At 59.9% G+C, this 57671-nt stretch carries 45 protein-coding genes and 3 pseudogenes (1 of these 48 running past the window's edge); 21 read left to right on the top strand and 27 right to left on the bottom strand.

Annotated features, from left to right (window positions below; all coding sequences use genetic code 11):
• Both AC1DW2_RS12605 and AC1DW2_RS12600 read left to right on the top strand, forming a co-directional pair.
• A protein-coding gene (locus AC1DW2_RS12605) for an ATP-binding protein (RefSeq protein ID WP_477006182.1) crosses the window boundary here: on the top strand, window positions 1-1158 show its end. 1743 nt of this gene lie to the left of the window's left edge; 1158 of the gene's 2901 nt are visible here — the last part of the coding sequence; its start codon lies off the left edge, out of view; it ends in the stop codon at window positions 1156-1158.
• A 79-nt stretch (window positions 1159-1237) separates the two neighbouring features.
• A complete protein-coding gene (locus AC1DW2_RS12600; protein WP_477006181.1) occupies window positions 1238-2446 on the top strand; it encodes an ABC transporter substrate-binding protein in 1209 nt (402 codons plus the stop codon).
• A gap of 86 nt (window positions 2447-2532) precedes the next feature.
• Here the strand turns inward: AC1DW2_RS12600 and AC1DW2_RS12595 are convergent, their stop codons facing one another.
• From AC1DW2_RS12595 to AC1DW2_RS12565, 7 genes are all read right to left on the bottom strand, one after another.
• Complete coding sequence (locus AC1DW2_RS12595) at window positions 2533-3234, bottom strand: hypothetical protein (RefSeq protein ID WP_477006180.1); 702 nt, start codon at window positions 3232-3234, stop codon at window positions 2533-2535.
• 10 nt (window positions 3235-3244) lie between these two features.
• Window positions 3245-4516 (bottom strand): efflux RND transporter periplasmic adaptor subunit, encoded by a 1272-nt coding sequence (locus AC1DW2_RS12590; protein ID WP_063984307.1) that lies wholly within the window; start codon window positions 4514-4516, stop codon window positions 3245-3247.
• Entirely contained in the window at window positions 4513-7695 is a 3183-nt protein-coding gene (locus AC1DW2_RS12585; protein WP_477006179.1) for an efflux RND transporter permease subunit, read from the bottom strand. Before AC1DW2_RS12585 ends, AC1DW2_RS12590 begins: the two co-directional genes overlap by 4 nt.
• A 139-nt stretch (window positions 7696-7834) precedes the next feature.
• Window positions 7835-8755 (bottom strand): RNA polymerase sigma factor RpoH, encoded by a 921-nt coding sequence (rpoH, locus tag AC1DW2_RS12580; protein ID WP_477006178.1) that lies wholly within the window; start codon window positions 8753-8755, stop codon window positions 7835-7837.
• Window positions 8756-8949: 194 nt separating this feature from the next.
• Window positions 8950-10371, bottom strand: coding sequence for a sensor histidine kinase (locus tag AC1DW2_RS12575; protein WP_477006177.1), 1422 nt, complete (start codon window positions 10369-10371; stop codon window positions 8950-8952).
• 59 nt (window positions 10372-10430) lie between these two features.
• Entirely contained in the window at window positions 10431-11111 is a 681-nt protein-coding gene (locus AC1DW2_RS12570) for a response regulator transcription factor (protein ID WP_477006176.1), read from the bottom strand.
• Between the two features lie 77 nt (window positions 11112-11188).
• Window positions 11189-11368: a hypothetical protein gene (locus AC1DW2_RS12565; protein ID WP_166351845.1), complete on the bottom strand. Its 180-nt coding sequence runs from the start codon at window positions 11366-11368 to the stop codon at window positions 11189-11191.
• A 232-nt stretch (window positions 11369-11600) separates the two neighbouring features.
• Here AC1DW2_RS12565 and AC1DW2_RS12560 point away from each other — a divergent pair, with 232 nt between their 5' ends.
• A complete protein-coding gene (locus tag AC1DW2_RS12560; protein WP_071915339.1) occupies window positions 11601-11849 on the top strand; it encodes a hypothetical protein in 249 nt (82 codons plus the stop codon).
• Between the two features lie 291 nt (window positions 11850-12140).
• Entirely contained in the window at window positions 12141-12539 is a 399-nt protein-coding gene (locus AC1DW2_RS12555) for a hypothetical protein (RefSeq protein WP_477006175.1), read from the top strand.
• A 120-nt stretch (window positions 12540-12659) separates the two neighbouring features.
• Here AC1DW2_RS12555 and AC1DW2_RS12550 read toward each other — a convergent pair whose 3' ends face one another.
• The 4 genes from AC1DW2_RS12550 to AC1DW2_RS12535 form a co-directional block, all read right to left on the bottom strand.
• Complete coding sequence (locus tag AC1DW2_RS12550; RefSeq protein WP_063984312.1) at window positions 12660-12860, bottom strand: hypothetical protein; 201 nt, start codon at window positions 12858-12860, stop codon at window positions 12660-12662.
• A gap of 513 nt (window positions 12861-13373) precedes the next feature.
• The gene (gene glmS, locus AC1DW2_RS12545; protein WP_477006174.1) at window positions 13374-15197 is read right to left on the bottom strand and encodes a glutamine--fructose-6-phosphate transaminase (isomerizing); all 1824 of its coding nucleotides are present in this window, start codon (window positions 15195-15197) and stop codon (window positions 13374-13376) included.
• A 288-nt stretch (window positions 15198-15485) separates the two neighbouring features.
• The gene (locus AC1DW2_RS12540; protein WP_477006173.1) at window positions 15486-16232 is read right to left on the bottom strand and encodes an aldo/keto reductase; all 747 of its coding nucleotides are present in this window, start codon (window positions 16230-16232) and stop codon (window positions 15486-15488) included.
• Window positions 16219-16464, bottom strand: a complete 246-nt coding sequence (locus tag AC1DW2_RS12535; RefSeq protein WP_477006267.1) for an aldo/keto reductase — start codon at window positions 16462-16464, stop codon at window positions 16219-16221. Before AC1DW2_RS12535 ends, AC1DW2_RS12540 begins: the two co-directional genes overlap by 14 nt.
• Before the next feature lie 380 nt (window positions 16465-16844).
• On the opposite strand from AC1DW2_RS12535, the gene AC1DW2_RS12530 reads away from it, so the two are divergent.
• Window positions 16845-17852 (top strand): NAD-dependent epimerase/dehydratase family protein, encoded by a 1008-nt coding sequence (locus tag AC1DW2_RS12530; RefSeq protein WP_477006172.1) that lies wholly within the window; start codon window positions 16845-16847, stop codon window positions 17850-17852.
• 372 nt (window positions 17853-18224) lie between these two features.
• Window positions 18225-18461, top strand: coding sequence for a DUF6894 family protein (locus AC1DW2_RS12525; RefSeq protein ID WP_028147263.1), 237 nt, complete (start codon window positions 18225-18227; stop codon window positions 18459-18461).
• Between the two features lie 115 nt (window positions 18462-18576).
• Here the strand turns inward: AC1DW2_RS12525 and AC1DW2_RS12520 are convergent, their stop codons facing one another.
• Window positions 18577-19269 (bottom strand): LuxR C-terminal-related transcriptional regulator, encoded by a 693-nt coding sequence (locus AC1DW2_RS12520; protein ID WP_075019340.1) that lies wholly within the window; start codon window positions 19267-19269, stop codon window positions 18577-18579.
• A gap of 582 nt (window positions 19270-19851) precedes the next feature.
• On the opposite strand from AC1DW2_RS12520, the gene AC1DW2_RS12515 reads away from it, so the two are divergent.
• Window positions 19852-20658 (top strand): LuxR C-terminal-related transcriptional regulator, encoded by an 807-nt coding sequence (locus AC1DW2_RS12515; protein WP_477006171.1) that lies wholly within the window; start codon window positions 19852-19854, stop codon window positions 20656-20658.
• Window positions 20659-20690: 32 nt separating this feature from the next.
• On the opposite strand, the gene AC1DW2_RS12510 is transcribed toward AC1DW2_RS12515, so the two are convergent.
• Window positions 20691-21035, bottom strand: a complete 345-nt coding sequence (locus tag AC1DW2_RS12510) for a hypothetical protein (protein WP_477006170.1) — start codon at window positions 21033-21035, stop codon at window positions 20691-20693.
• A 6-nt stretch (window positions 21036-21041) separates the two neighbouring features.
• Here AC1DW2_RS12510 and AC1DW2_RS12505 point away from each other — a divergent pair, with 6 nt between their 5' ends.
• Genes AC1DW2_RS12505 through AC1DW2_RS12495 form a run of 3 tightly spaced genes read left to right on the top strand, consistent with a single transcriptional unit; the run spans window position 21042 to window position 23097 of the window.
• The gene (locus AC1DW2_RS12505) at window positions 21042-21260 is read left to right on the top strand and encodes a hypothetical protein (RefSeq protein WP_477006169.1); all 219 of its coding nucleotides are present in this window, start codon (window positions 21042-21044) and stop codon (window positions 21258-21260) included.
• A complete protein-coding gene (locus tag AC1DW2_RS12500) occupies window positions 21257-22291 on the top strand; it encodes a class I adenylate-forming enzyme family protein (RefSeq protein WP_477006168.1) in 1035 nt (344 codons plus the stop codon). The genes AC1DW2_RS12505 and AC1DW2_RS12500 overlap by 4 nt, the downstream gene beginning before the upstream one ends.
• Before the next feature lie 44 nt (window positions 22292-22335).
• Complete coding sequence (locus AC1DW2_RS12495; protein ID WP_477006167.1) at window positions 22336-23097, top strand: LuxR C-terminal-related transcriptional regulator; 762 nt, start codon at window positions 22336-22338, stop codon at window positions 23095-23097.
• 251 nt (window positions 23098-23348) lie between these two features.
• Here the strand turns inward: AC1DW2_RS12495 and AC1DW2_RS12490 are convergent, their stop codons facing one another.
• From AC1DW2_RS12490 to AC1DW2_RS12465, 6 genes and pseudogenes are all read right to left on the bottom strand, one after another.
• Complete coding sequence (locus AC1DW2_RS12490; RefSeq protein ID WP_477006166.1) at window positions 23349-24776, bottom strand: HlyD family type I secretion periplasmic adaptor subunit; 1428 nt, start codon at window positions 24774-24776, stop codon at window positions 23349-23351.
• Complete coding sequence (locus AC1DW2_RS12485; RefSeq protein ID WP_477006266.1) at window positions 24763-26913, bottom strand: type I secretion system permease/ATPase; 2151 nt, start codon at window positions 26911-26913, stop codon at window positions 24763-24765. The genes AC1DW2_RS12490 and AC1DW2_RS12485 overlap by 14 nt, the downstream gene beginning before the upstream one ends.
• 255 nt (window positions 26914-27168) lie before the next feature.
• Window positions 27169-27531: pseudogene (locus tag AC1DW2_RS12480) on the bottom strand (cysteine peptidase family C39 domain-containing protein); the annotation flags it as partial.
• A 668-nt stretch (window positions 27532-28199) separates the two neighbouring features.
• A complete protein-coding gene (locus AC1DW2_RS12475; protein WP_477006165.1) occupies window positions 28200-30728 on the bottom strand; it encodes a right-handed parallel beta-helix repeat-containing protein in 2529 nt (842 codons plus the stop codon).
• A 693-nt stretch (window positions 30729-31421) separates the two neighbouring features.
• Window positions 31422-31524 (bottom strand): annotated as a pseudogene (locus AC1DW2_RS12470) (IS481 family transposase); the annotation flags it as partial.
• A gap of 149 nt (window positions 31525-31673) precedes the next feature.
• A complete protein-coding gene (locus AC1DW2_RS12465; protein ID WP_477006164.1) occupies window positions 31674-32981 on the bottom strand; it encodes an O-antigen ligase family protein in 1308 nt (435 codons plus the stop codon).
• A 503-nt stretch (window positions 32982-33484) separates the two neighbouring features.
• On the opposite strand from AC1DW2_RS12465, the gene AC1DW2_RS12460 reads away from it, so the two are divergent.
• The 6 genes from AC1DW2_RS12460 to AC1DW2_RS12435 all read left to right on the top strand — a co-directional run bounded on the left by AC1DW2_RS12460 (window position 33485) and on the right by AC1DW2_RS12435 (window position 40957).
• Window positions 33485-34396, top strand: a complete 912-nt coding sequence (locus AC1DW2_RS12460; RefSeq protein WP_477006163.1) for a glycosyltransferase family 2 protein — start codon at window positions 33485-33487, stop codon at window positions 34394-34396.
• 234 nt (window positions 34397-34630) lie between these two features.
• Window positions 34631-35617, top strand: a complete 987-nt coding sequence (locus AC1DW2_RS12455; RefSeq protein ID WP_477006162.1) for an NAD-dependent epimerase/dehydratase family protein — start codon at window positions 34631-34633, stop codon at window positions 35615-35617.
• A gap of 359 nt (window positions 35618-35976) precedes the next feature.
• A complete protein-coding gene (locus AC1DW2_RS12450; RefSeq protein WP_477006161.1) occupies window positions 35977-37056 on the top strand; it encodes a glycosyltransferase family 4 protein in 1080 nt (359 codons plus the stop codon).
• Window positions 37053-37877, top strand: coding sequence for a WecB/TagA/CpsF family glycosyltransferase (locus AC1DW2_RS12445; RefSeq protein WP_477006160.1), 825 nt, complete (start codon window positions 37053-37055; stop codon window positions 37875-37877). The genes AC1DW2_RS12450 and AC1DW2_RS12445 overlap by 4 nt, the downstream gene beginning before the upstream one ends.
• Window positions 37878-37974: 97 nt before the next feature.
• Entirely contained in the window at window positions 37975-39252 is a 1278-nt protein-coding gene (locus AC1DW2_RS12440) for a glycosyltransferase family 4 protein (RefSeq protein WP_477006159.1), read from the top strand.
• A gap of 79 nt (window positions 39253-39331) precedes the next feature.
• The gene (locus AC1DW2_RS12435) at window positions 39332-40957 is read left to right on the top strand and encodes a hypothetical protein (protein ID WP_477006158.1); all 1626 of its coding nucleotides are present in this window, start codon (window positions 39332-39334) and stop codon (window positions 40955-40957) included.
• 234 nt (window positions 40958-41191) lie between these two features.
• On the opposite strand, the gene AC1DW2_RS12430 is transcribed toward AC1DW2_RS12435, so the two are convergent.
• Complete coding sequence (locus AC1DW2_RS12430) at window positions 41192-42691, bottom strand: lipopolysaccharide biosynthesis protein (RefSeq protein ID WP_477006157.1); 1500 nt, start codon at window positions 42689-42691, stop codon at window positions 41192-41194.
• Between the two features lie 113 nt (window positions 42692-42804).
• On the opposite strand from AC1DW2_RS12430, the gene AC1DW2_RS12425 reads away from it, so the two are divergent.
• Window positions 42805-43758: a CheR family methyltransferase gene (locus AC1DW2_RS12425; RefSeq protein WP_477006156.1), complete on the top strand. Its 954-nt coding sequence runs from the start codon at window positions 42805-42807 to the stop codon at window positions 43756-43758.
• Between the two features lie 67 nt (window positions 43759-43825).
• On the opposite strand, the gene AC1DW2_RS12420 is transcribed toward AC1DW2_RS12425, so the two are convergent.
• The 6 genes from AC1DW2_RS12420 to rfbC all read right to left on the bottom strand — a co-directional run bounded on the left by AC1DW2_RS12420 (window position 43826) and on the right by rfbC (window position 50388).
• Window positions 43826-45157, bottom strand: a complete 1332-nt coding sequence (locus AC1DW2_RS12420; protein WP_477006155.1) for a UDP-glucose dehydrogenase family protein — start codon at window positions 45155-45157, stop codon at window positions 43826-43828.
• On the bottom strand, window positions 45154-46284 hold the full coding sequence (locus AC1DW2_RS12415) for an NAD-dependent epimerase/dehydratase family protein (RefSeq protein WP_477006154.1): 1131 nt from the start codon (window positions 46282-46284) through the stop codon (window positions 45154-45156). The genes AC1DW2_RS12420 and AC1DW2_RS12415 overlap by 4 nt, the downstream gene beginning before the upstream one ends.
• A gap of 24 nt (window positions 46285-46308) precedes the next feature.
• Window positions 46309-46959 (bottom strand): PIG-L deacetylase family protein, encoded by a 651-nt coding sequence (locus tag AC1DW2_RS12410; protein ID WP_477006153.1) that lies wholly within the window; start codon window positions 46957-46959, stop codon window positions 46309-46311.
• Complete coding sequence (locus tag AC1DW2_RS12405; RefSeq protein WP_477006152.1) at window positions 46940-48295, bottom strand: protoporphyrinogen/coproporphyrinogen oxidase; 1356 nt, start codon at window positions 48293-48295, stop codon at window positions 46940-46942. Before AC1DW2_RS12405 ends, AC1DW2_RS12410 begins: the two co-directional genes overlap by 20 nt.
• 162 nt (window positions 48296-48457) lie before the next feature.
• Window positions 48458-49813 carry an NAD(P)H-dependent oxidoreductase gene (locus AC1DW2_RS12400; RefSeq protein WP_477006151.1) on the bottom strand — a complete coding sequence of 452 codons (1356 nt, stop codon included), beginning with the start codon at window positions 49811-49813 and terminating at the stop codon, window positions 48458-48460.
• A complete protein-coding gene (gene rfbC / locus AC1DW2_RS12395) occupies window positions 49810-50388 on the bottom strand; it encodes a dTDP-4-dehydrorhamnose 3,5-epimerase (protein WP_477006150.1) in 579 nt (192 codons plus the stop codon). The genes AC1DW2_RS12400 and rfbC overlap by 4 nt, the downstream gene beginning before the upstream one ends.
• A 366-nt stretch (window positions 50389-50754) precedes the next feature.
• Between rfbC and AC1DW2_RS12390 the strand changes: the two genes are divergently transcribed.
• From AC1DW2_RS12390 to AC1DW2_RS12380, 3 genes are all read left to right on the top strand, one after another.
• On the top strand, window positions 50755-51552 hold the full coding sequence (locus AC1DW2_RS12390; protein ID WP_477006149.1) for a glucose-1-phosphate cytidylyltransferase: 798 nt from the start codon (window positions 50755-50757) through the stop codon (window positions 51550-51552).
• A 313-nt stretch (window positions 51553-51865) separates the two neighbouring features.
• Entirely contained in the window at window positions 51866-53152 is a 1287-nt protein-coding gene (locus tag AC1DW2_RS12385) for a polysaccharide pyruvyl transferase family protein (RefSeq protein ID WP_477006148.1), read from the top strand.
• Between the two features lie 172 nt (window positions 53153-53324).
• The gene (locus AC1DW2_RS12380; protein WP_477006147.1) at window positions 53325-54443 is read left to right on the top strand and encodes a glycosyltransferase family protein; all 1119 of its coding nucleotides are present in this window, start codon (window positions 53325-53327) and stop codon (window positions 54441-54443) included.
• A gap of 169 nt (window positions 54444-54612) precedes the next feature.
• On the opposite strand, the pseudogene AC1DW2_RS12375 reads toward AC1DW2_RS12380, so the two are convergent.
• Window positions 54613-54816, bottom strand: a pseudogene (locus AC1DW2_RS12375) (cupin domain-containing protein); the annotation flags it as partial.
• 611 nt (window positions 54817-55427) lie between these two features.
• On the opposite strand from AC1DW2_RS12375, the gene AC1DW2_RS12370 reads away from it, so the two are divergent.
• Window positions 55428-57671, top strand: a 2244-nt coding sequence (locus AC1DW2_RS12370; RefSeq protein WP_477006146.1) for an alpha/beta hydrolase-fold protein, incomplete at its 3' end; no start/stop codon positions are given.

Here is a 57671-nt window from a genome sequence, read left to right as displayed (position 1 = left end):
TCGGCGGATCGCATGAAGGCGGCCCTGAACATCGGGCTTGCACTCGGCGAAGAGCTGTCCGATCTCGAGCTTCAGCTCAAGGCTGTTTGGACGCTGTGGAGCTATAATCTCAACTCGGGCCAATACGACGCGGCCAAGAGTGTCGGAGAGCGATATCTGGAGATCGCCCTTCGCACGGGAAACCCCGCCAACGAGACGGTCGGCCGCCGCCTGATCGGCGCCGCCACCCATTTTTACGGCGCGCAGGAGGAAGCTCGACGCGAACTGACCCTCTCCCTGGACCACTCGGCTCACGGATTGAAGGACGGCGCGAACCAGATGTGGTTCCTGCTCAACCAGAGCGTCCTGGCAAAAGCCATGTTAGCCCGCGTGCTGCTGCTCCAGGGAAAGATCGCCCAGAGCAGATCCCTGGCCGCGGAATGCCTCGAGGAGGCGCAGCGTGAGAAGGACAAGCTCGCGATCGCTTACGCGCTGCGGAACGCCGTGTGCCCCATTGCGCTGATGACGCATGATGTCGCCACTGCCGATCAGGCGATAGCGTCTCTCCTCGAGCTCGTCACGCGCGAGGGAATAGCTTTCTGGACGAGCTGGACGTCCTGCCTGAAGGGGCAGTTGCTCGTCCTGCAAGGCAGACATCACGATGGAATAGAGCTGCTACGCAGCGGACTGAAAGCGCGGGCTGAGAACGGCTGGCTGATGCGCAATCCCGAATTTCTCGGATCGCTCGCCGAAGGACTGTTCGCGGCCGGCGAGACTGCGCAGGCCCTGGCCGCCGTGGAAGATGCCCTGGCTATCTCCCGGCAAGGCCAGCAATTGTGGTGCCTTGCTGATCTGCTGCGGATCAAGGGCGAGATCCTGCTTGCCGGTGGTTCGTCAGATCGGTCCCGCTCGGAAGTCCTGTTCTCCGAGGGCCTGTCCGTTGCCAGAGAGCAGCAATGCCGCTTCTACGAGCTGAAGGTCGCGGCAGCCTGGGCAAGGATCATGGCGGCGTCGGACCGCCAGCAGACCGCGCTCGATCTGGTCGGTCCGGTCAGCGCTCTGTTCGATCGGGAGGTCGATCTTCCCGCGCTCGCCTTTGCGCGCGGTCTCGCTGCAAGTCCGGGCATCTCGATTTCGACAGGCGGCGACGACCGGCCCCCGTCCTGCACCTGCCACTAGGTTGCTGATCTTTCGACCGGCACGACATGTCCTGCAGCGCTGGACCAGCCCTCACACTCAATCCTCCGGATCGCACCAGATGAGCATCTCTCGACGACAGGTCTTAGGCAGTGTTGGCGCGTCGGTGTTTTCGCCCGGCATCATCCGCGCCCAGGGCACGAGACCGATCAGGATCGGCGAGATCAACTCCTATAGCAGCGCGCCCGCGTTTACCCTGCCCTATCGTCGCGGCTGGCAGTTGGCGGTCGAACAGCTGAATGCGGGCGGTGGCCTGCTCGGGCGAGAGCTGCAGGTCATCAGCCGGGACGATGAAGGCAAGCCAAGCGTCGCGCTACGTGCCGCCGAAGAACTGGTGCGACGGAATGACGTCGATCTTCTGGCAGGCGCATATCTGTCGAATGTCGGACTGGCGATCAGCGACTTCGCCCGGCAAAACCGGATCCTCTTCGTGGCGAGCGAACCGCTCACCGACGCCCTCGTTTGGGAGCAAGGACATCGATATTGTTACCGGCTCCGCCCCTCGACATACATGCTGGCAGCCATGCTGGTGGAGGAGGCAGCTCAATTGAAGGCGACGCGGTGGGCGACGATCGCCCCGAACTACGAATACGGGCAGTCGGCCGTAAGATGGTTCACGCAGCTTCTGAGCCGCCGTCGTCCCGACGTCGAGTTCATCAACAGTCAGTGGCCGCCGCTGGGCGCCATTGATGCCGGCGTGGTTGTCAACGCCCTCGCGCAGCAGAAACCCGAAGCGATCCTCAACGTCACCTTCGGACCCGATCTCGCCAGATTTGTCCGGCAAGGCAATGATCGCGGCCTGTTCGAAGGGCGACACGTCGTGTCGTTCACGACCGGCGAACCCGAATACCTTCTTCCCCTCGGGCAGGACGCCCCGGAAGGATGGATCGTGACCGGCTATCCGGTGACCGAGGTTTTGGATCACGCCAACAACGCCTTCGTCTCGGCCTATTCCGCACGATATGGCGAGGCTCCCACGATGGGATCCGTGGTCGGTCACGCCTTGATCAGCTCCATCGTGGCACCGATTGCAAAGCTCGGGAAATTCGATACCGAGGCGATGGCCGACGGCTTTGGCAACGTCGGCTTCGAAACGCCGTTCGGCCCGGCGATCTGGCGTTCGATCGACCATCAGAGCACCATGGGGACCTTCGTCGGCCGCACCACTGTACGGGGCAACAAGGGTGTGATGGTGGACTGGAAATACCGGGACGGTGGAACGATGCTGCCGCCCGACGCCGAAGTTTTGAAGCTACGACCGGCAACGTGAAGCGCTGGTACGGCCCGGCTATGCCAGCCGACGTGTCGTCCCCCGATCCGCACGCGGTGCGACGAGAGTCCTGTAGCGGCGTCGCCTCAGCATCCCGGCGGCAAGATCGGCGACACTCCCGGCGTTGGCGCCGCGCCTGAGGCGTTGGCCGGCAACACAGTCGCAGGCGCTGCGAGGTTCATCGAGACGCCTTCCGCGCAGGCCGTGCTGTTCGGGCTCGGCATGACGGCGGCATTTGGATCGATGCCGGTACCGCCGGCGGCGCTGGTGTCCGCCAGGATCGTGCCGGGCGCGAGACTGGACGGCACTTGCGGGATCGAGAGTGGCAGGGACGCAGCGCTTGTCGCGAGCCCTCCCGGCGTCGAGCTGCATGCGACCGTCGTCCCTGTTCCCGCCGGTGCCGCTGCGGGAATCGTTCCGGTGGAGCTGCCGATTTGCCCGATGACCGGCAGTAGCGGGGCGCCGATGCCCGACGGTGACGCGCCGATGCTCGATACGATCGGGGTCGCCGGCACCGGCATCGGGGACGTCGATGGCGTGGCGCAGACGACGACCGTACCCGGCGTCGTCGGATCCGAGGCGAGCGGAACAGGCGCCAGCGTCGTGTCGGGAACGCCAGGCTCGGTTGATGCGGAAAACGGACCCGGACTGTTGAGCGGCGACGTCACGATCGCACCCGGTACGGTTGGAAGGCCCATCGCCGTGGTGCCCATCGTTGAGACCTGCGCCTCACTCGAAGAACAGCCCAACAGCAGGGCGATCGTTGTTGCGAGCACGATCCGGATCATCTCTATGCTCCTAACTGACCTCGACCTTGCGAATGGTGACCTTGCTGCCCTCCGCCAGGTTCACCGCCGGATTGAGCACGACCTGGTCGCCGGGCTGTAGGCCCTCGCGCACTTCAATTGTGGTGCCCAAGTCCCGCGCGATCGAGACGTGCTGCAGATGAACGGTGCCATTCCGCACGACCGCGACATGAAGACCGTTCTGATCGAAGACGAGCGCATCGGACGAGACGGTCATCGACGGCGTCTTGCGCGGGATCGACAGCTCGACCGTGCAGTAGATACCGGGACTTAAGGCACCGTCCGGATTGGGCACGTCGATCTCGGTCAGCAGAGTTCGGCTTCCCGGCTGCAATGCGCTTGCGATGCGCGTGACTTTCCCCGGAAACGTCCGCCCCGGAATCTCGGGGACGCGAATATCCGCGTCGACGCCCGGTCCAACTCCGAAGGCCTCGTCCTGCGGCACGAAAACCTGGGTTCGGATCACATTGGAATGCATCAGCGTGAACATGAAGGTCGACCCGGCCTGCACCAGGCTGCCATTGTCCACGTTGCGCTGTGTGATCACGCCGTCGAACGGCGCCACCACGCGCTGGTAGGCTTTCTCCTGCTGAAGGACTCGAATCTGGGCCTCCTGCGCCGTGATGTTCGACTGGGCGACACCCACGGCCGCCTGCTGTGCACGCAGGGTGAGACGATCGTTGTCCCCCTGCTGTGCCGTCAGCCAGCCTTGCTTGACCAGATTGCTGTCGCGCGCATTGGTGACGTCGGCAAGCTCCCGGCTCGCTTGCGCCTGCTGCAAGGCGGCCTGGTTTTGCGCCAGCGTCGCCTGGGCCTGGGCGATCTGCTGGTCGAGCTCCGGAGCGGTGATTGCCGCGAGAAGATCGCCTTTCTTGACCCGATCGCCGATATCCACATAGCGCTTTTCGATATAGCCACTGGTCCGCGCGAAGATATTGGCTGCCTCGAACGCGGTCGTCGTCGCCGGCAAGGTAACCTTCATCAGGTCGCCGCTGGGCCGGACCACCGCCACCCGCACTTCCGGAATGGCGGTTCTCACCTGCTCCGCCACTGCAGCGACCTCACGCGCCGCCTGATAGTGCCGCCAGCCGCCAATGCCGAGACCGCCCGCGAGCAGCAGAAGCATCCCTCCTCCGAGCAGCGCGCCGCCGTAACGGCGTCCGGATGGCGCGGCCTTGCCGGGGAGCTCGACGATGCGGCGGCTCTCCGCATCGGGCGGGTCCCTCGCCTCGTCGTCATTGGTCCGCACACGAACGTCGCTCATTCCGGTTGCTCCTCGAATACGCCGTGGTGAGGCTTGCCATCGTTACCTTTGCGCAGCATGGCAAAGAGGTACGGCACGATCAGCAAAGTCGTCGGGGTCGCGAACAGAAGTCCGCCGATCACCGCGCGCGCGAGCGCGGCGTTCTGCTCCTCGCCCGGACCTCCGAGCGCCATCGGGATCATGCCCACGATCATCGCGGCAGCAGTCATCAGGACCGGCCGGATCCTGGTGCGGCCCGCGCTCAGCGCCGCCTGGAACGCGGAATGTCCCTTCAATTGCTCATCACGCGCGAACGTCACGAGCAAGATCGAATTCGCGGAGGCAACGCCGACCGCCATGATCGCCCCCATCAGCGAAGGCACGTTCAGTGTCGTTCCGGTGATGAACAGCATCGTCAAGATGCCGCACAAGGTCGCCGGCAGCGCCATGATGACGACGAAGGGATCGCCGAAGTTCTGGTAGTTCACGACCATCAGCAGGTAGACCAGGATGGCGGCAAACAGCAGGCCGATTCCGAGATTGCGGAACGACTGATTCATGCTCTGGATCTGTCCCAGGACCTGGATCGAATTACCCGGCTGGAGCTGTTTCTGGAGTGTGGACGTGACCTTGTTGATATCGGCCGCGACGCCGCCGAGATCGCGACCCTGGACGCTCGCATAGACGTCAAACACCGGCTGGACGTTGGCCTGGTTCGAATTGGTGGGGACACTCCCCCGCTTGAACGTCGCGACATTGCTGAGGAGGCCGGGCACCGTCTGCCCGCTCGCGGCAAGCGAGGCCGACACCGGCGTGTTTCCCAGTGCGTTCAGCGAATTGGCCCTGTATTCGGGTGTCTGCACGGCCAGATAATACGGGATGCCCGACGTCGGATCGGTCCAGAAGTTCGGCGAGACCTGAGCCGACGAACTGAGGCTGACATTGATATTGGTCGCCACCGTGCTGGCGTTGAGCCCGAGCTGGGCGGCCCGCGTGCGGTCGATGTCGGCATAGAACGCCGGAGCATCGACTTCCTGCTGCAGATGCGCATCGACGACACCGGGGATCGCCGCGAGGCTCTTCTGCAGCTCCTTGGCCACGGCCAGATTGTTGGCGCCGTAGCCAACCGTGCGGACATCGATCTGTGCCGGAAGACCGAAGTTCAGGATCTGCGTCACGATGTCGGCCGCCTGGAAATAGAACGTGTCCTCCGGGAACGCCGCCGGCAGCACCTGGCGCAGTTTCCTGACGTAGTCCGCGGTCGGCTTGTGTCCGTCCTTGAGCGACACGAGAATGGTACCGTCGTTCACACCGATCGTCGAGCCGTCGGTGAATGCGAGATTGTAGGGACGCGCCGGAAGCCCGATATTGTCGACGATCAGCGCCCGGTCCCGCTCCGGAATCACTTGGCGGATCTTGTCTTCGACCGCCTGGAAGATCGCTTCCGTCTTCTCGATGCGGGTGCCCGCGGGCGCGCGAACGTGGAGCTGGATCTGGCCGCCGTCGATCAGGGGATAGAAGTCCCTGCCGACATAGACGAACATGGTGGCCCCGAGCGCCAGCACCAGCACCGCGACGACCGGCACGACGACGCGACGCCGAAGCAACGTCAACAGCAAATCGGAATAGCCGTTGCGCAGGCGTTCGAATCCGCGCTCGAACATCGCCGAGGCGCGGCCGAAGATGCCCGAGGGGCTTCCGCCCTCGCCATGGCGCCGTTCGCCTTTCAGCAGCAGGCCGATGGTGATCGGCGTCAGCGTTCGCGACAATGCATACGACGCCAGCATCGCGAACACCACCGCCAGGCCCAGCGGGGTGAAGAGGTATTTGGCCGGCCCTTCCAGAAAGACGACCGAGGTGAACACACAACTGATTGCGAGCGTGGAGACGAGCGTCGGCACCGCGATTTCAGCCGCCCCGTGCAGCGTCGCATCGGGCAACGGCATGCCTTCCTCGGTCCAGAGCCGGTGCGTGTTCTCGATCGTCACCGTGGAATCGTCGACCAGGATGCCGACCGCGAGTGCAAGCCCACCGAGCGTCATCGTGTTCAAGGTCTCGCCGAGACAATACAGCACGACCAGCGAAGACAGCATCGCCAGCGGGATCGAGATCAAGACGACCAGCGTCGATCGCCACGATCCCAGAAACAGCAGGATCATCAGCGCCGTGAGGCCCGCCGCGATCGCGCCCTCGCGCAGCACGCCATCGACCGAATGGGTGACGAAGACCGACTGGTCGAACAGCTCGTTGATCTTCAGCCCTGCAGGAGCCGACGCGCGAATCGAACTCAAGGCCTTCTTCACCCCGTTGACGACGGCGAGCGTCGAGGCATTTCCGTTCTTGATCACGCTGAGCAGGACGGCGCGATGACCGTCCTCGCGCACGATGTTCTGCTGGACCTGGGAGCCGTCCCGGACCTGGGCCACGTCCTTCAGGAAGATCGTGGCCCCGTTCACGAACTTGACCGGGATCATGTTGAGATCCTTGATCGAGGCCGGCGTGGCATTGGTTCGAACGGTGTACTGGGTGTCGCCGATTTTCGTCGTCCCGGTGGGCAGCGTCAGATTTTGGGTGTTCACCGCATTGACGATGTCGAGCGGCGTCAATCCGCGCGACAGGAGCTTGTTCGGATCGATGTCGACCATGATCTGGCGGTACTTGCCGCCGGCAGGCGTGGGCAGCGTCACGCCCGGAACAGGCGCCAATTGCTGCCGGATACGGTAGATGCCGAAGTCGTATAGTTGCTGCTCGTTCAGACTATTGGACTCGAGGCTGAGCTGCAGCACCGGCACGCTCGATGCATTGAACTGTACGATGATCGGCGGCTGAATGCCCGGCGGCATCAGGGCGCGGATGGCGTTGGTTGCCGAGACGATCTGCGAGATTGCGAGGTCGAGATTCACGTCCGGCTGGAAGTAGATCTTCTGAACCGACAGACCGTTGAGAGTTTGCGCCTCGATGTTCTTGATGCCGCTGACATTGGCGCTGATCGAATACTGGCTGTAGGTGCTGACGCGCTGCTCCATCTCGGGCGTCGACAGGCCGGTGTAGCTCCACACCACCGTGACGACGGGAATGCGGATCTCCGGAAAAATGTCCGTCGGCATCGACCAGATCGCGATGCCGCCGAGAAACAGGATCAGCGCCGCAAGCACATAGAACGTGTGCGGAAACCGTAGCGCGAAGCGAACAATTCCCATGGTGGTTCTGCCTGAAGCAAGTTGCGCGGGATCATTGAACAGATGAGGACGGGAGAGCATCCGTTCAAATGAAAACGAATTCAGATGCTCCGCGGCAGGACAGACATCATTCGTACCGGCATCACCGCTTCTCGATCGCTCATGGAGCGGTGAGCTCCCGCGACCGTGAGCCCGAGGCGCCGTCGGCGCGCTTGCGTGCCGCATCCTGCGCGGCAAGAATTGCGGCTCGCCTGACCTTGGCAAAGGCGCGGATCTCGATCTGCCGAACCCGCTCGCTGGAGATCGAAAGCTCGAAGCCGAGTTGGTCCAGCGTAACCGGGCATTCCGCCAGCCGCCTTGCCTCCAGAATATGACGCTCGCGCGCCGTGAGCATGCCCAGCGCAACGCGCAAGGCGTTGGTACGGCGCTCCGTCTGCTCATGATCGGCGAGCACCGTCTCCGCGTCGATCGCCTGATCGACCAGCAACGCTTCCCATTCGGTTCCTTGCTCGTCGTCGCCAACGCGCGCGTTCAGCGACATGTCACCGTTCAGGCGGGAATCCATCTCGATCACCTCACGCGCCGTGACGTCGAGCCTTTCCGCGATCGTCTCGGCGACATCGGGCGTGAGCGCCGCCATCGCGCCGCCCGCGGCTTTCCTCATCTCGCTACGGAGCTTGAAGAACAGCTTCTTCTGCGCTGCCGTCGTGCCGATCCTGACCAGAGACCAGGAGCGCAGGATGTATTCGTGAACCGAGGCCTTGATCCACCAAACCGCATAGGTGGAGAACCGCGCACCGCGGCCGGGTTCGAAGCGTGACGCCGCGATGACGAGGCCGAGATTTGCCTCCGCAATCACATCGGCCAAGGGCAGACCGTACCCCTTGTAGCCGCGCGCCACCTTGGCTGCGAGCCGGAGATGGCTCGTGACGAGCGCGTTCACGGCACCACGGTCCCGCGTCTCGCGCCAGCGGCGTGCAAGCTGCTGCTCGTGACCGGGCTCAAGCAGTTCATAGCGCTTGATGGCCGCGGAATAGGCGCTGAGGAAGGAGGACGATGGGGCTCCGGCCGCGACAGCCATGGCACTATTCCTCACGCCTTCGGGGCGGATCTGCATCTGTCACTCCCACATACGAAACCGGCGAGCGGACTCTAGGAAGCCTCCGAAGGTGGAGGCCACTGAATTGAGCGTAACAAACCTGAATTCGCCTTCAGACATTCGGCATGTCACTCGGCATGTCATGGCATCGAGAACATCACGCATCATGAGGGGCATCACATCTGATTGACGGCTGCGAGAGTTGGGGTCCGGGACCGGCATGCGGCGGCTTTGCTCGCCCTCCCGGTCCAGGCAAGGATCTCGATCCGCCCGCCGGGAGCCGGACCGATGATCAATCGAAAGCCATGCAGCTTGACGATGGCAGCCACCAGGCTCAGTCCCAGCCCAACCCCCGGCGTATTGCGCATCTTGTCGGAACGATAGAATCGCCGCAGCACCGCTTCGCGCTCCTGCGTGCTGATGCCGGCTCCGGTGTCACTTACGCGCACGAGCGCCGTGTCGTCTTCCGACACCAGCTCGAGCCTCACCTGGCCGCCGGGCGGCGTGAACTTGACGGCATTGTCCACGAGATTGGCCATCGCTTCGAACAACAGGTCCCGATCGCCCCACACCTGCACATTGCGATCGATGACGACGCCAAGCCCGATGCCCTTGTCTTCGGCGATGGGCTCATAGACGTCGCACACCTCGCGCAGGATCTCGTCGAGCGCAACGTTACCGAAACCGGCGGTGCGGCGGCTGTTCTCGATCTCAGTGAGGCGCAGCAAGGCGGTGACGATCGCGAGCGACTGATCGATTCCGGCCATTGCCTTGTCCGTGACCTCCTGGAGCTGCTCCAAAGTGGTCGCATGCGTTCGGCCGCGCTCCAGCGCCAGGCGTGCGCGCGTGAGCGGCGTCCTGAGATCATGGGCGATATCGTTGCCGACACCGGCAAGCGCGTTGATCATGGTCTCCATCTCGGCGAGCATGCCGTTGACGATCCTGGCCAGTCGCGCGAACGGATCGTCGGAATTGTCCTCCGGAAGCCGCTCGCGCAACTCCCCGGCCACGATCCGCTGTACCCGCTGGTTCACCTCCTCCACGCGTCTCTGGGCGCGAACACTCAGCCACGCTCCGGCCAGCAGACAGAGGCAGAACGCCGGCAGCAGGCCAAGCGCGAGCGCCTGCCCCACGACACTCGAGATTTCGCGCGTCTCATCGACATTCCGTCCCATCACCAGGACATCGCCGTTCTCGAGACGCCTGCCCACGACCCTGATGACCGGTCCGTGGACCGCCGATTTCTCAATGAGGTCGAGCCGCACACCCTGCGCCGCTCCGCCGAGATCGAGTGCGCGCGGCAAGCTGTCGATGTTGCCGGCAAGCCGGGTGCCGGCACCATTGAAAAGTCCCGCGTACTGCACGCCTCTGGAATCCTGCTCGAGATGATCGGAGATCGCTCCGATGCGGCGCGCCGACGGCAAATCGGCAATGAAATTGATCCGGGTCATGATCATGCGGTCGGATCGCGCGATCAGATAGTCATCGAGCTTCCAATAGGTGAACGCGAACAGCCCGACCACGAACAGCGCAAATGCGGCCGCCACCGCCAGGGCCCAGAGGAACGTGTTCGAACGGATGAACTGAATTTGGCGCATCGAACCGGCACTCGATATTCGTCCGAGATGTGCTCCGCGCCCCCCTGGGTTTCGCGCCTCTATACGCGCGAACGCAGAATGAAGCCGGAGCCGCGAACATTGTGGATGAGCTGCGTATCGCCGGGACCATCGACCTTGTGGCGCAGCCGGCCCATATGCACGTCGATCAGATTCGTCGTTGCCGGAACGAACTTGTAGTTCCAGACCTCTTCGAGCAGCATCGCGCGCGTGAGCAACTGATCGCTCCGGCGCATCATGTATTCGAGCAGGCGGAACTCGCGCGGCAACAGGTCGATCTCTCGCTCGTCCCGTCGCGCGGTCCGCTCGATCAGGTCGAGCTCCAGCGGCCCGACATGCAACGTGGTCTCGCGGCTGTCCATCGGACGGCGCAGCAATGCCTCTATCCGTGCGACGAGCTCGATGATTGCAAACGGCTTGGTGAGATAGTCGTCTCCCCCCATGCGCAATCCGCGCACCCGATCGTCCACGGCGCCGAGCGCACTCAGAACCAGCACCGGTGTCCCGACCCGATCCTTGCGCAGGGCCTCGATGACGGTCAGCCCGTCCATTCCGGGCAGCATGCGATCGACGATCATGGCATCCGGACACGCCGCGCGCGCCCGATCGAGACCGTCGACGCCGTCAGGGGCCCATTGGACGTCAAAACCGCGATCGGCGAGTTCGGCGACGATCACCTCGGCGGTTTCGGCATCATCTTCGATCAGAAGAATCCGCGTCATGATCCTGCTCCCACGTTCTGCGAGGCGTTTCGGCCTGCGGCGGAGGAGCACGGGCTCGGCGGTCCGGAGCGTCATGTTCAATGCCCGCCCGCTCTGAACGCGCGGCGCCGCGCCAGCCTGCCATAGGCCACTCGTTGTCTGACGAGATAGTCCTGCGGAGCATGGGGCACCACTAAATACCGATTCAGGAAGCGCGCCGTGCCCGTCGCCAACAGGGCCAGCGCGATGGCCATACGTCTCGCTGTCGTCGTGATCATCTTCCGCCTCCATTCTGAACTGCGCTTTCATGAACATATGCCTGCGATGCGCTCCCCGTTACTCTCAAGGCAACGGATGTTGCGCATTCGCACGATCGTGCTTGCAGCGCCGCGCCGGGTCACAGGCCGTTGAAATCCGGTGAGCAATTCGTGCATTTGGACAACGCCCGGCCGTCCATACGTTGATGGTGAGCCGCTTGGTCGGCCTGATGTCATCAAAGGAGAAGCCGAAATGACCACTCTCAAACTCTTGTCGACGGGATTGATTGCAGCCGCCGTGCTCGGGGGACCTGTCATGGCGCGCGAGCACCATTCCGTCATGCGACAGCCCGCGATGACAACCGATACGGCCGCACCGGATGCGCCCTTCTATCAGCAGGGAGGCCGCGTCTGCGTTCCTGCGCCGCGCGTCGGCGCTTTCGCGACGGCGCCGTGGACCGGCAACAACGTGCCTTGCGAGCCCGGCACGGGCAGCTTCTGATCACGGCATTTCCCTGGCCGGCCGGGCGCCTCGGTCGGCCGCTCCTCATCGAACGAAGGGGGCGGGCTGGAACGTTCAGCCCGCCCCCTTCTGTGAGCCGCGGCCCCCGCGGCAGGGTCAACTTCCCTACCGGTGCGCCTCGTTCCTGAAGTCGAATTTAGTGGGATTGCCGCGCATCGCTCCTACCTCTCCTTTCATCACGAGCCTTGTCATCAGGAGCTTTTGGCGACGGCACGACGCGGAAGCGGACTGCATGGATGACCAGGCAGATCGACACGAAAGGAGTGTCCCATGAAACGAGCAATCATGATTTTGGCAACGGCGGCGCTTGCCTCGACCCTGGCCATCGGAGCGGCCGAGGCGCACGGCGGTGGCGGCGGCGGCGGCCACGGTGGTGGCTTTGGCGGCGGCGGCCACGCCAGTTTTGGCGGTGGTGGCTTTGGCGGCGGACATATGGGCTTCGGCGGCGGCGGCGCGCATTTCGGCGGCATGGCGCGTGATGGAGGCTTTGGCGGCGAACATCTCGGATTCGGCGGTCATGCCGGCAACGGCGGCATCGGCCTGCGCCAACATGCGTTCCACCGCTTTGGTCGCGATCGACCCGGATACGGATTCTACGACGCCTATCCAGATTGCTACGATTGGTACGAGCTGCACCCCGACCAGCCGTTGCCGCTGAGCTGCAGCTAGTCTGCACACACGGCGCTCCGCCGTCGGTCCAGACCTACCGCGGAGGTTGCGGTCCCGGCCCGCTCACGACTTGGCCGAGCCTGGCTCGGCCATTTTGCGATGCTGGTTTGCCAGCAAGCTCTAGGAGGGGCGGAAGCCCGGAGGCATCGTTCGCCAGACTTTGTCTTTGAGGCAATAGGCACGGGCGCCCTCGGGAATATCTTCGGCGGCGCCGCCCTCATGTTGCTCGTAAAGGAGCGCCGGGAACAGCCTCCCTTTGATCACCTTAATCATATCACCACGTCGAATGTCCGCGCCGGCCGTTCCCGTCAAAACCGACATGATCCCTCGCGAAGCGCACGTAGCATGCCAAACGAGCTCGTCGACCGGACGGGCTTGCCTGAAGCTATCTCGAAGCGGAACGGTCTTCCAATAACCCGAAAGGACTACTCCCTGAACGGGCTGCCCTTGCCGCCTGATGCCGAAGAGTCTGCGAGGATCCGGCTGCGGAGCGCGCGCAAGGCGGCTGGTTCTGAGGAGTTGCGTATCTCAAGTCCGAACCGCACCGCCCCGGGAAACCCCACTCGCTTCGCCGGATGGAAGCGGCCCCCTAAGTCCTAGCTCGTTTCTTGGCAGCAGCGGCCCCGCCAACGCGGTTACAATATAGCGGGGCCGCCTGCCCTACGGACGTCGGTGCTTAACCTGAGCCCGAAGGCCACCAGATTTTACCCCGAGCCGCCGAGAACGCGGATTGGTCGAAAGAGGCACCCATTTCGGAGCGTCCCGGTCTGTCAGACCAGCATCCTGCTTTCGACAGCACCTCTTTCTGAAGCGGAAGTGGCGCGACCGGACCGACTATTCGACGGTCACGGACTTCGCGAGATTTCGCGGCTGGTCCACGTCGGTCCCCATAATCGCGGCACTGTGATAGGCAAGGAGCTGCAGCGGCACCGCGAGAGCCAGTGGCGCCACGATCGGGGGCATATCCGGTAAGGCCAGGACCGAGCAACCACTGGACGCGGCGAGTGAAGCACCTCTCTCGTCGGTCAAGAGGATGATGCGGCCCCCACGGGCGATCACCTCCTGCATGTTCGACATGGTCTTTTCGAACGTCGCGTCGTACGGCGCAATGACGATGACCGGCAGGCCCTTGTCGATCAGCGCGATCGGTCCATGTTTGAGCTCACCGGCCGCATAGCCCTCTGCGTGAATGTAAGTGACCTCCTTGAGCTTGAGGGCTCCCTCCAATGCCAGCGGATAATTGGTGCCCCGGCCTATGAACAGAGCGTCTCTGGCCCTGGCGATCTCACGCGCGAGCTCATGGACTTTCGGCTCCAGTTCGAGCGCGCGGGCCATATAGTCTGGAATCTCGGCAAGGGCCCGGACGAGTGAGCGCTCGTCTTCGGCCGAGAGCACACCGCGACTGCGACCGGCACCGATTGCAATGCAGAGCAAGATTGCCAGCTGACAGGTGAACGCCTTTGTCGATGCGACCCCTATTTCCGGACCGGCCAATGTGGGCATTACGATGTGGCTCGAACGAGCCATCGTCGAGGTTTGCACGTTGACGACAGCGAGAACGCGCTGGCCGTGGGTCTTGGCGAACTCCAACGAGGCGAGCGTATCGGCCGTTTCGCCGGATTGCGACACGAAAATCGCCAGATTGCCCGCGCCGAACGGGACGTCGCGATAGCGGAACTCCGATGCAACATCGATCTCGACCGGGAGCTTGGCGTAGCGCTCGAACCAGTACTTCGCAATCAGACCGGCGTAGAAGGAAGTCCCGCAAGCGACAATCGACACGCGATCGACTGTCCCGAAGTCCACATCCACGCCCGCCGGCAACCTGATTGTCCCGTCGCGCGCGATATATTGCGCAAGCGTCTGCCCAACCACCTTCGGCTGTTCGTGAATCTCCTTCGCCATGAAGTGGCGATGCTCGCCCTTGTGAACAATCACGGCGGCACCGGCGATTTTGGCCGACGTACGGCGCAGGCGCGCGCCGTTCACGTCGATAAACTCGATCTGCTCCCTGGTCACGACGGCGAGGTCGCCGTCCTCAAGGTAGGCGACAATGTCCGTCAGAGGCGCGAGCGCCATCGCATCCGACCCCAGGAACATTTCGCCGCAACCGTAGCCGACAGCAAGCGGCGAGCCCTTTCGGGCACCGATCAGGAGATTGTCGTGCCCCTCGAACAGGAAGGCGAGCGCGAACGTTCCGCTCAAGCGCGGGAGCACCTTACGCACCGCTGCGACCGGCTCGTATCCGTTCTTCCGCTCGCGGCTAACGAGATGCGCTACCACTTCGGAGTCGGTTTCGGTCGCAAAATGTGCACCGGCCGCTTTGAGATCATTGCGCAACTCTCGATGGTTTTCGATGATCCCATTGTGCACGATCGCCACACCATCAACCATGTGAGGATGCGCATTCGTCTCATCGGGACGGCCGTGCGTTGCCCAGCGGGTGTGACCAATTCCGATCCGCCCGGCAAGCGGCTCCGAGTCGAGCCGACTCTTGAGGTTCACGAGCTTTCCGACCGCACGACGTCGCGTCAGCGAACCGTCCTCGAGAGTAGCAATACCGGCCGAGTCATATCCGCGATATTCAAGCCGCTTCAGCGCATCCAAAAGAAGAGCAGAGGCTGGGCCCCGCCCGACGACACCAACAATTCCGCACATGGCCTCTCTCCGAGCAACTACTAACGGGCCCACCAAGCGCAACCACGATTGCGGGCAATCTCCTAACGCGACGGCATCGGCCTGGCCCCCTCACCTTTGGCCTGCCCTGCTGCGCATGCTTCGGCGAGACGCTCAAGCTAGCCGCCTCCCGGCCGCCCGCGCGCCTGTCGAACATCGTCGACAACATTGGCGAGTAGTATCGTGGGACGCGAATTCTAGCACGCGCAGCCGCCGATTGTATGATGATGACGGAGTAGACCTCATGCCCATAAGCTCCGCACTTGATCGCTACACCGACGCACGCATGACCATTCGTTCGGTTTGTCGCGGCCCGTTCGCGAGCTCGGCGACGATGCGATTGAGCTGATGAAGCGCCGGGATTTGCGCTGACCGGCGCAGATTGAACGCGAGATGCTCTTTCCGAAACATCGAAAACAGTGAGACTCCTGTAGAGTTCGTTGCCAGCGCGTAATCCACGACGAAGGCAGCGGCGATCTCGGTGAGGTCGCCCCGGTATCCCATCTCGTAAAGGCCGTTCAGTATTTCTTTCTCCGATCCAAGCCTTGCGACAATCGGATCGACGCTCGAGAATGATCCATACGTGACAAACGTCCTGCGCCGCGCAATCTCCGTCGATCTCTGAAGATTCGGCTCGAGCGGATTATTCGCGATCTGTATCAGCCGGTATGGTAGCGATTCATGGAGGTCGTCAATTCCGCCCTCGTTATTGCCCGCAATCGAAATTGCGCGGGCTTTCCCGTCCTGAACGATGCGCTCGACCGCTCGAATGATGTCTTCGCGAACGACCTCTTCGCGGGTGGGACGGTGGAGAGCAAGCACATCTACATAATCCGTGCGAAGTCGCCTCAAGCTGTCCTCGATGCTCGTCCTGATCAGCTCGGCCGATAGTGGCACTTTGAAGGGCTTCGACTTCATTGCGGAGAGGCGCGGTTGGATCCCGGGAAACACCGCAAGAGCGGCGCGCGCGATCGGCTTCAGGATCCGCTTAACGGCGGAGGTATCACGCGGGCGCATCCCGACCTTTGTGCAGATGGACGCTGCCGCGCTTCCTGGATACGAACTGGCCCAAAATAGACTCGGCCATCCCATCGCCATACGAAGGCGCCACGTCGTACCAGGTTATTCCGGCGTCGTATGCGCGCTCGAGCCCCTCGATCCCCCTGCGAGCCCCAACGCGCCCCCCGAGCGACGCGCAGCCGAAACCGATGCTCGATACATTCGCGCCGAGAGCATCAACACGGACCATCTTCATCGCAAGCACCCCTGACCACGCCGTTTGCGCTCAAGTCACCGACGTCGATCGTTCGACAGCGCGTACTCCAAGCCGACGGCCACGTCGGGCAAGCCCGCCGCTGAAACAACTCTGCAGGTTTGCCTGGCTTCATCTTCATGCAAATGGATGATGACGGGGTTCGCTCGGACATTACATACGCTACGCCCCTGGAATTTGAGACAGTGGCGGGGATGCACGGAGTAATCCGTTCGAGCGGCTGCTGGCAGCTCGGCTCCGCCGCCATCGTCAGGTGTGCTCATTTGCGCAATCGAGATGCGGTCCGATTGAGAGTTAACTTTCTGCGATCGATGGCGCCCTCTTCGCCGTTCGACTTCATCTAACTTGGACAGCGAATGTCATCTCGCTCAGAGCAAGTTGCCGACGACGTTCTGGTGGCCGGAGCTGCTGRCTTCATCGGTTTTCATGTTGCCCGTCGACTGCTCCATGACGGGCGCCGGGTCGTCGGATTGGACAACATCAACAGCTACTACGATYCCGCCCTCAAGCGTGCGCGTCTCGACATTCTTCGCCGCGATCCGCGTTTCTCCTTCGTGGAGATCGATCTCGGACATCGGTCGACGATGGCCGAGTTGTTCGCAAAACATCATTTTGCGAGAGTGGTCCATTTAGCCGCTCAGGCCGGCGTCCGGCATTCGATCGATCAGCCGCACGCTTATGTCGACGCCAATCTTGAGGGGTTCCTCAACGTCCTCGAAGGCTGCAGGCATAACGCCTGTGGTCATTTGATCTACGCATCATCATCGTCCGTGTACGGCGCCAATGCCGAATTGCCATTTTCGACCCGGCATAAAACCGACCACCCCGTCAGCTTCTATGCCGCGACGAAGAAAGCCAACGAGCTGATGGCCCATTCTTACAGCCACCTGTACCGGCTCCCGGTCACCGGCTTACGGTTCTTTACGATCTACGGCCCGTGGGGCCGGCCCGACATGGCGATATTCCTGTTCGCCGACGCGATCGTCAAAGGCAAGCCGATCAAGCTCTTCAACCATGGCCGGATGCGGCGCGACTTCACCTATGTCGACGACGTCACTCGCGTCATCTCGCGGCTGATCGAGCGCGCTCCGGAGGACAACGCCGATGCGGCGGGCGCACCGGCCAAGCTCTACAATGTAGGCAATAACCGCCCGGAAGCGCTGATGCACGTCCTCGAATTGATCGAGAAAGAGCTGGGACGAACCACGGCGAAGGAAATGCTGCCAATGCAGCCTGGGGATGTTCCGGAAACGTTTGCCGACGTTGGCGATCTCATGCGCGATACCGGGTTTTCGCCCTCCACCCCTATCGAAACCGGCATATCCAATTTCGTCCGCTGGTATCGCGACTACTACCGGATATGATTTTTCGAGATCATCTCCCCAAGGGTCAAACCGTCCGCTCCCGAGCGATCGGCGTATCGGTTGCGATGGACGACCAGGCGGGACTTGCGAAAAGAGCGCGGCCCCGGCGGGGGCATTGGGGATTCGCAGGGCCGGGGCCGCAACGCTGCGCCGAAGTGGGCTCCGTCGACGCAACATCATCGTAGTCCTCGAGAAGCAATTGTTCATTCTGAATTCGTGATCATAGAGATCAACGTCGGGGTACCCATCAATGATGATTGAGCCCTCCTAGAATAGCCGCTTGCTATGCGCGCCCCTGCGATGCGAAATCTCGACCGTGATGCGGGGGGCTCGCTGCAGTCATCGGAATGTTCGCGTTGTCCGGAGACATCCATGCCGCGGTATTTCTTTCATATCCACGATGGTCATTCAGTGCTCGACGATGTCGGACTTGATCTCCCCGACATTTCCGCGGCACGGACTACTGCGATCGAACTGAGCGGCGAGATCCTCAAGCACGACGTGATGGACCCACTCCTGCATTACATTTCCTGGCAGGTGGAAGTCAGCGACAGCCCCGAGCTTGGCGGCAGGTCGCTGTTCGTTCTTCAGTTCTCCATCGAGGGATAAGAGACCGAAAACGCAGTTCTGCCGGCGCTTGCGCAATCTGAAGGTGCAATAGTCGCTCGGCTGGGCTTCGGCGAAATGCCCGCATATCGCACTGCAAACAGTGCGATATGATGTCTTAGCGCTCCCCGGGCACCGGATCCGATCCAGCATGCGCCGGTTTGTCCTGCGCCGAATTGGCGCGGTCATCCTGCGAGATGGCGAGGGCAGCAAGCGCAGTGCGATTGCCGATTTCAAGCTTCTGAAAAATGTTGTGGAGGTGAACCTTGATGGTGCCATCCGCAATGTTGAGCCGGCGGCCGATTTCCTTGTTGGACAGGCCACGAGAGACCAGGCGCATGATCTGCCGCTCGCGCTCGGTGAGCACCGCGAGCGCACTTTCCGGATTTGGACTCTGCTCGCGAGGCGCGGCCTGATCGGTGGGTGATAACGGAACAACGGTCTGGCCGTTGGCAATGTCTCGCAAGCCTTGCACCACGGCTTGGCCTGTCATCTCCTTGAGAAGGACACTGTACCCGGCGGGGGCGCCCGCCAACACAAGATCATAGTCCTCGCTGGGCGCGAAGAACACAAACCGCGTTGGTCGGCTGTCCGAATGGCTGAGCGAATTGTTCATCAGCGCGGTCAGCTCCGGCATTGCCGCATCCATGATCGCTATGTCGGGCGCAAGCGTCAAAATTGCCTGGATGCAACTCGCAGCATCGCCGCAGGATGCAACGACCTCAAAATCGGATTCTGAACCGAGAACACTTGCGAGACCCTGCAAAACCATTGGGTGTCGGTCTGCAATCACTACAGTCGCACGACGCATCGGGCGCTCCCTAACCTGCCGCCCCCAAAATTCCCGCGATTGAAGCTACAGGCCCCCGCCCTTGCCGCTCCAACACCAATTGATCACCAACAAATAAACTTCGAGCAATTCCCTAAAGTATCATTTGGCGTAGCGGACCTATGAGGCAAATAACCGCACGAGTCTGTGATCGCAATATACATCAAGTTCGCCGGATCAAAGGGCCGTATGAACCCGGTGGTCACGGCTCACAACCGCTGGAGAGCGGTCTTGCCACTTGGCAAGTTCGAAAGCATCGCGATGGAGCAAGGCTTTCGCGAACGGATTCACCCGCTCACGGCGAACATTCAAAGGTTGAATCAGTATTCTCTTTCGCCCCCAAGTCAATCTCTGACGGCCGTTCACCAACAGCTTGGGGACCCATCGGCCTATAACCAAAGGTATATAGGCAAAATCGAAAGATCGAATCTAACCTTCAGCAATTATTAACTAAACGGCGCCCGGCTTCTGTAAATCGGAAAAAACGGGCTATGTGACGCTTTGTTCCTTTTCCTACGTGTTTTTCATTCAAGTTGTGTCATTGCGTTGGTTGCGGAGGGTAAGATGAGGAGGCGGCAGTCCTACAAAGTTGTTTTGATCGGACGAAATATTTTGCTGCGAGAGGGAATTTCACAAATACTGCATGCGGCAGATTTTCAAATTGCGGTGTCGGCCTCGAGCACCGATGAAGTTACAAGCACACTCCAGGCACATCAGCAGCTCCTATTTGTTATTATCCACAGCACCGGCGAATTCGATGCAGCCATGAAGCACATCGGATTTGTAAGAGAGCACTATCCGGATGCACGCGTCGCGATCGTTTCGGACCACTACCGGCGGGATGAGCTGATCGCGGCCTACAAGGCCGGCGCCAGCGGCTATTTCGTCGACGTAAATTCATGCGACGCTTTCATCAAGTCTATCGAGCTCGTGACGATGGGCGGGACGGTGTTTCCACCGGCCTTCCTGTCATTCGTGCTCGATAGCGGTCTCGATCGCGAGCCTCAACTTCAGCCAGCGATCGAAGAGCGATCAAATCTCCTCGTTGCGGCTGAAGAACGGATAGCGCCTCATCTGTCACCGCGGGAGCGGGCGATTCTCTCCTATCTGATCGAGGGCAATTCCAACAAGTGCATCGCGCGAAAGATCGATATTGCCGAGGCGACCGTGAAGGTTCACGTCAAGGCGATCCTGCGCAAGATACGGGTCCAGAACAGGACGCAGGCCGCAATTTGGGGCATGAACAACGGATCACTGGTGCGGGTCTCGAATGGTCACGCACTGCCGTTGTCAATCGATCGGGAACCTACGTTCAGCCTTGTGTCAAGCGACCGCGGACGTCACGTAATCGGCGCCGCAGAGCCGGACTAGCCTGGCCGATCGGCCTGACGCCCATCAAGCCCTCAACAAATGCTGGGCGGCGCCCATACGCGCCGCCCAGCTAACCGCGCCGGCGCCCGGATCGCCATATTGGCTGCCTTGATAACCGAGGGGCGCAGGATCTGGAGCGCGTCCCGGATCGTCGCCCCCCAGGACTGGTGGCGAAATCTTCCGCGCAATCTTGCAACCCGCAATGCACGCACGACCGTTTCGGGATCAGGAAGCCCTTGCTTGTCCTCGACCAGGCTCCAAGTCAGATTCTTGAGATCAAGGGTCTCCTCATTGATCTGAGAGAACGATTTGGAAGCGGTAATGTTCGCGTGGTCCGTCATATCGTAGAAGATCAGGCCGTCGTCGATCGCCACCATGTCGCCATGACAGGCGAGGTCGACGAAGAACAGCTGGTCCACTCCCCACCTGATGCGCACGCCGGCGATGGCGACCTGTCCAATTTCGACAACATGGCGCTCGTCGGCGTCTTGTCCACTCAGCTCCTGTTCCAGCAGTTCATCGTGGACCGGGCGGAGACACCGCACCGTCTCGAGCTCAGCGTGGACGTCGACTACCAGGACGTACCGGGAGTTTACGCATGATCAACCATCCTGCGCTGCTCCTGCACGATTATCTGATCAACTCGGCTCATCAAAACGGCGCGGAGGTCACGCTCGTCTGCGACGGTCATCGGGTCACCTACGACCAGCTCGAGGTGTGGTCGAACGCGGTCGCGCACCAACTGGTCGAGGCTGGCGTCGAGCGCGACGATCGTGTGATGATCTTTGCCGACAACACCGTCGAGGCAGCCGTCAGTTTCTGGGCCGTCCTCAAGGCCAACGCGATCGTACGCCTCATCAATCCCCTCACGAAGCCCGACAAGCTCGGTTATCTCCTCAACGACTGCCAGCCGACTGCGCTCATTACGCAAACGCGCCTCTATGCGACGTTCCGCGAACCTGCACGACATTGCCCGTCCTTGCGCCGCGTGATCGTGCCCGGCCCAATCGACGACGCGGATTTGAACACACTGCCGCATGCCGTGCGATGGAGCACTGTAACGGCCACCGAGCACGACACAGCCCCCGCGCGCCGCTGCATCGATATCGATCTCGCCGCCATTGTCTACACCTCCGGTTCGACCGGCGAGCCCAAAGGGGTGATGCTGACGCACCGGAACATGATGACGGCGTGTACGTCGGTTTCGTCGTATCTGGACGTCCGTGACGATGAGGTGATCCTCAACGCCCTGCAGCTCGCCTTCGACTACGGCCTGTATCAGATGATCATGGCCGTACGCGCCGGAGCACGCCTTGTTCTCGAGCGCTCGTTTGCTTTCCCCGCTGAGACGCTTCGGCGTATCGCAGAAGAGAGAGTGACGGCTTTTCCGGGCGTGCCGACGATGTTCTCGACTCTGCTGCAGCTTGAGTCGTTGAAGAGTTGCGATTTATCCAGCATTCGCTACGTGACGAGCACCGGTGCCGCCCTGCCGGTCCGGCACCTGGTGGAGCTGAGAAACACCTTCCCCGGCGCACGCATCTACTCCATGTACGGTCTTACCGAATCGGGGAACTATATTCAGTTCAACCCATCGCTGTTGTGTCATTGCGTAGTAGGCTGGAGGGTAAAATGAGGAGGCGGCGGTCTTGCGAGGCCGTTCTTATTGGAAAGAACGTTTTGATTAGAGAAGACATTGCGAAAATCCTGCATGCGGCGAATTTTCACATCCCGGTCTCGGCGTCGAGCCCCGAGGAATTGCCGCACTCACTTCAAGCAGAGAAATTGATGTTCCTTATCGTCCATACGGGCGACGGCTTCAATCAGACCATAGCGCAAATCGGATTTGTGAAAGATCGTTATCCAGATGCGCGCATCGCGATCCTGTCGGACCATTATCGGCCGGTCGACCTTGCCTCGGCATTTCGTGCAGGTGCCAACGGCTACTTTGTCAACGTCAATTCATGCGACGCTTTCATCAAGTCAGTCGAGCTCGTGACAATGGGCGAGACCGTCTTTCCACCTGCATTCCTGTCATTCGCCCTTGCCGCCAATCGCGAACGCGAAACAGCGGAGCCCAGTGAATGCGAGCAAGCCATCCTCGCCGTCGCGGAGGACGCGATCGTGCCGCAGCTCTCTCCTCGAGAAAAGGCAATTTTATCCTGCCTTATCGAAGGCGATTCCAACAAGTGCATTGCCAGAAAGATCAATATCGCCGAGGCCACCGTGAAGGTTCACGTCAGGGCGATCCTGCGCAAGGTCCGGGTCCAGAACCGGACACAAGCGGCGATCTGGGGAATGAACCATGGGTCGCAGGTACGAGCGGCGGTCGGTCGCGGCCCCTCAACCATCGATGCAGGCAGAGGGATCGCGAAGACTCTCGAGGTGATCTCCGAAATGAAGCTGCTCCAGGAGCAGGCTCCATTTGGTTCCCCACGCTAGTCACGTCGCGGTACCCCCTATCGACGGCCTACTCAGCAAAGGCGTAGTTCGAGGGGCTAGCGCGGCCGTACGGCTCTACAAGTAGATGCGGGGACCCGGAGACGACTGCAGTCGCGAACGGTCCCGTCGCGGAGTAAAGCCAAGACACTCTCGTTCCCTGCTGCTCTTGAGCGAACAGCGACCGAGATCGCTGGACACTCTCCTCGGTCGGTTGCCGACGCCCGAGCACGCCGGCTACGGGAGCCGGCTCGCTATCGCTCCCGCAGCGCCTCCTGCTTGTATCTCGCCAACGGCGAGAGCAGGTAGCTGAGGATCCTGCGTGCGCCGGTCTTGATCTCGACCGTCACGGCCATGCCGGGACCCAGCTTGACGAGCTTGTCCTCGACCTGCATGTGCGACCGGTCGAGCGATATGCGCGCGGCATATTCCAGCTCCTGGCCCTTCGGCTCACTGCTGCTCTGGGCCGAGCCCGCCGTCCGGTCATTCGAGCCGCCCTGTGGCCGGTCGCGCGTGATGGCGTCCGACGACACGCTGAGCACGTCGCCACGGAGAAGCCCGTAGCGCGTGAAGTTGAAGGTATCGATCTTGATTTCCGCCTCCTGTCCGGGATGGACGAAGCCGATGTCGCGGTTGGAGAGCATGGCCTCGATCTCGAGCTGGCTCTCGCTTGGAACGACCACCGCGAGCGCCTGAGCCGGCGTCACCACACCTCCCACCGTATGGACGGCGAGCTGTTGCACGACACCATCGACCGGCGCGGTCAGATGCTGGAGTTTGGTGCGCCGCTCGGCCTTGATCACCTCCTGCTGGGCGCTCGCAGCCTTCTGCTCGGCTTTCGCCAGCATGTCATACGTTGCGCGCCGATACTCCGCAGCGGTCTTGTCCTTCGTTTCCCTCAGCAAGGCGATGGCCGCGTCGGCTTCTCGCAGCCGGCTCTTCTGGAGGAGAAGATCCTGCTGCAGCCCGACGAGTTCCTGATACTCCTGGAGATAGACGACCTTCGAAGCCAAGGCCTTTTCGACGAGACCTTTGCGGATGTCGACGCGCTCCTGCAGCACCGGGATCGTCGCCTCGAGCTTCGCGACGCTTGCCGACGTCGTCGCCCGCTCCGCCTCCTTCTGGCCTTGCTGGCGCTCAATTTCGGCGAGCTTGGCATTCTGCTCGGCGCGCTGGCTGATCAGGAACTGACGATGCATCTCGACGTCTGCGGCGCTTGCGCTTCGCGGCGGCCGGAATGCGGCGAGCGGGTCCTGCGCGAGCGCAGCCCGCAGCCGCGCGACGTCGAGCTCGGCCGCAACGAGATCGCTCTTCTGGCGCTCCTGATCGGCTTCCGTCATGGTCGGGTCGAGTTCGATCAGGACATCGCCGGACTTGACGCTCTGCCCATCGCGCACGTGGATGGCGCGCACAACGCCGGTCTCGAACGGCTGGATCAGCTTGGTGCGTCCGCCCGGCACGATCTTGCCGGTAGCGGTCGCGACGATATCGACGGTACCGAATGCCGCCCATACCAGCGCGATGCAGAACACCGCGATGATGCTCGCCGCGATCGCGCGTCCGACCGGCGACGGCGGCGATTCCGTGATCTCGAGCGCCGCCGGCAAGAACGCAATTTCCTGCTCGCGGCGACGAACCTCGGTTCGCGGAAATGCGATGATGTTTCGGCTAGCGGACGTCATGGATACCGGCCTGCAGATAATGAAGGTTTGCGTAACGCCCGTTCGAACGGATCAGCTCATCATGGCTGCCGTCCTCGACGATGCGGCCATGCTCGAGCGTGATGATCCGGTTCGCATTGCGCACGGTCGAGAGCCGATGCGCGATGACGAACACTGTCCGGCCGGCGGCAATTCGCCTCATGTTCGCCTGGATCGCGCGCTCGCTTTCGTAGTCGAGCGCGCTGGTTGCCTCGTCGAGGATGAGGATGCGCGGGTCGGTAATGAGTGCGCGCGCGATCGCAACGCGCTGGCGTTGCCCGCCGGACAAGCTGCTGCCGCGTTCGCCGACGACGGTGTCGTAGCCCTCGGGCAGCTCCAGGATGAAGTCGTGAGCGCCGGCGAGCGTGGCAGCGTCGATCACGCGCTCCATCGGCACGGCCGGGTCGGTTAGCGCGATGTTCTCGCGAATGGAGCGGTTGAACAGCACGTTCTCCTGCAGGACGACGCCGATCTGGCGTCGAAGCCAGGCCAGATCGACCATCGCGAGGTCGACGCCGTCGACCAGCACGCGGCCGCTTTCCGGCACATAGAGACGCTGGACCAGCTTGGTGATGGTGCTCTTGCCCGAGCCGGAGGAGCCCACGATGCCGACGACCTGACCGGGCTCGACGTTGAACGACACGTCGTGCAGCACCTCGGGGCCGTCGATTCGGTAGCGGAAGGTCGCATGCTCGAACGTGACCTGCCCGCGGATCGGCGGCAGGGCAGCCCGGCCGGGATTGAAGCTCGGCTCGGGAATGGTGTTGAGGATGTCGCCGAGGCGATCGATCGACAGGCGGGCCTGATGGAAATCCTGCCACATCTGCGCGAGCCGCAGCACCGGCATGCTCACGCGGGCGGCCAGCATGTTGAACGCGACCAGTTCGCCGACGGACAGGTCGCCGCCAATTACCAGCCTCGCGCCGAAGTAAAGCGTCGCGGCCACGACCAGCTTGTTGATCATCTGGACCGCCTGGCTCGCCGTGTTGTTCAGGCTGAGCACGCGGAAGCTAGCGCTCACATAGGCGGCGAGCTGCTCCTCCCAGCGGAGCTGTATCTGCGGCTCGACCGCCATCGCCTTCAACGTCTCGACGCCAGTCACGCTCTCGACCAGGAAGGCTTGGTTCTCGGAGCCACGATTGAATTTTTCGTCGAGGCGTCGGCGAAACAGCGGCGCGGCTCCCGCGGAAATGCCGATGTAGAACGGGAACGACGCCATGACGATCAGCGTCAACGTCGTCGAATAATAGAACATCACCGCAAGGAAGACGAAGGTGAACAGGAAATCGATCACGAGCGTGAGCGCCGAGCTCGTCAGGAACTGGCGGATGTTTTCGAGCTCGCGGACTCGCGCAACCGAGTCGCCGACACGGCGTGCCTGGAAATAGGCGATCGGCAACGCCATCAAGTGACGGAACAGCCGGGCGCCGAGCTCGACGTCGATGCGGTTCGTCGTGTGCGCGAACAGATAGACACGCAGCGTGTCAAGAACAGTCTCGAACACGGTCAGCGCGATAAGGCCGATGACCAGAACGTCGAGCGTGCTCATGCTTCGATGCACGAGCACCTTGTCGATCACCACCTGGAAGAACAGCGGTGATATGAGGGCAAAGATCTGGAGGAAGAACGAGGCGACCAGAACTTCGCCGAGAAGGCGGCGATATTTGTGAACTGCGCCGACAAACCAGCCGATATCGAAGCGCCGGGACAGATCCGTCAGGGCCGCGCGCCGGGTCATCAGGATGATGTCGCCATCCCAGATGGCCTCGAGTTCGGCCTGCGTCATCGTTTCGGGTCGGGGCGACAACGGACGCTGAACGAGGAGCGTGTCGTCGACGAACTTGCCGAGAATCAGGAATCCGCCATCGCGCAGCAGAGCGATGCCCGGCAGCGGAGTCACCGCAAGCCGGCTCCAGCTCGTCCTCTGTGCCCGCGCCTTGACCCCGAAATCCTTGGCACAGCGCAAAATTTCGACAACGCCGACGCGCGCCGTGCCGATCCGGTGCCGGATCTGGCCCGGGTCGGCCGCAATGCCATGGCAACGCAGCAAGATGGCCACGGCAACGAGCCCGGCCTCATCGTGGCTCTCGGATTGCGCGAACGCTGCCTCGACCGGCATATCACTACGATCGGCGAAACTCGCAGGCATCAAAACGTCGCGGGCGCGCATCAAGACGTTGCGGGCGCGCATCAGCGCATCGCCGGCATGCCTCGCCAGCTCACGCCCGTTGACCGCCGTGACAAACGTATGAAGCTCGCGGGCGCGCATCAGCGCGTCCCTGGTACGTCCCGCCAGCTCACGCGCGTGGACAGCCAAGCCGGCAAACGCTTGGAGCACCCGATTGGCGACATTCTGCGTTCCAGTCAGGATCAGACGGCCATCCCAGATCTCTTCGAATTCCGCGCGCGTCATCACCTTCGGAGACGTCGAGGCTGGATGCAGCACCAACGCGCCGCGGTCGTCGACCTTTCCGAGCAGCAGAAATCCGCCGTCACGCAGCGATGCGATTCCGGGTAGCCCGATGCCCGCAAGTCGCTTCCAATGCGTAGTCCGCGAACGGACCTCGACTCCAAACTCGCGCGCGCAGCGAAGCAGCGCGGGGATACCGATCACACCGCCCTCGCATCGGTCGAGGAGCTGGTCGGGACCGGCGTTCACGCCATGAAGGCGCAGGAAGAGAGCCAGGGCTCGAAGCCCCAGATCTGCGGCGTGGGCATTTCCGTTCTGGATCGCCATTTTTTACTCAACCCTTCGCGGCTACCCGGCCGCGTTTGATGTTCCTTATGCATTTCAAAACTGTTGGTACCGCACCCTGACACCGGGCTGCGGAAGCGGATCAATGCTGAGACCTGGTCAGGAACGGGCCCTGACGCCAGATGGCGCCATTCGATACCGCCAACATGATCTGAACGCATCGACCCGGCCGGTGTTACCGGCCAACGCACTTGTGGACACTCGACGAACTTCTTGGCAGGCCAAGTTGAAGACGGGGATTCCACTGCCGCGTAACGCGTAGGCGCGCGACATACCGCATGCTCGCAGCCTAGGACCACGAGCAGATTTCAAAGCATTGCAGCCTCGAACCGCGAGGGGATTTCAAAGCAGCGGGATTTTGGAAGCTGGCCCCCCAACTGCTGGGCCGGTGGTTAAAAAGCAAAAATGGCGAAAAAACTTCCGAAATGTGATTTATGCACACGTATTCAGGCCCCATGTATTTTGCGCCGACACAAGCCGATTCGTCGGAAGACACGCGCTCGATTTTTCTGTCGGATTAACGCGCGAAACTGATAATCGAATGTTTCGCGGACATGGCCGCGTGCGATGTTGCTTCTCATGCATTTCCAAGACTGTCCAAGACTGATGGTGCCGCACCCAGGCGCCGAGCGCCTGGGTGCGGCAGTGGATCAGTGTTGAGGTCTGGTCAGGAGCGACGAATTCTGTACCCAGGTATTGCCATTCGACACGGCTGCCACGATCTGACCGGGGTCGACCCGACCGGTGTTACCCGCCAGATACTGATTCAACAGTGCGAAGCTCTGGCTTGCCAGGGACGATGCAGTCGATCCGCTCGCATGCGAGGTATCCGCCGCCGTGATCGGCGACGCAGAGGTAGCGACGCCTCTGTTGGCGACCTGGTCCCTGATCTCGCTGAGCAGAGCAGACCCCTGGCTCGTGCCGGTCCCGCCGCTCGCGACCGAGTTGCCATGGTGGTGCCAACATCCATGGCCATGGCCTGAGGCTCCTGTGTCCGTACCGGTCGACGGCGTCCCAGTGGAGGTAGTCGACCCGCGAGGATCCGTCACGGTGATGGTCTGCGGCGAGGCCGTCGAGACCGCACCGGTGATCGGATCCTTCGCGCTTGCCGTCAGCGTAAGCGTCGCAACCGGCTGACCTCCGCCCCTGTAGTTCGACGTCAGCGTCAGTCCGTGGTCGACTTGCGCGGCAGTCAAGGTGATGTCGCTGCCATGGAACTTGGTGCCGTCGCTGGTGGTGATCGTCTCGTATCTCGGCAGCCCCTTGATGTTCAGGGTGACCTGATCATTGGAATCAGTCGTTGTCACCGTTGTCCCAAGGTCGACATGACCGCCTCTCCCAGCCACCCAGAGCGAGTTATCCGCGACGGAGAGGACCGGCTTGGTCGCGGACGGCGTCGAGGGGGTGGTCGGGGTGGTCGGCGTCGATGACGGCGGATCGATCTGGAGGCCGGAGAACGTCTTCAGCGCGCCCGAAAGGTTCGCTGCGAGACCGCCGGAGTCCTTGATGCTCGCCCCGTTCGGGAGATTGACCCCGGTGATGGCGAGCGCCGGAGTATTCGTGTCGGTCGACGCGACCGTGGTCTTGAAGGTGAGCGAGTTCGTGCCCGAGCCACCGACATAGGTCGCCTTTGCACCATCGTTGAGCGACAGCGTCGGCGTACCACTGACGGTCACGGCCTCGCTGAAGCCGAGCGTCAATGTGATGGTGTCGCCGGGTAGCTCGACTCCCGTTCCCGGTGAAGCGGAGGCCTGGGTCACCGTCGGCGCGACGTTGACGGGGGTTGTCGGCGTCGTTGGGGTGGTCGGCGTCGTCGGGGTAGTCGGGGTCGTCGGCGTGCTCGACGAGTTCGAGATCTGGAGACCCGAGAACGTCTTCACCGCACCCGAGAGGTTCGCTGCGAGACCGCCGGAATCCTTGATGCTCGCACCGGTCGGCAGATTGACCCCAGTGATGGCGAGCGCCGAAGTATTCGTGTCGGTCGACGCGACCGTGGTCTTGAAGGTGAGCGAGTTCGTGCCCGAGCCACTGACATAGGTCGCCTTTGCGCCATCGTTGAGCGACAGCGTCGGCGTACCCGTGACGGTCACGGCCTCGCTGAAGCCGAGCGTCATTGTGACGGTGTCACCGACGTGCTCCGTTCCCGTCCCCGGCGAAGCGGACGCCTGAGTCACCGTCGGCGCGACGTTGACGGGGGTGGTCGGGGTCGTCGGGGTCGTTGGCGTGGTTGGGGTCGTCGGCGTCGAGGGTGCGCTAGGCGCGGTCGTGGAGTTGTTGCTTACCGTGTTGTTGTTGGACTGGTTTATGAAAATTGTCGAGTTGCTTGCCGCCTGAGTGTGCTGCGTGTTGTTTCCATAGACCGTGTTGCCGCTGATGACCGCGTTGTCCGTCAGGAATGACTCGATGCCGGGTCCACCGTTATTGTAGACGGTGTTGTTCTGGACAAGCATTTGTCCCGTGTAGCCGGGGTTGGTGTCCAGAATGATCCCTTCGCCATCCGTGATCACGTTGCCGCCCTGGGTGGGCACCATTTGCGCGTTGTTATAGGAAGTGTTGCCGCTTATGACGAAATGGGGGCCGGCATTGTTGTCCAGGTTCACCGACGTAGAGACAGAGATGCCGCTATTGCCATAGTGCGACCAGTGCGCGTTGTCGTGCACCACGTTGTTCAGGATCTGCACATAGTCAGCTCCCTCAGTATAGATGCCACCGCCCGATTCGTTGTAGACCGTGTTGTTTTCGATCGTGATGTGGTGGGGCAGCGAGGCGCTGCCGCCCGGAATGATGGCGATACCGTTTCCATTCATGGCCGGGTCGCCGGTGCTACCCCCCATCGCCTGGCTCAAATTGTAGTTGGTCGCACCGCCCCGCACAGTGAAGCCGTTAATGACGATATAGTTCGCCGAGACAACGATCCCATTCCAGGTGCCGGCGTTGTCGATGACTGGCGTCGCTCCTGGCGCAGCTTGGAAGGTGATAGGGGCACTCGCCGTGCCGCTGGTGGTAATCTGCAGCACTTTGCCGTTGTCCGTCCCCGTATAAGTACCGTTCATCACCAGGACGGTGTCACCGGGCTTCACCAGGTCTGCGGCTGCCTGCAAGGTAGCCAAAGGAGCATTCGCGGACGTGCCCGCGTTGCTAGCCTTACCGATTTCAGAGCTCACATAGTACGTCGTCATGCATTATCTCTCCCACACGGCGGACCCCGATTCGTCATCGAGCATCAACGCAGCACACCGATCACCGGCCTTTGAACTGCACCACCCACTCGACTTTGAATCAGCCGCTGAACTACCCCGTCACCCAATGCGGAATTCGCCGCGGGCGAAGACTTTTTTAAGACGGTTTGTGGACTCGAACAGGGAGCTTTTGAGTATCACCGCCTAAGTTGAGGATGCGACCATATACCAACGGATAAATGTAAGGCCGATCGTTTAAACCAAAGAATATTTCTTACTGCAGTTGAATAACGCAGATTGCTCAAGGAACCAAAAATCGAAACATTTTCGTTTTTACCCACAAGCCACCGCACGATGAATTGCGCTCAACTTCGGGCCCGCGAAAATTCCCTTTGAGCACAACATCATCCGCTCGCAGACTAAAGGGCTTCGAACCGCAGCGGAATAAACGGTGGAACATAAATCTCCGATTAAGGAGCGATGTCCCCGCACCTAAATTTACGACCCGCCCGCGATTATAATCGTGGCAGGCGCGATCAAAACGATGGCCCCGGACTGGCAGCTTTTGGGCAAGTTAGTGAACTGAAAGCCGTTATCGGCGACTACGACTCAATGTCGCAGGGAACGGCCTCGACGAACCACTCGTGAACCACCGGTGCGGCCGCACCATTCGCTCTTTCAAACGGCCCGACAAGGCGACCTTCGATGCCCGATCGATCGCGACAAACAAATAGAGCTTGTCTTCCGCGGTTCGTACGTCAGCAACGTCGATATGGAGAAAGCGGATCGGATATCGTCAGACACCATCATTCCTGGCTTGTCGCGACGTTCGACGATCACGGTCGGCTCGACGACGACGCACCGTCCGGAGATCGACGTATCCGGAGAGCCGTGCCCCTGCAAATACCGATGCAATGACGAACGTGTCAGGCGATGAAGGTTTCTCTACAGCCTGAGTTGGCGAGATAGCTGGCGGATTCCGCTGGGGTTAAGGCTGTGTGGATTCCCTGGTTTGGGAATCGCAAATCGACCCAACCTGGCTTCATCCCGCTCTAGCGACAGCTCTCTCTCACAGATGAATCCCATTATGAAGAACATGCTCGTCCAGATTTGCAGAGCTGCAAGAAGGACCTGCTCGCTGATCCCGATCAACAGAATTGCTATGAGAAGAAGCATTGACGTAAGTCCGAATTGTCGTGCTCGACCTTTCATGCACCTTACAGCCATGACGAGATTTCGCGCCCACAATAACAAGAAGAGAGATGACCCCACCGCCCCAACACCCAGCAAAAACTCCAGCAAGCCGTTGTGAGCGTTGGGCACCTCCCAATTCACCGCTTCCGCGATTTGTCCAGCTGCGGGATTTCCCGGCACCCAAAATGCGGCATACCCCCAACCGAACAACGGCTTCTCGCCTATATTATCAATCGCGTACTGCCATATCTGAGTACGTCCCGTCAGCGTTGCATCCTTGCCGAGAATCTCCAAAATGAGGTCGTCGTTCACCGCAAAGAAGAGGAGAACCAGAGCGCAGCCCATCGACAGGCAGATTGTTCCGATCGACGCCCCTTTGAAATAAAGCCTTCCAAGGAAGTCGAGGCAGAAGAGTGCGGCGATGGCCACCAGCGATGTCGATGATTTGCTCAGAAAGGCAACCGTGGTGCATAAGGCGATGATGCAGATGTATCGAAGCCGCCTCCCCTTTCTGACTCGTAAGCAATGAAGTGCGCCAAGCACCCCTGCGGCCATGACCTGCCCGAGCACATTCTTCTGCGAGAATATTCCCTCGAAGTCTCGTTCTGTGTCATTGAACGCGGCCCCGGGGAATAAGACGAACTGCCAAAGGACCGAAGCGACGGCAGATAAGGCGCAGGTCCAGATGAGCAAGTCCATCAGCTCATCACGGTCCGAAACTTGGACGAGCCCAATAGCGCCAACGACAACGAAAACGTACGCTGTACCTTGAGTGAAGGTCAGGCTGGGCTTAACAGACCAGAGAGCTGACGCGAGCAGGAAGCTCGCTGCCAGCAGCGGAAGAAACTTATTGAACCGAGCCGCGCCTGTCTTGCGCATGCCCGACCAGAATAGAAAAACGCTGACGAATATGCCGAGCAAATTCACCGTCATGGTGATGTCATTCCCGGTACTTCCAGCCCCACGAGGCCCGTTCACAAGCTTATCGATGACACCCAAGAAGCTCATGGTGTGCAGCACGTAGTAGATCGACGCAGCATGGACCACCTTGGTCATCATCGGCGAGCTAGCGCGATCTACTGTGCGAAATGCATCTCTGGATTGGCCCGCTTGAGCTACACTGCGACGCACCACGTCTAGATTCCTCTTCTTAGACTGGGCTCAATTGGTCCAAATATCCAAGAACGTCCGCACCGACCTACTCTGTACACGCAATGCCCCTTCCGATCTCTGCTCGAAGTCACCCCATTCCACAGATTTCAGCGAGGCGACCTGCCCGATTAAATGACGCCCCTTGGCGGCGATCGCCGGACGAACCAAGGCAAGACACGAATATTCGTGGTTTTTAATAATAATCCGATATAATCACATGTAAATGGCGGCCCGGGATCCGGCGAGGCTGATACAGTATTAATGTTGCTATAAATTTTCTTGGCCACTTCCCGAACTTCCTCGAGAGACCGCGCCTCGACACATCGCGGTTATATTATACCTCACCGGGAAGACCCTCGCTTCTTTTGAGGGATTTGCTCGATGACCCAGACGCCCGGAGAAACTTGAGGATGCCCTTGGTTTCCGTCGTGATCCCGACACTGCATCGGCCGGAAATGGTATTGCGCGCAATTCGTAGCGTGCTCAATCAAACGCACAGTGAGATCGAGGTTGTCGTGGTCGTTGATGGACCGGATGCGGCCACGGTCGCTGCCGTTCGGTCCTTGGAAGATCCGCGGCTGCAACTCATTGTCAACCCACGGTCGCTGACGGCGGCCGGGGCGCGCAATGCCGGCGCCGCTCGCGCGACAGGCGATTGGATTGCCTTCCTCGATGACGACGACGAGTGGCTGCCGAACAAACTGGAAAGGCAGATGGCATTCGCGCGCGAGACCACGCTTGTGAGCTGCCTTAGTCGGGTCGTGACCCCGCTCGCGACCTATGTCTGGCCGGGGACCGTTTATGACAATTCCCTCCCGCTCGACGAGTACCTTTTCGATCGCCGCTCGTTGTTCATGGGATCGAGCTTCATTCAGACGTCCAGCTATCTGCTCCCCCGACGGCTATTTGATCGGATACGCTTCAACGTCGAAAGCCCTCATGACGATTGGGAATTCATATTGCGCCTGTCCAAGGAAACAGGCGCCAGAATAGAGACCGTCCCGGAGGTGCTGGTCACGCTGTATTTCGAAGAGGAGCGCTCCTCTCTTTCCAGCGCCGCAACGTGGTCGGCTTCTCTCAGGTGGATCGAAGCCCTGCGCCCGATCATTACCCCGCGTGCCTATAGCGGGTTCTGCCTCGGCGTCGTGGGATCTCGGGCAGCGAAGCAGGGAGCCTACGCGGCATTTTTTGACCTGCTCCAAACGGCATTTCAGCGCGGCTCGCCGACACTATATCAAGTCACCTTTTACCTCCTGTTTTGGCTCGCGCCGCAAAGAGCTCGACGCCGTTTGCGTGCGTTGCTTCGGGGGCAGCCGGCCTGAAACTGCGTTTGCTCTCGTCCACGAGATGGATGACCGATTTCGGCCTCCTCGCGCCTCCGGGCTCTAACGAAATTCAGGCCACCCCAAGGCCCTCGCCCGCCCTTCGATTAAATCAAAAGGCAAGAGCATTAATTAAAAATCATTTAAATGTCCGGCATTAAATGTTGACTTTAAATTTCTTCATGTATATTTTGCGCGCGGATTGTCGATATAAATAATAATGGGACAGGATTAATGAAAAGCGCCCTGGTCTGCGGAGCCGGTGGATTCATCGGCGGCCATCTCGTGAAGCGTCTCAAGAAGGACGGATTTTGGGTTCGCGGGGTTGATCTGAAATTTCATGAGTTCTCCGAAACCCAAGCCGACGATTTCGTCATAGGCGACCTGCGGGATCAGGGATTTTGTCGCGCCGTCGTGGACCGCCGGTTTGATGAAGTCTATCAACTCGCCGCCGACATGGGCGGCGCCGGCTATATTTTCACCGGCGAGCATGACGCCGACGTCATGCACAACTCAGTCACGATCAATTCGAGCATACTAGACGCCTGCCACAAGCGCGGCGTCAGAAAGATCTTCTATTCGTCGTCGGCATGCATGTATCCGGCCTATAACCAGGAAGATCCGAAAAACCCGAAGTGCTCGGAGGACTCGGCTTATCCGGCCGCGCCTGACAGCGAGTACGGTTGGGAAAAGCTGTTCAGCGAACGCCTGTATCTGGCTTACCGGCGAAACTACGGTGTGCAGACCCACATCGCGCGCTACCATAATATCTTTGGACCGGAGGGCACGTGGATCGGAGGCCGCGAAAAGGCCCCGGCCGCGGTCTGTCGCAAAGTCGCCATGGCGCGCAACGGCGAGGATATCGAGGTCTGGGGCGACGGCGAGCAAACCCGCTCATTCCTTTACATCGACGAATGTATCGAGGGCACCGTGCGGCTGTTGCGCTCAAACTTCTCCGGCCCAGTCAACATTGGTTCGGAAGAAATGGTCACAATCAACCAGCTTGTCGACATGGTGGCGGATATCGCCGGCAAGCGGATTGGCAAGAACCACGTGCCCGGACCTCAGGGCGTGCGAGGTCGGAACTCCGACAACCGGCTGATCAGGGAGAATCTCGGCTGGGAGCCGAGACGATCGCTCCGCGCGGGGCTGGAACCGACCTACCAGTGGATTGCCGCCCAAGCGGCGAGGAACGTCATGCCCAAAGCGCGGGTGGCATGAGGACGACGGCAGGTCTTTGAATTGGATTTTCCGAGTCGGATCGCTTTATCCACTGAAGCCCAAGCCGGAAATGACGTCAAACGACTGGCTGCTTTTCGAGGATCTCGCTCAAGACGCACCAAACTCAAGAACGCTTGGCTGGAATGGAGTCCATCCATGAGTAAGCCAAATCTACCGCTGTGCAAGTGATGCAGCAGCTGCAACGGAGACGGACTGCACGAAACACGCCGAACAGGCGGGAGCAACTAGTGGATTGTGAATCAAACTGCGACGACGCTGTCACTCACGGGCTCCGGACGCGTACCGTTCTTATTGTTACTCCAGGTGGGCTGGAGCATGGCGGTGGAATTGGCCGCCAGATGGGTTATTTCCTCCAAGCCTACCAAGAGACCGAACAAAGATTTCGTTACCAGGTCGTCGATTCACGTGGCCCGTGGTACCTCGGCTCGTCACCGCTGCACGTCGTCGGGTCCATTGCTTACCTTGGCCGCGCCATTCTTACGCTGTCTCGCGCGTGTCTTTCGTCGCCCTGCGTGGCACACGTCAACATCACAGGCCGCGGCAGCACCATTCGCAAGCTCATTCTCCTGACCATCTGCCGGCCACTTGGATTGCGCTACGTCCTGCATCTCCATGATTACGACTACGCTGCATATTACCGCAACCGGGGGACCTTTGTTAAAAAACTGATTGCAACGATGTTTCGCCGTGCAGCCGCAGTCATCGTACTTGGACGGCGAGACCTCGAAGTGATCTCCCAATTGTTCCAGCTGCGCAAGGACCGCATGACCGTCCTTCCCAACGCGGTACCGGATCCTCTCCCAGATCTCGATGGATGTCCGGCCCCTGGACAGCCGTGTCAGTTGCTCTTTCTCGGGCACCTCGGCTCTCGAAAGGGTGTGCCGGATTTGCTGAAGGCCCTCGCCAGCCCAGCCGTAAGGCACCTGCGCTGGCGAGCAACGCTCGCGGGGGACGGACCGATCGAGGAGTACCGCAACCTTGCGAAGGACCTCGGCATCCTGGGCTCGCTAAGCTTTCCGGGCTGGCTCGATCAGAGGCGCACGAGCGAATTGTGCTCGAATGCCGACGTCCTAGTTCTTCCCTCCTATGCCGAGGGGTTGGCGATGTCGGTGCTGGAGGGCCTGTCCCATGGCCTCGTCGTAATCACAACCCCGGTCGGCGCGCATTCTGAAGTGATCAAGCCGGAGGTGTCGGGGATACTCGTGCCTCCCGGAGACATAGCGGCGCTCGCCGAGACATTGGTCCGCGTGATCGAAGACGAAAGTCTTCGGATGCGGCTGGCGAGGGGCGCGCGCGCCCGTTTCCTCGAGAAATTCGACGTGCGTCACTACGCGGCTCGACTGGAGCAGCTTCACGCTGATCTGTTCGGGCCCCCACTTGACCGCCCGAAGCCGGTGGAGAAAGGGCTGATATCGTGAAACATCTGGCCGACCAACGAGAAAACAGCCAAATCCTGGCTGGCATTCCGAGCGAAATTCCCAGGGTGAACATTCTTGGAGTCGGCGTCACGCCGGTGAATCTTCCGCAAACCATCAACATACTGGAAAATTGGCAAGCTGAAGGACGCCGCGAATACGTCCTCTGCACTTCTGTTCACGGCATTATGGAAGCGCAGAGAGATCCCGAGATTCGAAGCGCTCTGAACCGGTCCGGTCTGACGACGGAGGATGGGATGCCTCTGGTCTGGTGGTGCCAACGCCGCGGCTATCCCAATGCGGGGCGCGTCTATGGACCCGACCTGCTCCTGGCGATGTGCGAAAGGGCGGCCCAGACTGGCCACCGACATTATTTTTACGGAGGAAGCCCTCGCGTCGTCGAGGCTATGGTCTCGCGCCTCGTAGCGCGCTTCCCGGGTCTGACCATCGCTGGCTATCGGTCTCCTCCGTTCCGGCCGCTCACGCCGGAAGAAGACGCCGCCGATATCCAGGCCATCAACGACGCCCGTCCCGACTACGTCTGGGTCGGGCTCGGAATGCCCAAGCAGGACAAATGGATCGTGAACCATGTCGGCAAAATTGAAGCCGCTGCGTTACTTGGCGTGGGGGCGGCGTTCGATTTCGCCGCGGGCGCGAAGCCTCAGGCGCCGCTATGGATGCAGCGTTCAGGTTTGGAGTGGCTCTTCCGTCTCATGACGGAGCCTCGGCGGCTCGCTCACCGCTACCTCGTCTACAACTCCATTTTTGTCGTCCGGGCGTTTCAACAGCTTGCCGGCTGGAAGTCCTACGCTCGAGACTGGTAAACCCTGCACGCTTCATCTCGGAAAAAGCTCCACCGCCGTCGGAAAACAATAGTGCCGATAACGATGTGTCGCGTCGAGACGCGCATGATGTAGTTACATGAAGCTATTGATATCAGCCTATGCGTGCGCCCCCAATCGTGGTTCTGACCATGCTGTTGGCTGGAATTGGGCGACCGAAGCCCACAGGTTGGGCCACGAAATCTGGGCGTTTGTGTCCCCAGCACATCATGACTCGATCAAGCGCGCATGTGACGAGATCCCGGGCCTCGACGGTATCCATTGGGTCTTCCCCGAGGTTAAGGGATGGCCCCTCAAACAGGCGGTCGAACCCAAATGGGAGAGAACCTATAACGTGCTCTGGCAGCGCGCAGCCCTGCGTGACGCACGCGACCTGCACCAGCAAGTCGGTTTCGACGTCGTCCACCATCTCACATGGGCCGGCATTCGCGCGCCGACGTTCTTGGGGGCACTTGCAGCACCGCTCATTATAGGGCCAGTCGGAGGCGGGGAAACGTCTCCGCCCTCACTGCGGGACGAAATAGGCTTGAGGGGCAGGATACTCGAAGGAATACGAGATCTGTCCAATTCAACCATTGCGATGAACCCGCTGGTCCGAAGTGGTCTGACTCGCGCTTCTGCTATTTTTGTTTCTACAGCCGACACCCAGAATCTGTTTAAGGGCGTTCTCCGCAACAAGGCGACGGTCTTCACGCAACTCGGCCTTCCAAATCTCCCCAGCGATCGCTTGCCGCGCTCCCCCTCAGGACCGCCGCGTTTTCTGTACGCCGGTCGCCTGCTCTACTGGAAGGGCGTTCATATAGCCATCAGGGCTTTTGCCGAGGTGGTGAGGCAAATCCCTAATGCCCGCTTCACGATCGTCGGAAGCGGCCCGGAACGATCGAGGCTCGAAGACGATATAAGGCACAACAAGCTTCTCGGCAGCGTGGAATTCATTCCGCAACTGCCACAGAATGCGTTGTTCGAGCTGTACAGAAATCACGACCTCTTCCTTTTTCCAAGCCTGCATGACAGCGGCGGCTTTGTAGTGCTCGAAGCAATGTCTCATGGCTTACCAGTCGTTTGCCTTGATCTAGGCGGTCCCAGAGACATGGTGACGCCGAGCTCCGGTGTCGTCGTAAAGCACAACGGTCAGAATAGCGCGCAGCTCGCCACAATGATGGCCCGGGAAATATGCCGGCTGCTTGCGTCGCCAGAGAAACTTTCTGTCTTGTCTGCGGGCGCGGTCGCCCGCGCACAGGATTTCATCTTAGCAGAACGCATCAAGCGCTTTTATGATCGCGCCATGGAATTCATGCGGCGCGACGATCCGACCGTCGTGCGACAACTAGACCAGGTGCTATCGATTCATCAGTAGATCCTGCCCGGTCGAGCCGGCGAGTTTGACCGGCTCGACAAGCGGAAAAACGCCAGTGCGTGCTGTAGGGAACATTCGGATGATGAAGAAGTTCTTGTTGTTGGATTTCGCGCTCAGCCTATCGCTGCTTGCAGTAGCCGCGTATGCGCAGAATTCTCCCCCGGCCAACACTGTCGCCACATCACGACCGTTCACGCCCCTGCACCTCTATTATATTTCCCCGAGCGGTGACGATTCCAACAACGGCTTGACGCCGGCGACAGCCTGGGCGACGCCTAAGCACGCGGTTGCCTGCGGCGACGTGCTGATCATCGCCGCTGGGAACTACGATCGTGGTCAGTTTGGTCGTGCGTCTTTTGGAGGTGATTACGGCAACTTCGGCCCCGTCTCGAACTGTCCGTCGACCACCGGCGGCATCGATGGCACAGGCGGCATCTATTTTGCGATTTTGCTCTGTGCAGGGCCCGATGTGATGAGTTGTCGGGTTGATGGTGGTTCCGGGCCGGCGTTTGATATCGGACAAGGCAATTGGGCGGTTGAAGGATTTTGGGCAACGCAGAATACAGATGCTGAGCGCGCGTGCTTTGGTTCGCTGGGGACCGCCACAGGAACGACATGGCACCATGTGGCTTTCATCAACAACATCGCGAGCACTTGCGATCTTGCCGGATTTAGTACCGGCAACATCGGTATCGAAAATGCAGGGGTCGACCAGACGGCAATAGTCGGGGGAATCGTTTTCGACGGAGCAAATAGTCTTGGCCCCTACCAACTCTGTGGCAGCGCCCTCTCACTCATGCCAACAGGTAGCACGGACACCAGTGCCGGGACCCATGTTTATGTGTCGCAGAACTTCATTTATAGAAGCACCAATGCGACGGGTCCCACGGAATGCAGAGCCTCTGCTGATCCCCATCCGCACTCCGATGGCAACGCCATCATCTTCGACACCATGGCGGCGAACTCTTACCCTGGTCAAGGTGTGGTCGCCAACAACGTGATGTGGGCCAACGGAAACGCGTGCTTCCAGGCGTTTCCGCAGACTGCCGCCGGCTGGACAGACCGGGCGCCGATCCATGTTTTCAACAACACTTGCTATAACAACAACCAGGATCCGCGGGCGCATTGTGCGGGCGAGTTGTATTTGCACGGCGTTTACCCGACTGAGGGTGGTATCTACAACGTCGCAAGCAATATCTTCCTCGCAACTGTAACTTCCTGTGGCCGCGGCGGTTACGGTCCTGTTGTCAGCGCGTGGGTGGAGAGCGCAAACAGCGTTACACTGACCAATTCAAATGTTTCGATTTCCGGGAACTACATCTGGAACAGCCATCCGCCGACGACGACTACGACGGGCGGCAGCAACACTATGGTCAATATCGGACGCTCTGAAGGGACCGCTTCGTGGATGTTCGGCACCAACACCTACGAAAACCCCGGTCTGACCAATCCTGGTAACCTGCCAACCGAGGCGCCTGATTGCGCAGGTTATGCGACGACAGTGTCGTGCATGAATGCAAAATACAACGTTTCCAATCTCATCAAGCCCACCATCGCCGCGACGAGCGTGGGCTACCAGCCGCCAGGGACCTGCACGCAGGACCCCTACTATCCGACGTGGTTGAAGGGGGTCGTCCACTTACATTGGGACGGCACGCACGTGACCGAAGTCGACGGGCTGATCACCAAACCCTGCGGGCTATGAAGACGATCTCTCCTTCTCGTAAGCCCGAATGACAATTTCGTTCTCGTCGCAAGGAACAGTGCTTTCTGGAGGGAGCGCGACATTGCTGACGTCGTCTTTCTCAGAACGAACATCGAAGGTCATGATCTCGCCGCGCTGCGTGGTGCGCGAAACGCATTTGCGCCGCTCACCTGCTCCGCTGCAATTCATACCGCAAGTCAGCTGAACCCTCTCGTGCCTCGCCTCGCCCCACCGCTATCGGCTCTTCAGCAGATCGTGCACGATTGAGCCGGCAACCTTGATCGGTTCAACCAGCCGAAACAGGCCCACGACTATAGCGAGGTAAAGGCAGGTGCAGACGCCGCCCAACAACAAGATGCGCACCAAGCTGGAACAATCACCAAGAGCCTCGGTGCGCAGCCACCAGCCTCCCGCCAAGGCCCCGATAGCACCGATCAGTTGCGGGCCCACCGCCCGGATTACGCGTTCAGCGCCAATGCCTATCGGGCGGCCGGCATAGATTATCGAAGGAAGGGCAATGAGCAGGCTTGTCACGGACATGGCGATGGCTACGCCCTTGGCACCAAAGGGCAGACCTGCGAGAACCGCCACGACCTGGACAGCCGCAGTGATAATGCCCCAGTTGCGCCAGCGGTCCGGCCTTCCAATCGAAACATGCAACCAGCCTTGCGAGCCCTCGACGACCTGGAAAATGCCGCGCAGGGCGATAATGCTCAGCAGCGAGCCGGCCATCCGCCACTTCTCTCCCAACAATATGACTGTCAGGTCTTCAGCGACCACGGACAGGATCGATGCCGCAGGCATGACGAAGAATGCCAATGCTGACAACGCCGCTTCGTATTTTTGCCGAAGAGCGGCCGGATCGGATTGAAGCTTGCTGAGGGTCGCGCTTGCGACCATGTGTAGCTGAATAAGTGCCGCGAAGATCGAGTTCTCATACAGCGCAATGGCGTTCTGATAATATCCAACCTGGTCAGGCCGGTAGAACAAGCCCAGCGCAATCCGGTCGACTGATTTGCCCATCGTATAAATGACCGAAAAACCTACCACGTGTTGGCCAAACCGGATCATCGGCCTCACGTCACTGTCAAAGGCCGGAAATCCAGGTCTCCATCGGCATACAAACCACGCCCCAAGGGCAATACAGAACGTGCTTACGACCGGACGCAGCACCAGCGCCCAATAACCCGATCCAAAAATTGCGACCACGACGGCGACGACAATACCCGCCAGCGTGCTGAGAATCTGTATGTTGGCGATCCTACCGAACTGCATCGAACGTCGTAGGAGCGCCAAGTGCTGGTTTGAAGCCCCTCCCAGCACGAAAGTGATCGCAATACACAGCGCGATCGGCGCCAGCCGGGGCTCGCCATATAACCATGCAATCAGCGGGCTGCAGGCAGCCACTATCAGCGCAACAGCTAACCCAATGCCGCTACTGAGCCAAAAAAGGCAGTTGACCTGCCCTCGCGTGATCTTACTTCTTTGTACCGTGGCGTCGCCGAGACCGAAATCGATGAGCAGCGGCGCAAAGCTCGTTAGAACCGTGACGATCGCGACCAATCCAAAATCCTCCGGCGCCAGGAGCCGGGCCAGGATGACCGCGGAAACGATCTGGAGAGCACCATTTCCGTATTGCATCGCGACGGCGACGAAGCCGCCGCGCAAGGCGCGGCGCCCCAGATCTTTCGAGTCACTGTGGTCCTCAAAATAACCCGCTACGCTGTCAACCATGCCGCTATTAATCGCCTTTCGCGCACCGGAACAATTACTGTATAATACATTATCGAATTAATTCCTCTTCGAATAATTGATAGGTGAATTGGTTGCCAAGCAAGGAAGTTCTCATGAAAGTCAGTGAACCCGTCTATGACGCGTCTCAGTCGATCTTCGCGAGAGCGGCAAGATTGAGATTGTTTGGAAAGTCTCCTGCCAAGGTCTATTTGCGGCTCAACAAGCCGATCTGGGAGCTCATTCCGCGCGGCCTCCAGAATTCCGATCCTGTTCACGCGTACGGAGCCTGGCTTCAGAGCCTGGTTCGGCTCAGCGCGACGCGAGAACAGTATTTCGGAACGTTCTTTCTCCGGAACCGTCCAGCCCTGGAATTGATGCGCCGTATCGCCGACAAGAAGCCAAAGGGCGCACCCCTGAGAATTGCCGTGCTCGCGTGCAGTGCTGGCGCCGAGGTATACTCGATCCTTTGGACAATTCGCTCGGCTCGACCCGACCTCAAGGTTTCCGTGCGCGCGGTGGACATTTCGCAGAAGATACTGAACTTTGCTGAAAATGGCGTGTACGCGTCCGATACCACCGGACTGGTCGGCTCCTCGATCTTCGAGCGCCTGACCGCGCATGAAATGGAGCATATGTTCGACTGGAAAGGCGACGCGGCCAATGTAAAGCCCTGGCTCCGAGAGGGGATTACGTGGCAGCTTGGCGATGCTTCTTCGCCCGAGCTGATCCGCGCTTTGGGACCTCAGGACATCGTGGTGGCCAACAATTTCCTTTGCCATATGGAGCCGCCGGCGGCAGAGAGCTGTCTGCGGAATATTGCGGGCCTGCTCGATCGTGGGGGATGCCTGTTTGTTTCGGGCGTTGATCTCGATGTTCGAGCAAAGATCGCGCGAGAGCTTGGATGGCGGCCGATCCCAGAGTTGCTCGAGCAAATCCACGACGGAGATCCTTGCGTCCGAAGTGACTGGCCCTGGAAGTGGTGGGGCCTTGAACCGCTAAATCGCAGCAAGCCCAATTGGCGTAGTCGATATGCGGCATTCTTTGAGGTCAACGACGGCAACCACTAGAAGCCGAGGTCGATCTTCGACCCGCCAAACGCGATAGACTCCTCCCTTGATCCGAGGTCAGGCGCCACTAACGCCCGATGCCCTCGTAGTGCGCGAAAGCCTCGGGATCGAGAACACGGCGCCCATCGACGACCAGAGGACGTCTGCCAAGCTCTTTCAGCAAGCCAGCGAGCTGTGAGAACTCCTTCCATCGCGTGACCAGAATAACGACCTGCGCGTTGGCGACCGCCTCGCGCAGAGATTCCGCCAGATCCACGTCCGTCAGATCCTCGTGTCCATTCGTGCGCGCGACAGGGTCATAGGCCGTCACACGCGCGCCTTCCATCTTGAGTTTGCGAATGATCGGAAAAGCCGGGGATTCGCGCACGTCATCCGTATCAGGCTTGAACGCGATTCCGAGTATGGTCACCGTCACGCCCTGCAGCGACGCGAAATGGCGCCGGATCAGGCGCATTATCTCGTCGATCTGTCCCTTGTTGACGTCGAGAACGCTCCGCAGAAGATTCAGCGTCAGGCCCTTTTCGCGCCCCTGGCCTATCAATGCTGTAACGTCCTTGGGCAAGCAGCTCCCGCCGAACCCGCAGCCTGGCTCCAGGAAGCTGACAATGGGCGCCGTCACTCTCTCGCCGCCAATACGCGTTGTGAAATATCCGGCTTGATGCACGCCGCGCATCACGTCGGCTGCGTCCACATTGCCGACCGCCCTGCACAAGCGCGCAATCTCGTTCGAGAACGAGATCATGGTAGCCAGCACGGCGTTCGACGCGTACTTGATCATCTCCGCAGTCGTCGGACTGGTCACGATGCGCGGCACCGCTTTGTCGAAGCCGGAGTAGAGTTCGCGCAGGACATCATGCGTGCGGGCATCTATACCCCCGAGCACCAGCCGGTCCGGATAGGAGAAGTCAGAGACCGCGGTGCCCTCGGTCAGAAACTCCGGGTTCATGCCCAGTCCGAACCCCTGCCCCGCGATCTTGCCGGATGCTCGTTCGAGCGCCGCTCGCACAACACCGACCGTGGTTCCGGGTATGACCGTGCTTTTGACGATCACGGTGCTGTAGCCGGCCTTGTGCCGAAGCGCACCACCGATCTCGGAGGCTGCCGCCTCGACATAGGAAAGATCGATCTTGCCGTCGGCGGCAGGCGTCCCCACCGCAATGAACGTCACGTCAGACGCCGCCACCGCCGCGGCCAAATCCGTGGATGCCCGCAAGCGCCGGCCGACGTGGCGCTCCATGAGCTCCGACAAGCCCTTCTCGTGGATCGGCGACCGCGCCGAGTTGATCATCTCGACCTTGCCGGGATCGACATCCACGCAGGTGACGTCGTGCCCACACTCGGCGAGGCAAGCGCCCGTCACCAAACCCACATAGCCCGTGCCGATGATTGAAATCTTCATTGCGCGGCCGCATTCCGGTTGTGATTGTACCAGATCAACGATCGGTAGATGCCGTCCTCGATCAAGACCTTGGGCGCGAAGCCGAGTTCATTGCGCGCCTTGTCGATGACGGGGCAACGGCGGTTCGGATTGTCGATCAAATAATCTGCTTCGTTGCTCTTGCCCAACACGACCTTGCCACGGTAGCCGCTGACTTCGGCAGCCGCCCTGAMGATGAGCTCGGCCAGATTGGCGATCGAGATTTCCGGACGGTCGATGCCGATGTTATAGGGCTCGCCGGCACCGCCGCGCACCAGAACCTTGAAGTAGCCGGTAATCGCATCGGTCGCGTAGCAGAAGGTCCGCGTCGGGCTGCCGTCGGACAGCATGACGATGTCGCGCCCCGCGAAAATATCCTTCGCAAAGTCCGATATCACGCGTCCATCAGTAATCTTCAATCCAGGACCGTAGTTGTTGAACGGCCGCGCCATGCGCACCGGGATTTCCTCCTGCCTGGCGTAGACGACGCACATCGTCTCGCCGAAGCGCTTGGTCTCGTCGTAGCAGGCCCGAGGGCCGGTGCAGGAGACGTGACCCCGGTAGTCCTCGGGTGTCGGTATGGCGGCCGATACGGGGTCGCCGTAGATCTCGCTCGACGAATAGAACAGAAACCCGCGCAGCGGCTGGCCCCTGTCTCGCTCCGCCACGGCATAGTCCAGCAGGTTGCGCAAGCCGTTGACGTTCGCGTCGATGCACTTGAGCGGCTGGGCGCGATAGAAGATAGGTGAAGCGATGCCCGCAGCGTGGACGACATAATCGAAATGGCCGATATCCTTCGGCAGCGGTTCGATCATGTCATGGCGCCGCAATTCCAGGTCAGCGCGCCCGCGCAGGGCTTCGAGCCATTCGGGCACGCCGCGCGCGTAATTGTCGTACACCGCGACATTGATCTTGCCGCCGGCCGCGCGCGTATCATTCCAGTGCAGAACGGATTGAACGAGGTAGTATCCGAGGAATCCGCCGCCGCCCGTCACCAGCAATCTTCCGCCGGACATGGCGCCGAACTCGGCAGCTAGATCCGCACAGATCGCATCCAGGTCTTCATCCAGGAGCTCCTGCAACCCAATCAACTGTCTGTGCTTGTGCATGTACGACGATTCCTTCATTTGAACCTAGAGAACGAGCTTTCGCGCGTGGAAAGCCTCGGCGTAGCGCGTTGGCGAGTTGCACTCGACACCGCGAAGGCGCATGTGACCGCGAAACAGGTCCGCGTCGAACCATTGGTGATTGATCTGTGAGGGAAAACTCTTCAGCAGGGTCGACACCTTCTTGTCGACTGTCGCCTCCGACAGCGGACAAAAAACTCCCGGGTGCGTCAGATCCCCTTCATATTTCGGAATCTCGTATTCCAGGATCGTGTGATTGCGGAAGGTGTTCCACGTCAGCTCCGAAATGACGCGATGGTCCTGATGCCGGTCGGTGAGGTAGTGAGTCATGATAAGGTCCGGTGCGCCCCACTTGCGCATGTCCTCGAACGCGTCCTTGACGTCGGCCACACAGGACGGGAAATAGCTGCCGCGAAACCTGTGAACATGCACAGTGAGATCGGCGCCCGCTGCGCCCAGCAGCGATTCGGCTGCTGCGCGCGTCTCGGGCTCGCGCACGTCATCTCCGGAGAAGAGCACCCAGACGAACCGCAATCGAGGATAGCGCTTATGCATCTCGATCAGCGTCCCGCCGCATCCGATCTCAATGTCGTCGCAATGGGCGCCCAAGCAGAGGATCGTACCGTCCGCGGGCAGATCAGGCTTGAATCGCAGCATGGTCTTCGCCCAGAGAAAGCCGCCGACTGGTTCTGGAAAGCGCCTTGTTGAGCGCTTTCTCGCCACTGACGAAGGATTGGTCGGTCCAAAGATAGGCCCAATCCCCATAGCGGCCGCAATATGCGATGCCGATATCGTCGAGGAAGCCGTGAACCGCTGCCGTGCAGGACGTCGCCTCCAGATCGAAGATCACGTTGGCGTAGGGAATGTGCATGGCGCCGCGGTACAGGATGCGATCGTCCTCGCGCAATATGCCGCACTGCCTGAGACCGGCGATGACCGGCTCGATGCAGTCCTCGGGCCGCCGGTCGAGAGGCCGGTACTTCTTGGAGAAGTAGCACTCCGCCTGCAGGCTCCCGCATCCGGGAGGAACGTTGTGCGGAGATTGCAGATGCGGCGTGCTGAGACGGCTGAAGAAGATGTCGCGATCGTAGAAGTAGGTCCAATGAGCATCGATGAGGTCTTCCCGATCGATGCCGAGGTTGACGATGACGGCTTCGCTGCAGGCGAGCCGTTCGGCCGCCTCGAGAACGTCTGGCGGTGCTCCCTCGATCATCGGTATCAGCTCAGGCAGCGGGATCGACGAAATCAGGGCGTCGTATGATGCCGCCGCGCCGTTCTTGAAGTGCAGCAGGCGTGCCTTCGGATCGATGCGAACGACCTTGTGACCGAGCTTGATGTCGGCCATTTTTTTAAACGGCTCGAGGTAGCTGACAAAGCCGCCGCGACTTGGATAGCGAAAGCCGCTGTTGTAGTTCACATTGGCCGTGCTCGGCTCCAGGGCGCCGCGAAACACTTCATCGAGGTTCGGGCGATACATTCGCGGGCCGATCCACTCCGTGCTCAGGTTGGACGCCGTCGTGGTGTGATACTTCCACGTGTATTCCATCGGAAACGTTTCCGAAAACGTCTTACCGTAGCTTGCGCGCAGCCAGTCCTCGTAGTTGCGAATTGGCGGCGTTTCGGTGCGCTGCGCCACTTCGACGAATTCCAGCATGATCTTGGTGACCAGGTCGGTCGGCAATCCGTACAGGTTAACCTGGGCCGGATGCTTGATCCAGTGCCCCCGCCAATAGTTGTTGATCCGCGTCGGCGTGCTTTCGTATTTGCCGCCGATATTGGCCGCGAGCAGATCCTTGATGCGGCCATCGTCAGTGAACGACACGTGCGGCCCTTCATCGAAGACCCAGCCGCCCGGAAACTCGTGTGACGCGGTATGGCCGCCGACGTAATCGTGCATGTCGTACATCACGGGGCGTGGTGCGCCGGCCGCCTGCGCGGCGTGCGCAGCACCGAAACCCGCCATTCCCGTACCCAGTATCGTGATACTCGTCATCGCCAGTTCATCCCTTGCGATTATTCGATGGAATCGCCACCAATCCTGTCACCAAAAGGCTCTCAGCCAGTCGGCGTCGTCTTGGATGGCGCGATCGGGGCCCTGGCGCTCTTTTGTTTGCCATGAGACGAGCCCCTTCCTGCATTTCCGGATCGCGTTGGTTCAAATGGGGGAGAGTTGCGTGTCCTTCTCCGATCCGAGCGGCGCTTGCGTGAATTGCGAGCGCGAAGGAGCCGTCTCCAATGGCCAGCGCTGGTTCTGCTCCAGCCAAAGCTTCTCCGCCAACCGGCCGCGCGGTGACTCGACATCGTTGAAAGAAATGACTGCATCCTTCGCGATGTCCCGCCGCAGCACGCAGCCTTCGGACAAGCCGATCGGCAACGCGTCGACGGCTCTGGCCGCCGCGCGATTGTCAATCAAGCCATAGGAACAGAAGCCACCGACGCCATCCAGACGCTCGCCGGCCTTGAGGTCGCGCTTGGCGATGGTGAGCACCTCGCAGACCGGCCCCGCAAGCGGCGCCACCGTCGGATCCTGATGAACCACCGCGCGGCCGATCGTGGAAAGAAGTTGCACGTGCGGCAGGTGAAAAGGCGTATAGAAAAGGTAGAACGGACCGTCGCCCAGCTTGTAATAGCTCAATTGCGCTTGCTTGAGCGGCGCCTCCTCGTGAACGATCACCCAGGCTCCGGTCCCTGGCATCGCCCCCACTGAGTAATCCACGATACCGGTCTTGAGCATCTCTTCGGCCGGCAGCAGTTTCGTCAGCTCCCTCACATATGAGCAGGACGGGCCGTGCATGCCGCGGCGGCCAACCTGGAAACCGGTCGCGTTCGCCAGGACTGTGGTTTCCATCGACAGCTTGGTCGAATCGGCAAAGGAGGTGACCTTGCGCACATCCTGGCCGTACTTCGCAGCAAACTCACGCTGGGTTTCCGGGGTCCGGTAGTGATCCACCATCCCCTTGATGTTGCCTGCGGCCACAGGACGAAAACCGAGGGAACGCAGGTAACGCAGAAGCGTCATGGCGACACCGGGCTCGTCGCCGTCCGTGTGCGTCACCACCACTCCCGCACTGTCCGCCCGCGCCTTGAGGATCGGTCCCAACAACGAGTCCAGTTCTGCGTTGACCAGGACGACATGCTTGCCGTGCTCGAAGGCCTCCAGAACCACGCCGGCCGCAGTCTCAATCGTTCCCGTCGCTTCGACCAGGATGTCGATCGCCGGACAAGTCGTGAGCACCGAGGGATCATCCGTCAACACCGGAATGCCCGCATTGATCGAGGCTTCCGCCGCCCGCGCCGACTTGACCCGGCGCCATTCCTGAAAGCCGGCTTCGCGGAAAGCCCTTTCGCCATGCTCGAGGGTTCGGTTTGCGATGGCCACCAGGCGCATACCGGGCGCCGGCGTTTCCAGTTGCAGAGCAATGGCTCGGCCGGTCACACCTGCTCCCACCAGTCCTATGCGGATTGGGTTGCCGGTGGACTCGCGTTGCAGCAGAGCGACGTCGACGTTCATAGGAACCTCTCTTTCATAGGGTTGTTCTGCCCCGGCGTGTTGCCCTGCCCCTGCATCAAGGGCCAGTTGCGGTCCTGTTCCGAAATCGCCGAAACCGGCAGCGGCCACTGAATGCCGAAGGCCGGATCATCGAATCGTGCGCCCCGGCACGATTCCGGCGCGTAGAACGCCGAGGTCAGGTACAGCGCCTCGGAATTATCTTCGATGCTCTGAAATCCGTGCGCACATTGCTCGGGAACGTAAAGCATGCGCCCGTTTTCCGCGGTCAGCTCCACGTCGCACCATTGCCCGAACGAAGCCGAGTCCGGTCGGAGGTCGACGGCCACGTCAAAGATCGCGCCCCTTGTGCAGCGCACCAGCTTCGCTTCGAGCGCAGGCGCAATCTGCAGATGCAGTCCGCGGACCGTGCCCTTGCACGGGTTGAATTGCATGTTGGCCTGGACCGGCAGGAAGTGAATTCCATGTTCTTCGAATTCCCGCCCGCACCAGGCGCGCATGAAGCGGCCGCGTTCATCGTGACGCGGATCGGGATCGATGATCCAGGCACCTGCTACTTGGGTCCTTGTGAAATGCATCGCGGCCCACCCTAAAATGCGCACACAGCGCGCTGGCTCAAAATAATACCGTGACTTTTAATTCGATCGCATTAAACCGACCATTATCACTATTTAATACCGCGACAAAGCAGAATATTGATTATACCCACGATTTAGAATATAAAAACAAGGCGAGATAAAAAATCGCACGCTAAGCCATTGCAACTACGTGATAAATTGCCCACGCCAGGAGAGTACGGTCTTATTTAATGTGTTGTCGGCGCCCTGTCGCCGAAATTAACTTTTTAATCCTGCCATGGAATTTGAGGAGCAATATGGTCGGGCATATCCCCGCGGTGGCCGGCTGAAGGATGGTGAAGCTCTAGATTTGAGAGGCGAAGAGTCATGAAGGTTGTTTTATTCTGTGGAGGACTTGGTACGCGGATACGCGAGTATTCCGAGGCGGTTCCAAAGCCGATGATACCGATCGGCCAACAGCCCATCCTCTGGCACGTCATGCAATACTACAGCCGATACGCGCATCGGGACTTTGTTCTGTGCCTTGGCTACAAGGCCAACGTCGTGAAGGACTACTTCCTCAACAACAGGCAGGCCGCAAACAGCGACTGTACGGTCTCGCATTTCGGCAAGAAGATCGAATTGCTCGGCGATGCTCCTCCGGATTGGAGTGTCTCGCTCGTGGACACGGGAATATGGCGCAACATCGGACAGCGCCTGCTGGCGGTCCGCCATCTCGTGCAGGACGAGGAAATATTCCTCGCCAATTACAGCGACGGTCTGACCGACGCTCCGCTGCCGGAAATGATTGACCACTTCAAGAGAAGCGGCAAAATCGCCTGCTTTATAGCTGTGCACCCGCCGATCACCTTCCATCTGGCCGACATCGACGAGAACGGCCTCGTGCGCGGAATGAGTGCGAGCCAGGACTCCGGGATATGGATCAATGGCGGGTATTTCATTCTTCGAAAGGAGATCTTCGACTACATTGAGGAAGGAGACGAATTGGTGTTGCAGCCCTTCAAGCGCCTCATGGAGCGTGGCCAGCTTATGGCGTACCGCTACGAAGGATTCTGGCGCGCCATGGACACCCTCAGGGACAGGCAGGTCCTCGAGGAGATGATTGAACGTGGCGATACGCCATGGCAGCCGAACCAGAATGTTGCGGCCGCGATCAGCGCATGACGGCGCTTCAACTCGCCGGACGTAGAGATTGGCCGTCGGGACCATGCTTTGGAACGCAGTTGGATGACACGAAAGCCAGGTCGAGCGGCCCCGACCGCGCACCGCCGCGCCAACTCCAGGCATTCGAGCCAGGGCAGCGCGCAGGCCTTCACCGCTTGACTGCAATAGAGCACGACGACGTCAATACTTCTCCGCGCAGCAGATAGTAACAATGCATGTGCCTCTACTTCACCACTCCAAACCTTTGTCTTTTCCAGCCACCAGAGCGGATGATCGTTCCACGCATCATTCGTTGAACCAAGAACAGGATCGCATGTCCCGTGCGGTTAGAAGGATCGGGCTTCTTCACCATGTCGGCGGAGGCAACCTCGGCGACGAGGCCACCGTGGAGACGGTCGCGCGCAACATAAGACAGCGATGGCCAAAGGCCGAAGTCGTCGTGCTTTCAATGAATCCCGACGATACGGAAGCCCGGCACGGGGTCAAATCCTATCCCTTGCGACGGATGCGTTGGAGCATCGGTTATCGGCCGGCGGGAACCGAGTCAGCCTTGAAGAAGAACATGAAGGTGCTGGCGAGGAAATGTAAGGCCTCCTACCCGCTTGCCGTGGCTCGTCTACCGAGCGAGGCGCTCCGTGAACTGGTTTTTCTGAAGTCCTCACGCCACAAGGTGAAATCTCTCGATCTTTTGATCATCTGCGGCGGAGGACAGCTCACCGGCAGGGATGGACCATGGGGTTTTCCCTACACGATCTTCAAGTGGATCGCACTAGCGAGATCTGCGGGAGTAAGATGCATTTTTTTGAACGTCGGGGCCGGACCATTGACCACCCCCCTGAGCAAATTCTTCGCAAGGCGAGCTCTGCACGGTGCGGACTACGTCTCTTTCCGCGATAACGAGTCTCAGGCTCTCGTTCGTGAGATAGGGTTTACGGGCAAGAGCTGGGTATTTCCTGACAAGGTCTACAGCCTGGAATTCGCCGCAACAAACGCGGCCCCTCCGAACAAGGGGTCTCGGCGGACCGTCGGTCTTGCGCCGATGCCCTATCCTGACCATGGCGGCGCACCGACTGAAAACGATCAGATTCTCTATGACGAATTCATTGGGAAGCTTGCGAGCTTCGGGTCCTGGCTTGCTTCTCAATCGTATGCGCTGGAGTTCTTTGGAACCGACATAGGCGTCGACCCGAAGGCGATCGACGATCTTCAGAAGACTCTGCAGTTTCAACAGGCGCTTCGTCCATCACGTAACGGGACACACCGACCCGTCCAATCGGTGCACGATCTATTGGCAAYGATGTCACGCATGGACTACGTTGTGACCTGCCGCTTTCATGGCGTCGTGTTTGCGCATCTGCTCAACAAGCCTGTTCTTGCAATTGCGCATCACCCGAAAGTTGCCGAACTGATGTCTGATCTGGAGTTGTCGAGCTACTGTGTTGATATAAGGAACTTTGATCCCGATTTATTAGCAGAACGGTTTGCATCGATGGTTGTTCGGACGGAAGAGATCAAAGCGCGGATGGCCGCGAACCTGACCACAAATAGGCAGTTGTTGAGACGTCAATTTGATGAATTATTCGGCCTCGAGGTTTCGTAGGCGTGGCAAGTGAATGGATGTGACGTGCGAGAAGCCCTTGGCGCAGAATCGAAGTGGAGGTGCCGTCCCTCCGCGCCAAATCTTTTCCCGCGATTTCAGCCGGAGATTTCGCACTCCGGCCCTCGGTTTCGATTTCCCGCAATTGGATTGGTAAACGACGAGTCTGGCAGTCATGGACATCAAGGTGGATAAACCGCGCGTACTGCTCTTTTCACTTAGAAATATTTACGGGAGGGCTCACTTCAGGTGCCCTCACTTCGAGTTCGAAGACATCATTTGCGAGATCGATTCTGTCGACCTGCTGGCACCAAAGATCGATCCTTCCAGTCTGCGCGCTGACTTTGCCACACGACTGGCTTTCCACGCGCCCATCGCACTGAACCCGGGCATTCCACGAGTATCAGTGAAGAAGCACTATGATCTTCTTTTTACGGTCTGCGGACATCCGCAGGATCTGATAATGTTCAATGCCATTAAGAATGTAAAAGACAGCTGCGCGATATCCGTATGCTTGCTAGACGAATTCTGGGTCAAGGAGATACCGCATCGTCGTCACTTTCTGCCGATGCTGGCCCAGTTTGATGTGGTCATGCTGTACTACAGTCAAACAGTGAAACCCCTCAGCGAGGCCATTGGTCGACGATGCGCGTTTTTGCCGCCTGGTGTAGACGCCATTTCGTTTTGTCCTTACCCAAATCCTCCGAAGAGAGTTTTGGATGTTCTAAGTGTTGGCCGAAGATCGGAGATAACGCACCAGAAGCTCCTCAGTCTGGTCAACGAAGAGGGTCTATTCTATCTCCATGACAGCTTGGCCGGCATTCAGACTCTCAACTCGAGGGAACACAGGGCACTTCTCGCGAATTGCGCCAAGAGGAGCCGGTACTACATTGTCAATCCGGGGTTGATCGACCGACCGGACAAGCGAGGCGATCAAATCGAGGTTGGGAACAGATACTTTGAAGGCGCTGCATCCGGAACCATTATGGTGGGAGAGCCGCCAAACAATGAAGCTTTCAAAGCAATGTTTGACTGGCCTGACGCTGTCACCCCTGTCACTCGGCTGCCTTTCAATTCACACGATATAGATATCGTCATGAAGGATCTGGATCGAAATCCGGAACGTCAGGAGAAAATACGGCGAACGGGGGTATTGGAAGCTTTGAAACGGCACGATTGGGTGTATCGGTGGGAAAAGATACTCGAAACGATCGGTCTTCAGCCAACCCAAGAGATGCAACAAAGGAAGGATCGCCTTGGTGAGCTCGCCAAAATCGTGTCATTACTAGGCTGACGCGATGCCGAAGACGGCGAAGATAGCGTTTCAACCTATCTCCTACTATTCGGTGGAAACGGGTTTCACTTACTACGTTCGGATTCTTCCTGGTCATCCGCTCATTGCCTTCGAACCAGCGCGGGTGTGACACCAACAATATCTTCATGCACCCGGAATACGAATATTCGACACCCGGTGGCACCTCAACGACGAGGCCCGGCGATACATCGTAGTTCTGATTGTCGATCGCAAATACTCCCGAACCTTCAATGATGTAGTAGATACGAGTAAGAGCCTGGCTGATCAAGAAGGTGTCATGTCCGGTGCGGACGTCGAGGATGTGAACAGCAAAATCTGGATCCTTGAGGGGCCGAAACTCATATCCCGCCATGCCCTCTTGAGCAAAAGCCGGCGAAGAGGACATCTCGAATACGTATGACATGTCATTTTCTCACAGATCGAAACCAATAAACTGGCCGAGTCTCAAAGCGTGTTTCTCAAGCATCAAGGTGCTCGCTCGGGCCGCCTGTTGATCTCGTCGCCCCCGCCCGGCCGGCCGGCAACATGGACAAACGCCAAGACAAATTAAATAAAAGAGACCCAACCGAATCCTTTTAATAGACCTATTCTATAAAAATTGCGGCGTCTAAATTAAAAGGATGCATCTACTCTTTCAATCCCCTCAAGTCTTCAGAGCACCCGCGACTGCCGGGTGCCATGAATGGCCCGGAGATTGGCCATTTTTTGAGCCCGCGCCTTCTGCGTCTGCGCTCAACCCGCTTCGATCCCGCGCTGTCGATGTCCAGCCGGGGCGCCCCAACAGCAACATAATTAAACAAGCGCCATAACGCGTATTAAATATATCGACTTAAATTATAAATCTGCATATAACTAAGAGCTCCTGCTGGCGCGCCGAAAATGCAGGCACCCGGCAGGGCCGCCGGACCATCATTTTATGTCATTTTCGGCGTTGGCAGGTCTCCGCGAGCTGAGAGTTAATCGATGAGGACCACGATCAAGACATTTGGATCCACTCGCCTCGTCCAGGATGGAACCGGCGGCATGGTAGTGGAGCTGACGTATGGCGGAGCGCCGGGTCCAGCCGATCAATTCGGCCCAATCGCGTACGAGTTCGCCTGGAAGGTGCCGGGCGACGATATGTATTCGGTATGGCTCATCGACAATAGCGGCAACCACATCTCGAGCGGCCTTGCGCGAGTGTCAGGAGCGAACGCCGCGCTGCAGTCGATGCAGATCAGCTTCCAGCAGGATCTTAACGGCGGCGGCACGATTGGACCTGCTACGCTTTCTTCACCTCCTCCCGCATCCAGCCCTGTCGTGGTCGAGAGCTTCGGATCGACCAGCCTCACGCAAATCGATACTCTTTTTTATCTTTATGGCAGCGACGGCACGGGCCCATCGCTGAAATACCATGGCGCCGACTATGTGGCCGGTCAATTCGGTCAGACAGCGCTGATTGCGGCCGAGCACGCGACCACCGGGTACGAGGTCGCATGGAAGGTGTCGGGCGCTGATCAGTATTCCGTCTGGGCAACCGACAACAACGGCGATTATGTTTCGAACATTCTCAGCAGGGTGTCCGGAACGAACACCGCGTTACAATCGATCGAGACCAGCTTTCATCAGGACCTCAATGGCGACGGCACGATTGGCTCGCCTTCTTCACCTCCTCCAGCATCTGACGCGATGATCATTGAGAGCTTCGGATCGACGAGCCTGACCAAGATTGGCACTCTTTTTTATCTATACGATAGCGGCGGCACCGGCCCGTCGCTCAAATATCAGGGCGCGGACTACGTCAGCGGTCAATTTGGCTCGATCACGCCAATTGCCGCAGAGAAGACGGCGAGTGGCTACGAGGTCGCATGGAAGCAGCCAGGCGCCGATCAGTATTCGGTGTGGGTCACCGACAATAATGGCAACTACATCGCGAACATTCTTCGTAACATGTCGGGAGCGAGCACGGCGCTGCAGTCGATCGAGGCCAGCTTCCATCAGGATCTCAATGGAGACGGCACGATCAGTTCGCCCAGCCAAAATTCATCACCGCAGTTCGTTTATGAAGGCGTCGACGCCGACGGCGCGCAGCTCTACTCGGTGACATGGTCGACTGCGGGCTTGCAACCGTTCGCCGTTCGCGTGCTGGCTCCTGACCATCCGACGACAAATGTAGCACACAGCTTTCTCTATGCACTTCCTGTCGAGGCCGGACTCGATCAGTCAACTTGGGGGGATGGTCTGGAGCAACTCCAGCAACTCGACGTGCAAGATCGATATAACGCAACGATCATCGAACCGATCTTCCCTATCGCGCCGTGGTATGCAGACAGCGCCACCGATCCGACCATCAACTACGAGACATTCATGGCGACGCTATTGCCCGCGTGGGTCGATAGCAACTTTGCCACCACCGGCACCGAGGACAACCTGCTGATCGGCTTCTCGAAGTCCGGCTTCGGTGCTCTTGATCTGCTTTTCAAGCATCCCGACGTGTTCGATGCCGCTGCCGCATGGGATTTCCCCGCGGATATGGCGAATTACACCGATTTTGGGGCGGACGATAATTACGGTACCGACGTAAATTTTCAAGCCAACTATCGGTTGACCGACGCTTTCATCGACGCCTGGAAGGCGCCATTCACGACAGAGAATCGGATCTGGATTTCCGGATATGGCCTGTTTGGATCCGATCTCTCGGACTTCGATGCTCTCCTCACATCGGACGGCGTCTTGCACACGCTTGGCACGCAGACGTTCGATGCCCATAACTGGTTCAGTGGCTGGCTGTCCCGCGCTGTAGCGGGGCTTTATGGATTCGACGGCGGGAATGCCGGCGATCCGCCTCCGCCGACCACGACTATCGTCGAGAGCTTCGGAGCGACGAGTTTAACGAAGGTTGGCACGCATTTCTATCTCTACGACATTGCCGGCACGGGCCCATCGCTCAAATATCAGGGCGCCGACTATGTCGACGGTCAATTCGGTTCGATAACGCCGATCGGCACCGAGCAGACGGCGAGCGGATACGAGGTCGCCTGGAAGCTGCCGGGTGCCGATCAGTATTCGGTGTGGCTCACCGACAGCAATGGAAACTACCTCTCGAACGCTCTGACCAGCGTATCGGGAGCCAGCGGCGTGCTGCAATCGATCGAGACCAGCTTCCACCAGGATCTCAACGGCGACGGGACGATTGGCCCTGCGCCGTCCGGCCCCACCGTGGTCGAG

This window comes from Bradyrhizobium sp. P3_C3 (genome assembly GCF_056402655.1).
The sequence above is the reverse complement of the archived record's forward strand: the minus strand, read 5'-3'. Positions and strand labels throughout refer to the sequence as shown.

Excerpts from the sequence above, each read along its gene's own strand:
- AC1DW2_RS12600 (WP_477006181.1), top strand. The coding sequence starts at position 1,238 with ATGAGCATCTCTCGACGACAGGTCTTAGGCAGTGTTGGCGCGTCGGTG.
- AC1DW2_RS12595 (WP_477006180.1), bottom strand. The coding sequence starts at position 3,234 with ATGATCCGGATCGTGCTCGCAACAACGATCGCCCTGCTGTTGGGCTGT.
- AC1DW2_RS12590 (WP_063984307.1), bottom strand. The coding sequence starts at position 4,516 with ATGAGCGACGTTCGTGTGCGGACCAATGACGACGAGGCGAGGGACCCG.
- AC1DW2_RS12585 (WP_477006179.1), bottom strand. The coding sequence starts at position 7,695 with ATGGGAATTGTTCGCTTCGCGCTACGGTTTCCGCACACGTTCTATGTG.
- rpoH (WP_477006178.1), bottom strand. The coding sequence starts at position 8,755 with ATGGCTGTCGCGGCCGGAGCCCCATCGTCCTCCTTCCTCAGCGCCTAT.
- AC1DW2_RS12575 (WP_477006177.1), bottom strand. The coding sequence starts at position 10,371 with ATGCGCCAAATTCAGTTCATCCGTTCGAACACGTTCCTCTGGGCCCTG.
- AC1DW2_RS12570 (WP_477006176.1), bottom strand. The coding sequence starts at position 11,111 with ATGACGCGGATTCTTCTGATCGAAGATGATGCCGAAACCGCCGAGGTG.
- AC1DW2_RS12565 (WP_166351845.1), bottom strand. The coding sequence starts at position 11,368 with ATGATCACGACGACAGCGAGACGTATGGCCATCGCGCTGGCCCTGTTG.
- AC1DW2_RS12560 (WP_071915339.1), top strand. The coding sequence starts at position 11,601 with ATGACCACTCTCAAACTCTTGTCGACGGGATTGATTGCAGCCGCCGTG.
- AC1DW2_RS12555 (WP_477006175.1), top strand. The coding sequence starts at position 12,141 with ATGAAACGAGCAATCATGATTTTGGCAACGGCGGCGCTTGCCTCGACC.
- AC1DW2_RS12550 (WP_063984312.1), bottom strand. The coding sequence starts at position 12,860 with ATGTCGGTTTTGACGGGAACGGCCGGCGCGGACATTCGACGTGGTGAT.
- glmS (WP_477006174.1), bottom strand. The coding sequence starts at position 15,197 with ATGTGCGGAATTGTTGGTGTCGTCGGGCGGGGCCCAGCCTCTGCTCTT.
- AC1DW2_RS12540 (WP_477006173.1), bottom strand. The coding sequence starts at position 16,232 with ATGCGCCCGCGTGATACCTCCGCCGTTAAGCGGATCCTGAAGCCGATC.
- AC1DW2_RS12535 (WP_477006267.1), bottom strand. The coding sequence starts at position 16,464 with ATGGTCCGTGTTGATGCTCTCGGCGCGAATGTATCGAGCATCGGTTTC.
- AC1DW2_RS12525 (WP_028147263.1), top strand. The coding sequence starts at position 18,225 with ATGCCGCGGTATTTCTTTCATATCCACGATGGTCATTCAGTGCTCGAC.
- AC1DW2_RS12520 (WP_075019340.1), bottom strand. The coding sequence starts at position 19,269 with ATGCGTCGTGCGACTGTAGTGATTGCAGACCGACACCCAATGGTTTTG.
- AC1DW2_RS12515 (WP_477006171.1), top strand. The coding sequence starts at position 19,852 with ATGAGGAGGCGGCAGTCCTACAAAGTTGTTTTGATCGGACGAAATATT.
- AC1DW2_RS12510 (WP_477006170.1), bottom strand. The coding sequence starts at position 21,035 with ATGGTGGCGATCGACGACGGCCTGATCTTCTACGATATGACGGACCAC.
- AC1DW2_RS12505 (WP_477006169.1), top strand. The coding sequence starts at position 21,042 with ATGACAGGCGAGGTCGACGAAGAACAGCTGGTCCACTCCCCACCTGAT.
- AC1DW2_RS12500 (WP_477006168.1), top strand. The coding sequence starts at position 21,257 with ATGATCAACCATCCTGCGCTGCTCCTGCACGATTATCTGATCAACTCG.
- AC1DW2_RS12490 (WP_477006166.1), bottom strand. The coding sequence starts at position 24,776 with ATGACGTCCGCTAGCCGAAACATCATCGCATTTCCGCGAACCGAGGTT.
- AC1DW2_RS12485 (WP_477006266.1), bottom strand. The coding sequence starts at position 26,913 with ATGCCGGTCGAGGCAGCGTTCGCGCAATCCGAGAGCCACGATGAGGCC.
- AC1DW2_RS12475 (WP_477006165.1), bottom strand. The coding sequence starts at position 30,728 with ATGACGACGTACTATGTGAGCTCTGAAATCGGTAAGGCTAGCAACGCG.
- AC1DW2_RS12465 (WP_477006164.1), bottom strand. The coding sequence starts at position 32,981 with ATGATGACCAAGGTGGTCCATGCTGCGTCGATCTACTACGTGCTGCAC.
- AC1DW2_RS12460 (WP_477006163.1), top strand. The coding sequence starts at position 33,485 with ATGCCCTTGGTTTCCGTCGTGATCCCGACACTGCATCGGCCGGAAATG.
- AC1DW2_RS12455 (WP_477006162.1), top strand. The coding sequence starts at position 34,631 with ATGAAAAGCGCCCTGGTCTGCGGAGCCGGTGGATTCATCGGCGGCCAT.
- AC1DW2_RS12450 (WP_477006161.1), top strand. The coding sequence starts at position 35,977 with ATGGGTTATTTCCTCCAAGCCTACCAAGAGACCGAACAAAGATTTCGT.
- AC1DW2_RS12440 (WP_477006159.1), top strand. The coding sequence starts at position 37,975 with ATGAAGCTATTGATATCAGCCTATGCGTGCGCCCCCAATCGTGGTTCT.
- AC1DW2_RS12435 (WP_477006158.1), top strand. The coding sequence starts at position 39,332 with ATGATGAAGAAGTTCTTGTTGTTGGATTTCGCGCTCAGCCTATCGCTG.
- AC1DW2_RS12430 (WP_477006157.1), bottom strand. The coding sequence starts at position 42,691 with ATGGTTGACAGCGTAGCGGGTTATTTTGAGGACCACAGTGACTCGAAA.
- AC1DW2_RS12425 (WP_477006156.1), top strand. The coding sequence starts at position 42,805 with ATGAAAGTCAGTGAACCCGTCTATGACGCGTCTCAGTCGATCTTCGCG.
- AC1DW2_RS12420 (WP_477006155.1), bottom strand. The coding sequence starts at position 45,157 with ATGAAGATTTCAATCATCGGCACGGGCTATGTGGGTTTGGTGACGGGC.
- AC1DW2_RS12410 (WP_477006153.1), bottom strand. The coding sequence starts at position 46,959 with ATGCTGCGATTCAAGCCTGATCTGCCCGCGGACGGTACGATCCTCTGC.
- AC1DW2_RS12405 (WP_477006152.1), bottom strand. The coding sequence starts at position 48,295 with ATGACGAGTATCACGATACTGGGTACGGGAATGGCGGGTTTCGGTGCT.
- AC1DW2_RS12400 (WP_477006151.1), bottom strand. The coding sequence starts at position 49,813 with ATGAACGTCGACGTCGCTCTGCTGCAACGCGAGTCCACCGGCAACCCA.
- rfbC (WP_477006150.1), bottom strand. The coding sequence starts at position 50,388 with ATGCATTTCACAAGGACCCAAGTAGCAGGTGCCTGGATCATCGATCCC.
- AC1DW2_RS12390 (WP_477006149.1), top strand. The coding sequence starts at position 50,755 with ATGAAGGTTGTTTTATTCTGTGGAGGACTTGGTACGCGGATACGCGAG.
- AC1DW2_RS12380 (WP_477006147.1), top strand. The coding sequence starts at position 53,325 with ATGGACATCAAGGTGGATAAACCGCGCGTACTGCTCTTTTCACTTAGA.